This is a genomic window from Streptomyces sp. NPDC002463 (genome assembly GCF_042889835.1).
Classification (GTDB): Bacteria; Actinomycetota; Actinomycetes; order Streptomycetales; family Streptomycetaceae; genus Streptomyces; species Streptomyces nymphaeiformis.
Map to the genome: position 1 here is coordinate 871,533 of NZ_JBIARL010000001.1, position 54,535 is coordinate 926,067.

A 54,535-nucleotide genomic window follows, 5' to 3' on the forward strand; every position below is an offset into this window, starting at 1 on the left:
TGCCGTCCTTGTCCCTGGCCACGAGACCTCCGTCCCTGCCGGCGAGGGCGGTGTACTGGTTCCAGCCGCCGCCGATCCGCACGCGCGGCTTGAACAGCTGGTCCGGGTTTCCGGAGCCCTCGTAGTACCAGAGCACCCCGTCCCGGTCGCGGGCCACGAGAGCACCCTGACCGGCCGCCGACCGGGGCAGGAGGGACGTGATCGAGGTGTAGACGTTCCAGCCGCCGCCGATGCGCTCACGGGCCTTCAAGGGCTTGTCGGCGCGGCCGGAACTCTCGTACTGCCAGAGCACACCGGCCTTGTCACGGGCGAGGACCGTCGTCCTGTACTGCGCCTCCGGGGTGCCCTTGACGAACCGGAAGGCGACGGGGCCGCGGTCGGTGACGGTCCCGGTCTCGTCGCTCACTTCGAGGTAGGCCGGGACGTCCCCGAGATAGGCGGCGATGCTGGTGGCGTCGACGCGGATGTCGTACGTCAGGGTCGTCTGGCCGGCGTTTGTGGAGACCTCCGGGAGCGTGGCCACGTTGTCCCAGTTGTCCCAGCCGCAGGCCTTGAAGGCACCGCCGTTGACGGCGCAGGTGGCGGTCACCCATCGATACGCGGGATTCTCGTTGCCGGCCTCGTACGGCTTCGTCGGCAGGAGCAGCCGCGCCTTGATCGTGCCGCCCGAGTAATGCGACAGCTGGACCGTGACCCGCGTGGTCACCGGCCCTTCCTCGCCCGAGGGCACGACCAGCGGGCCGCCCTGCTGGGTGACCGTGCCGGTCGAGGCGGTCGAGGCGGTGACCGGGGCCGGCGCGGCGACGGCCGTGGCCCCACCCAGTAGGGCAGGGGCCACACCGACGGCAAGAGCCGTCGCGATCACCAGGGCCATGCGAGTGTGCCTACGTGCCACGAATCCCCCCAGGAATTCTTCTGATCTGCTTCGGTGGTTCACGCCTTTGACGGTCGGCGGTGCCGGATGGTTGTGCGGGAGGGGCCACGAGCCGGGCATTGGAATAGGCCTGTGCGGTGGCCGGTTGGAGCGGGACATGCAACGTGATCGGGAAGCGTCGGGCGGTATACATCCCCTGCTTGCGGGACGGTTCAGCCCCTACCGGTTCGACGCGTCGGCCGCCGTCGACGACGAGTCGCTGCGGCTGCTGCTCGAAGCCGCGCGGTGGGCTCCGTCCGCCGGGAACTCCCAGCCGTGGGGCTTCTTCGCGAGCAGGCCGGGCGAGCCGGACCACGAGCGGGTGGTGCGCCACCTCGCGCCGAGCTCGGCACGGTGGGCGACGGACGCGGGGCTGCTGGTGGTCACGCTGACGCGGCGGTACGTGGACGACACGGAGCTGCAGTACTCGGAGTTCGCGGACTACGACCTCGGCCAGGCCATCGCGCACATGACCCTCCAGGCGGAGGCGCTGGGCCTGGCGTCGCACCAGTTCCGGGCCTTCGACATGGAGGGCCTGACGAAGGAACTGGATCCGAAGCCGGGATGGGCGATCGTGTCGATGGTCGCGCTGGGGAAGGCGGCCGGGGAGGCGCCGGAGGGTCGGGACCGGCGCAGCGTGACCGACCTGCTGTCGGCGCCCTGGGCCCTGTGACGGGAGCCGTCGCTCCGGCTCTCGGGGCGGACGTGCTTCGTGGGCTTCTGGTGGGACCGCCCTCTTTCCGAGAGTCGCTCCTTCCGGCGGCGCGTCAAGGGCGCTCCTTCGTCGCGTCGGCTCCGCCGACTCCGCTGCGCTCCACCCTTGACCTGCCACCTCCAGGAGCGAAAGACCTCTCGGAGGGCGGTCCGGGGGACGGGTCCACGAAGCCGGCCCACCCCGAGCACCCGCCCCGCCCTCGCACCCCGCCGCCCGGGGCGCGAACCGGCGTGCGAGGGAGGTGCAGTGGAGCATGACGGTTGCGAAGTGTTGCACGGACGACGGCACCCCACACCGAGAACGTGTTCACCGGGCGCGTGGCGGAGTTCGAGGAGAAGCGTGACATCGAGGGGTGGACACAGGACGTCTACCGGGTCGGGGTCACCTCCACCCTGCGGGGCGACCTGCACGGGACGGTCCGGGTCGCGTACGGACTGGACGAAGGCGGCCCCGACCGGCCGGCGGACGGAAGCACGTACATCTTCGCCGCCCACGCCTGGGCCGACACCACGAACGACGGTCACGCGCAGCTCTACCAGGGCGAGATGAAGCCCGTGGACGACGTCCGGCTTGCCGCGCGGAAGAAGGCGGTCGTGCTCCCGATGGAGCCGGACCGGTAGCCGATGCGTTCCGCCAACCACAGTTACACAACAAGAACTTGAGCCCCATTCAGGTTACAAACCCGCTCGGCTACTGTGTGGCCCATGCAGGGGGAATCGGAAGGCCGGTCCGGTCAGGACAGTTTGCGCGGCAGCGGGGCAATGCCCCTCGAGCCGGGCGACCCGCGGCAGATCGGGGCGTTCAGGCTGCTCGGCGTGCTCGGGTCCGGCGGGATGGGGCGGGTCTACCTCGGCGCCGTGCCGGGGAAGTTCGCGGCGGTGAAGCGGGTCCTTCCCGTGCTCGCCGAGGACGCCGACTTCCTCAGCCACTTCGGGCACGAGCTCGACAACCTGGCCCGGCTGCCCGCCGGCGCCAACACCAAGCTCCTCGCGAGCGACCGCACGGCCAAGCCGCCGTGGTTCGCGACCGAGTTCATCCCCGGCATCACCCTCAACGAGGCCATCCGCCTCAACGGCGGCCCGCTGTCCGGCGGCGCCCTGTGGCGGCTCCTGCGGGAGGCGGCGGCCGGGCTGCGCGTCGTGCACGGCGCGGACATGGTGCACCGCGACCTCAAGCCGTCCAACGTCATGCTGACCGGAGGCGGCCTCTCGCTCATCGACTTCGGCGTGGCCCGCGCGGCCGACCAGAGCCGGCTGACCAAGACCGGCATGGTCATCGGCACCCCCGCCTACATGGCCCCCGAGCAGGCCGTCGCCGACCGGCGACTGACCGGTGCCGCCGATGTGTTCGCGCTCGGCAGCCTGCTTCTGTACGCCGCGAACGGGCGGCCCCCGTTCGGTGACGGTTCCGGGCCCGACCTCCTCTACCGCGTCGTCCACGGCGAGCCCGACTTCGGGCGCCTCACCGAGGGCGATCCCGCGCTTGCGGAGCTCGTACAGAAGTGTCTCGCGAAGGATCCGGCGGACCGGCCGACGGCCGACGAGCTGGTCGCGCTCACCGAGGAGGGCGCGGCGGGCGCCGTCTGGCCGGCGGCCGTCGCCGAGCGGATCGCCGAGCGGGCGGTCTTCGCCGCCGGTGCTCCCACCGCCGAGCAGCTCGCGGAGCTGGAACGGACCGATCCGACGCAGGACGTGGCCACGGCCTCGCTGACCCCGCAGGCCCGGCCGGAGCCCGCGACCGCCTCGCCCGATCCCCTGGCCGTCACCGGTCAGGCCGCCTCCGACACGCCTCGGTGGCGGCGGAACCGGTTCGTCATGTTCGCCGTGCCCGTGGTCGTCGCGACCGGCACCACCCTGACCGTCGCACTCGGTCCGTACGAGATCGGCAAGCTGGGCGCGTCTCCGGAGGCGTCGCCGTCCTCGGTGGCCTCGCAGCCCGCTTCCGTACCGCCGTCGAGCGGGACGGGGAGCCCTTCCGCCAACCCGTCCGCCAAGCCTTCGGGGAAGCCGTCGGGGAAGCCCTCCGCCAAGACGCCGGCCGGGTCCGCGGCCCCACCGGCGGGCTCCTCCGGTGGTGGCGGCGGGTCCGGCGACGGTGCCGCCGGGGGCGGGTCCGCGACGGGCGGCGGGTCCGGCGGCGGGTCCGTGACGGGCGGCGGGTCGAGCACCTCCACGTCGTCGGGCGGCTCAAGCTCCGGCTCCGGCTCCGGCTCCTCCGGTGGCTCGACGACGCGCCCCGCCCCGAAGCCGACGACGAACGCGCCCGCGCCCCCGCCGCCCACCAGCTCGACGCCCTCGGGGACGTACTCCCTGAAGAACGCGTCCGACGGCAGTTGCCTGGGCGAGTACAACGCGGGCTACGGCGTCTTCGCCAACACCTACGACTGCGGTTCGGCGCAAGGCACCAGGCCCGTCTGGTACGGCTGGACGTACCAGGCCGGCGCGAACGGCACCTTCCGGCTGGTCAACCGACAGAGCGGTCACTGTCTCGACCCGAACGGGACGGTAGGCGCCACCGCGGTCCCCTGCGACGGCTCCAGCAACCAGTCGTGGCGCATCCAGGCCACGACCGCCAACGGGCGGACGTTCAAGAACGTGGGTTCCGGCCAGTGCATCATGGCCGGGCCCCCGTTCATGATGTCGGCCGCCTGCGACCCGGGCGACCTCCGTCAGCTCTGGCGGAACGTCTCGCCCGTCTGACCGATGCCGAAGACGGGGACGGTCACGTCCCCGTCCGGGCCCTCCTGCCGGAACGCGACCTCCAGCTCCATCCCGATCCTGAGGTCCTCCTCCGCCACGCCCACGACCTCCGTCATCATGCGCGGGCCCTCGGCGAGGTCGACGACGGCCGCGACGTACGGGACGCGGTCGCCGAAGGGCGGGAGGTCGTTCCGGTGGACGACCGACCAGGTGTAGAGGGTGGCGCGGCCGCTCGCCCGCTCCCAGCGGACGTCCTCGCTCCAGCAGTACGGGCAGAACTCGCGCGGGTAGTGGTGGGCGCGGTCGCAGGCGGCGCAGTGGCGAAGCAGCAGCCGCCCTTCGGCGGCGGCGTCCCAGTAGGGGCGGGTGAACGGATCGATGTCCGGTGTGGCCGTCATCAGAAGAGTCCGATCGCGTGGTCGAGGGACCAGGCCTGCCAGGAGACGGCGAAGAGCGCGACGACGGAGATGAGCGCCATCATCGCGTTCTGCCCCTGCTCGGCCCAGTCGTGGATCATGAGGACGAGGTAGAGGAGGTTGAGGAGGAGGCCGCCGACCAGGGCGACCGGGGTGAGGAAGCCGCCGATCAGGCCGAGGCCCAGGGCGAGTTCGGCGTAGACGACGACGTACGCCATGAGCTTGGGGCGCGGGGCGACGACGGTGTCGAAGCCGCTCTTCACGGCCGCCCACCTGTGCTTGTCGGCCACGTCCGCCGCCCAGGCGATGCCGGTGCCGCGCTCGAACCAGCCCTTCTTGTCCTTGTGGCGCCAGCTCTCCAGCCACCACAGGCCGAGGCCTATGCGGAGGACGGCGAGCCATTCGGCGCCGGTGAGCCAGACGGTCTGCATGCGCGTCCTCTCGACGAGTGGATCCGGGATCTGACGGTACGTCAGTTCAGCGCAGACCGAGGCCCTGCCGCAAGGGGCAGGTGCACGTGACCGTTTCGCAACCGAAATCCCTCTTGGACCGAGACCCACTGCGTGTACACGTCATTACGCTCAGCATTCATGGTCACCACCCCCCCTGCACCTCCCCTCCACCCCGTGTACGTCATCGGCGGCGGACCCGGCGGGCTCGCCGTCGCCGCCGCGCTGCACGCGCGGGGCGTCCGGGCCGTCGTCCTGGAGAAGTCCGACGCCGTCGGCGCCTCCTGGCGCGCGCACTACGACCGGCTGCGGCTGCACACCACCCGGCGGCTCTCCGCGCTCCCCGGTCTGAAGATGCCCCGCTCCTTCGGCCGCTGGGTCGCCCGCGCCGACGTCGTCCGCTACCTGGAGACCTACGCGGAGAAGCACGAGCTGGAGGTCGTCACCGGGGTCGAGGTCCACCGGATCGAGCGCTCCGGCGCGGACTGGGTCCTGCACGCCACCGGCGGGCGCCTGCTCACCGGGCGCGCGGTCGTGGTGGCCACCGGCTACAACCACACCCCGCACCTGCCCGAGTGGCCCGGCCTCCACGAGTACGGCGGCCGGCTCACGCACGCGCGCGCGTACCGGGCGCCGGGGCCGTACGAGGGGAAGGACGTCCTCGTCGTGGGCGTCGGCAACACCGGCGCCGAGATAGCCGCCGACCTCGCCGGGGGCGGGGCCGCCCGGGTGCGGCTCGCGGTGCGGACCGTCCCGCACATCGTGCGCCGCACGACCCTCGGGTGGCCCGCCCAGCGCTCCGGCATCCTGGTGCGGCGGCTGCCGGTGTTCCTGGTCGACCGGATGGGAGCGCTGCTCGCCCGGTTCGCCGCGCCGGACCTCTCGGCGTACGGGCTGCCCCGGCCGGACAAGGGACTCGCCACCCGGCAGCGGGAGGGCGCGATCCCGGTGCAGGACGTCGGCCTGATCGACGCCGTACGCGCGGGGAAGGTCGAGATCGTCGCCGCCGTGGAGGGCTTCGAGGACGGCGAGGTGGTCCTCGCGGACGGCAGCCGGATCGCCCCGGACGCGGTGATCGCGGCGACCGGCTACCGGCGCGCCCTCGAAGCCCTCCTCGGACACCTGGACGTGCTCGACGAGCGCGGGCTGCCGGTGACGCACGGGGCGCGGAGCCCGCGGGAGGCGCCCGGGCTGTACTTCACGGGGTTCACGAACCCGATCAGCGGGATGTTCCGCGAGCTGGCGAGGGACGCGGAGCGGATCGCGCGTCGGATCGCGCGGTCGCACGGCACAGCACGGCGCAACGGCCGGGAGCTCGTATGACGGTGCCCCGCCCCCCACGGGGAGGGGACGGGGCACCGGCTGATCCCGACGGGGTGCGGGATCAGATCGTGGGCCGGGTCAGAAGGCGTTGAGGCCGTTCCAGCCCCAGCCGATCTTGACCCGGCTCTTGAGGCCGCCCTTGCCGTCGCCGTCGTAGCGCCACAGGACTCCGGCGGTGTCGCGGGCGAGGACGTCGGGGATCCCGTCGTTGCCCAGGTCCCCCACACCGGTCAGGGTCAGGTTCTTCCAACCCCAGCCGATCTTGTAGCGGCCGCCCCGCTCGTAGCGGTAGAGGTCGCCGTTCGGGGCCTGGCCGAGGTAGTTCTGGTAGCCGTTCGCCGTGAGCGCGCCGACGCCCGTCAGGCGGTAGCCCTCGTAGCCCCACCCGGCCTTCACGCGGGCCCGGAGGCCGCCGTGGCCATCTCCCTCGTACCTCCAGAGGATGCCGGCGGGGTCGATGGCGAGGACGTCCGGGAAGCCGTCGTTGGTCAGGTCGCCGACGCCGGTGAGCCTGAGGTCCTTCCAGCCGACGCCGATCCTCACCTTGTTCACGAGGTCGCCGTAGTAGTCGCTCCCGTCGAGCCGCCAGAGGCCGCCGTCGGGGTCCTGGACGATCGCGTCGGGCCGGCCGTCGGCGTTGAGGTCGCCGGCGGCGGTGAAGCGGTGGCCCTTCCAGCCCCAGCCGAACTTGCGGCCGGGTTCGAGGACGCCCATGCCGGTGCCCTCGTAGCGGTAGAGCTCGCCCGCGGCGTTGAAGGCGAGGACGTCGGAGTGTCCGTCGCCGGTGTAGTCGTGGCGGAAGGTGCCGTGGGGGTTCCAGCCGCGCGGGGGGACCCAGGAGACCTCGGAGGCGGTGGTGTCGGGGGCCGAGAGCACCCGGGGAGTGGTGCCGGGCGCGGTGGCGCCGCTGACGGTGGCCGCCTGGTTCGTACCGCCGGAGAGGTACGCGACCTGGGAGCCTTCGGGGGACCACTCGGGGAACAGGACGCCCCGGCCCTTGGTGAGCGCGTACTCGGTCCCGCCGTCCAGGACGCGGGCGCGCACGTCGTACGAGCCGTCGACGAAGGCCGCGAAGGCGATCCGCGAGCCGTCCGGCGAGAACGTCGGGTGCAGTCCCTGGGTGACGGGCTGCGGGGCCTCGCCCGTGCGCGGGTCCCAGAGGTGGACGGTGCTGCCGCGCAGGAAGGTGATGCGCCCGTCCCAGGCCACGTCGACCTGGGTGTCCCAGGTCTGCTCGGGGGTGGGGAAGACGTAGCCGAGGTCGGTGCCGTCGACGTCGATCCGCATGATGCGCAGGCGGTCGTGGCCCGGCTTGGCGCGGAAGCTCAGGTAGAGCTGCTTGCCGTCGGGCGTCCAGTCGAGGCTGTCGAGCCAGCCGTCGGCCTCGTTGACATCCATGCGGACCGGGCGGGCGTTCTTGCCGTCGGCGTCCGCGACCCAGATGTCGGCGTAGCCGTCGTTGCTGATGAAGGCCATGCGCAGACCGTCGGGCGAGTACGTGACGCCGGTGATCTCCGCCTGGGGAAGGCTCGTGCCGGTGGGCACCAGGACGCGGCGGTCGCTGCCGTCGGTGTTGACCGTGACGATGCTGCTGTGGCGGACGCCGTCGACGTCCTTGTACTCCGTGAAGACCACCCGCGGCTTCGGCGTGCCCTCGGCGGCCTGGGCGGGCGCCGTCGTGACCGCGGTGAGCGCGGCGGAGGAGGCGAGGACGGCCAGGGCGGTGCCGAGGGCGCGGCGGCTGCCCCGGGTGCGGGTGGAGCGGGTCAAGTGATCTCCCATGGCAGTAGTCGTACGACGTCCCACGCGTGTCGTCTGGGGGGTGAGACCCGCGTCCCCGCCGAAGGGTTGTACGACTTTGAAGAACCGGTTCCGCGACGGACCGTCGGCCGCCGGAGGCCCCGATCCGCCCCGCCCCTCCACCCGCCGGAGACCCCGGTCCGCCCGCCCCCTCCACCCGCCGGAGGCCCCGATCCACCACAGACCTCCGCACACCCATTCCTGACAGGCCGTCAGTTCTGTAATCTGACTAAGTGTCAGGTGTATACGGACGGGTGAAGGGCGGGCGACACACACATGCTTGGATCGACACACGGCACCTTCACCACCGATCTCCGCGCCCGCGTGGTCGCCTGCGGCGAAGCGCCGCCGGTCGTCGTGCACGGCGTCACCGTCGCCCCCGGCGACGTCGACGTCAGCGGGCGGCCGCTGCACGCGCCCGTGCCCGACCTCGACCGGTTCTTCCGGCCCGAGTCCGTCGCGGTGATCGGCGCCTCCGACGCCGAGGGACGGCCCAACACCGGCATCACCCGGCAGCTGCTCGCCTGGGCCGAGCGGGTCGGTGCCCGGCTCGTGCCCGTGCACCCGACCCGTACGAGCGTGTTCGGGATCGACTGCGTGCCGTCCGTCTCCGCGCTCGCCGAACCCGTCGACCTCGCCGTCCTCCTCGTCGCCGACCCGCTGCCCGTGATCGAGGAACTCGCCGAGACGAAGGTGAGGTTCGCGGTCGCCTTCGCCTCCGGCTTCGCCGAGACCGGCGAGGCCGGCGCCGCCGCGCAGGAACGCCTCGCCGCCGCCGTACGCCGCTCCGGGCTCCGCCTCCTCGGCCCCAACACCAACCTCAACGCCTTCGAGCGTTTCCGCGACGACCTCGAAGGCCCCGCCGTCGCCCTCATCACCCAGTCCGGGCACCAGGGGCGGCCCGTCTTCACCCTCCAGGAGCTCGGCGTCCGCCTCTCCCACTGGGCGCCCACCGGCAACGAGGCCGACCTGGAGACCGCCGACTTCCTCTCGTACTTCGCCGGGCGGCCCGAGGTCGGGGCCATCGCCTGCTACGTGGAGGGGCTGAAGGACGGCCGTTCGTTCCTGCTCGCCGCGGACCGGGCCGCGCGCCAGGGCGTGCCCGTCGTCGCCGTGAAGGTGGGGAGGACCGAGACCGGGGCCCGTACCGCCGCCTCCCACACCGGGAAGCTGACCGGCGCCGACCGGGTCGTCGACGCGGCCATGCGGCAGTACGGGGTGATCCGGGTCGACGGGCTCGACGAGCTCCAGGACACCTCCGCCCTCCTCGCCCGCGCGCGCCGGCCGCTCGCCGACGGGGTCGTCGTCTACTCGATCTCCGGCGGTACGGGGGCCCACTTCGCCGACCTGGCGACGGCGGCGGGCCTCGAACTCCCCACGCTCGGCCAGACCAAGCAGGACGAGCTGCACCGGTGGATCCCGGAGTACCTGAACGTCGCCAACCCCGTCGACAACGGCGGCCACCCGGTGGGCGACTGGCGCGGCCGGAAGATCATCGACGCGATCCTCGCCGACCCGTCCGTCGGCGTCCTGATCTGTCCCATCACCGGCCCCTTCCCCCCGATGAGCGACAAGCTCGCCCAGGACCTCGTCGACGCCGCCGAGGCCACCGACAAGCTGGTGTGCGTGGTCTGGGGCTCCCCCGTCGGCACGGAGGCGGCCTACCGCGAGACCCTCCTCGGCTCCTCGCGCGTGGCCACGTTCCGCACCTTCTCCAACTGCATCGGGGCCGTGAAGGCCTACCTCGACCACCACCGCTTCACCGCCGCCTACCGTTCCCCCTTCGACGAGGCCCCGCGCACCCCCTCCCCGTCCCTGCGCAAGGCGCAGGCCCTCATGCGGCCCGGCCGGCGGCTCAGCGAGCACGCGGCGAAGCAGCTGCTGCGGGCGTACGGGATACGGGTGCCGCGCGAGCAGCTCGTCACCAGCGCGGCGGCCGCCGTCCGGGCCGCCGGGCTCGTCGGCTACCCGGTCGTGATGAAGGCCTCGGGGGCGCAGCTCGCCCACAAGACGGAACTGGGCCTGGTGAAGGTCGGGTTGACCTCGGCGAGCCAGGTGAGGGACGCGTACCGCGAGCTGACGGACATCGCCCGCTTCGAGGACATCGACCTCGACGGCATCCTCGTCTGCCAGATGGTCGGGCGCGGGGTCGAGATGGTGGTGGGCGTGACCCGCGACGAACTCTTCGGCCCGACGGTCACGGTGGGCCTCGGCGGGGTGCTGGTGGAGGTCCTGAACGACACGGCCGTGCGCGTCCCGCCGTTCGGGGAGCGCGAGGCCCGCTCGATGCTCGACGAACTGCGGGGCAGGGCCCTGCTGGACGGCGTACGGGGAGCCCCGCCGGCCGACGTCGACGCGCTCGTCGAGGTCGTGCTCCGCGTCCAGCGGATGGCCCTCGAACTCGACGGCGACCTCGCCGAACTGGACATCAACCCGCTGATGGTGCTGCCGCGCGGGCAGGGGGCGGTGGCCCTGGACGCGCTGGCGGTCTGCCGATAGGAGCCTTTTCGATGCCCGACGTCCTCCATGCCCTCGAGAACGGCGTCTCCTGGATCACCCTCAACCGCCCCGAGGCGATGAACGCGGTCACCTGGGACCAGCGGGAGCGGATCATCGCCCTCCTCGCGGAGGCCTCCGCCGACCCGGAGGTGCGCTGTGTCGTGGTGACCGCCACCGGGCGCGGCTTCTGCGCGGGCGCGGACCTGCGGGGTGCGCCGTCGTCCGCCGAGCGTGTCGCGGGGGACGTGGCGAGGATGATCCGCGGCGGTGCGCAGCGCTTCGTATCCGCCGTGCTGGACTGCGAGAAGCCGGTGATCGCGGCGGTGAACGGCACGGCGGCGGGGATCGGGGCGCACCTCGCGTTCGCGTGCGACCTGGTGCTCGCGGCGGACTCGGCGCGCTTCATCGAGGTGTTCGTCCGGCGGGGGCTGGTGCCGGACGGGGGCGGGGCGTACCTCCTGCCCCGGCTGGTCGGGCCGCAGCGGGCGAAGGAGTTGATGTTCTTCGGCGACGCGGTGCCGGCGACGGAGGCGCTCGGTCTGGGCCTGGTGAACCGGGTGGTCCCCGCGGAGGAGCTGTCGAAGACGGCGAGGGAATGGGCCGAACGCCTCGCCCAGGGCCCGACCCGCGCCCTCACCCTGACGAAACAGCTGGTCAACGCATCACTGGACGTGGACCGCTCGGTGGCCTTCACGGCGGAGGCGACGGCACAGGAGATCAACATGACGACACGGGACGCACAGGAGGGGGTGGCGAGCTTCGTGGAGCGGAGGGAGGCGCGGTACGAGGGGCGATAGCGGAGGCTGTCGCACCGGAGCCCTAGGGTGTGCCGTGCACATGCCGCGTACCGCTCCGGGGGGACGGCATCACGCCCCACACCGCGCGCTCGCGCACAAGACCCCGAAGATCCGGAAGATCGCTCTTCCTGATCCCCACCCTGCTGACGGCCCTCCTGGGCCCCCTGCTCCCGACGGGCACGGCGCTCGCGGCCTCGGCGGCGCCCCCGTCGGCGTCCGAGCCCACGACGGCCCCGGCGCCGGAACCCACGACGGACCCGACACCCGCGCCGACCCCGCCGGCCGAGCCGACGCCGAACCCGACGGCCGATCCCTGCCCCGCCCTGCCTCTCGCCCCACTGAGCGGCCCCGGCCGACCACCCTCGCGATCGGGCTGCCGTCGGTTCCCGCGCAGGCCCCGGCCGACGTACGGGCGACGGCGTACTGCCCGTACGACTGCGGCACCGTGACCCGCACGGTCACCGCCGTGAGCCCCGGCACGTCGGCGCCGGGAAGATCACGATGAAGGTGACCGGAACCGCGCTGCACGAGAAGGACGTGGTCGAGGCCTCCGGCGGCACCTACCGCGCCCGGTCGACGACGGCCTCCGTCGCACCCGACCGGCGGAGCATGGACGTCTCCCTGGATCTGACGAGCACCCCGCGCACCGCGCTGAGCCTGAGCGTGCTCAGGCACGACGGCGTGCGGCACTCCCGCGGCACCGTCACGGTCGTCGCACCCCTCCAGGCCACCGCCGCCCCCGCCGTGAGCGGCACCGCCGTCGTCGCAGGGAAGGTGACGGCGCAGGTCGGCACGTGGACGCCGGCGCCGACCTCGTTCGCGTACCAGTGGTACGCGAACGGGCGGGCGGTCAGCGGGGAGACGAAGACGACGTTCGTCCTGACGAAGGCCCAGCGCGGACTGAGGATCACCGTCCGGGTGACGGCCTACCGGACCGGGCACACGGCGGGCGTGGCCTGGAGCCGCTCGACGGTGGCGGTCGCCGGATAGGCCGGTGGCCGCCGTCCCCGAGGGCTTCCCATCTGACGTACCGTCAGTTTCAATGGACGGTGTGATGGGACACGCGGGGATGGCGGCCACCGTCGTCCGACACCTGAGAGCGGCCGGTTCGCCGACGGCCGTCGAACCACTGCCCCGGCCGGACCTGCGCGCGGTACGGGAGGACGAGCGCCCGCCCGTCGACCCGGCCGAATTCCGCCGCGTCCTCGGCCACTTCGCGAGCGGCGTCACCATCGTGACGGCCCTCGACGCGGACGGACCGGCCGGCTTCGCCTGCCAGTCCTTCGCCTCGCTCTCCCTCGACCCGCCCCTCGTGGCCTTCATGGTCGCCCGGACGTCGACCACCTGGCCCCGGATCGCGGCGGCCGGGACCTTCTGCGTGAACGTCCTCGGCGCGGAGCAGGGCGAACTGTGCCGGTCGTTCGCGGTCTCCGGCGCCGACAAGTTCGCCGGAGTCCCCTGGGACCCGTCCCCGTCCACCGGCTCCCCCCGCCTGACCGGCGCGCCCGCCTGGATCGACTGCACGATCACGACGGTCCACACGGGGGGCGACCACCTGATCGTGGTGGGGAGGGTGGAGGCGCTGGGCGCGGAGCACGAGGGCGAACCGCTGCTCTTCCACCGGGGGCGGTTCGGGCGCTTCAGCGCGTAGCCCTCGGGCGGGCGCGGGCCGGTCGTCCCGTGCGGGCGGCGCTTCCGCGCCTGAACCCGCACGTACGGTGCGGCGCGCCCGTGGTGCGGGTCCAGGCACGGAACGCGGAGGCGCCGCCGAGCGCGCCGTCCCGTGCCCCCAAGCTCTCGGCTTCGTCCGAGCAGGGGCCCCGTCGCCCACACGGCGGTGTGACCATCACGCTCCCGCCGGCGACACCGTCCCCCTCCGGGGGCGGCTGATCACCAGGGCCATCAGTGCCGCCGCCGCGCACAGCGCGCCCGAGGCGTACCAGACGACGTCGTACGTGCCGAAGACGTCGCGGGCCACGCCGCCCGCGAAGGCGATGACCGCCGCGCCGACCTGGTGGGAGGCGAGGACCCAGCCGAAGACGATCGCCGAGTCCTCGCCGTAGTGCTCACGGCACAGGGCGATCGTCGGCGGGACCGTCGCCACCCAGTCCAGGCCGTAGAAGACGATGAAGAACAGCATCGGGGGGTGGACGGACGGGGCCAGGAGCATGGGCAGGAAGAGGAGCGAGATGCCTCGGAGGGCGTAGTAGACCGCCAGGAGCCGCCTCGCCTCGAAGCGGTCCGTGAACCAGCCCGACGCGATCGTGCCCACGACGTCGAAGACGCCGATCACCGCCAGGAGACCCGCCGCCGCCGTGACCGGCATGCCATGGTCGTGGGCCGCCGGTACGAAGTGGGTCTTGACCAGGCCGTTCGTCGACGCGCCGCAGATCGCGAAGGAGCCGGCCAGGAGCCAGAAGGGGCCCGTGCGGGCGGCCCGGAAGAGGACGGTGACCGCGCGGCGGGCCGCGCCCGTCACGGGGGCGGGCTTCTCGGCGTACTCCCCGCCGTACGGGGCGAGCCGGACGTCCGCCGGGTGGTCACGAAGCAGCAGCCAGACGAACGGGACCACGGCCAGGGCCGCCAGGGCCACCGTCACCGCCGCCGGGCGCCAGCCGTGGTGCTCCACCAGCCAGCTCAGCAGCGGCAGGAAGATCAGCTGGCCCGAGGCGCCCGCCGCCGTGAGGATGCCCGTCACCAGGCCCCGCCGCGCCACGAACCAGCGGTTCGTGACCGTCGCCGCGAAGGCGAGGGCCATGGAGCCGCTGCCGAGGCCGACCAGGACGCCCCAGAAGAGGATCAGCTGCCAGGCCGCCGTCATCCATACGGTGAGCAGGGAGCCCAGCGCGATCACGCTCAGCGCCACCGCCACCACCTTGCGGATGCCGAAGCGGTCCATCAGCGCCGCCGCGAACGGCGCCGTCAGGCCGTACAGCGCGAGGTTCACCGAGACGGCGAAGCCGATCGTCCCCCGCGACCAGTGGAACTCCTCGTGCAGCGGCTCGATCAGCAGGCCCGGCAGGGAGGCGAAGGCCGCGGCGCCGATGATCGTGACGAAGGTGACCGCCGCGACGAACCAGGCGCGGTGGACGCGGCGGGGGCGGGGTGACTTCTCGGGCGTACGGACGTGGGTCTCGGTTGTCTGGGGCATGCCATCGAGCATTCCGGGGACGGCCCCTCCCCCGCCATTGGCCCGAACGACAGGTTTCCAACGGATCGGGCCACGTACTCCTACAAACGCGGCAGCGTCCTGATCGGGCGCACCACCAGCAGCGCCGTCACCACGAGCACCGCGATCCCCGCCCCCGTCAGCAGCACCTCCTCCGTGCCGACCGCCGCCGCCACCGGGCCCGACAGGGTGCGGCCGACGCCCATCATCAGGAGCGAGCCGGCCACGTCGTAGGCGTGCATCCGGTTCAGCGCCTCCTGCGGCACGTGCGTCTGGACCGAGGTGGACCACATGACCAGCCAGAAGGCGAACGCCGCCCCGCCGATGAACTGGCCCGCGCCGAGCAGCGCCACGGGCGCGCCGAGGCCGAGCAGGGTGAGGTTCACGGGGAGGCCGGTCAGCGCCACCGCGCCCGCCGCGAGGGGGCGGCGCGGGCGCAGCCGGATCGCGAGGAGGCCGCCGACGGCGCTGCCGGCGCCGTTGACGGCCATCAGCACGCCGTACGCGGCCGAGCCGTGCTCCTCGGTGACGAGGCTCGCCGTGAGCGGGACCATCGGCCCGGCGACGGTCAGCCCGTACACCGTCCAGATGGAGATGACGCCCCAGAGCCAGCTCCGAGAGCGGAACTCCCTCCACCCGCCCGCCAGTTCGGCGCCGAGCGAGTCGCGCCGTGCCGTGTCGGAGGGGATCGGGGCGAGGCGCATCAGGGTGAAGCAGACGGCGCTCACCGCGAACGTGACGCCGTTGACGGCGAACGCGGCGCCCGCGTTCCAGACGGCGACCAGCAGGCCCGCGGCGGCCGGTCCCGCCATGGTCATGAGGGCCTCGACGACCCGCAGGACGGCGTTGGCGCGCTGCACGTCGGGGGCGATGCGGGGGATCGTGGAGGCGACGCCCGGCTGGAAGAGGGCGGCGCCGACGCCGCTGAGCGCGGAGAGGGTGTAGACCGCCCAGAGCGGCGGGCTGCCGAGGGTGAAGGTCACGGCGAGGACGGCCGCGCCCGGCAGTCGCAGGAGGTCGGCGAGGATCATCATGCGGCGGGCGGTGAAGCGGTCGGCGAGGACGCCGCCGAAGAGCACGAAGAGCGCGAAGGCGGCGGTCCAGCCGCCCAGCGCGTAGCCGACGGTGGAGCCGGGGTGGCCGGCGCCGAGGAGTCCGGCGGCGAAGGCGACCGGGACCATGCCCTCGCCGAAGACGGCGACGCCCCGGGCGACGAAGAAGAGCCGGAAGTTACGGTTCCACAGCGTGGGAGGGGTGACCGGGGCGGGAATCCGCTCCGTGGCCTCAGACTTGTACGTGTTGTCCGTCACGGACACGTACTCGTACCAGCCATGTGGTCTGGACCACCACCCATTTACGGAGGGAGCACCGCCCGTGCCGTCGCCGCACCGCATCGCCGTCCTCGCCCTGCCCGGTCTCCTCCCCTTCGAGCTGGGCATCCCGCACCGCATCTTCGGCCGCGCGAAGGACGCCACGGGCCGGGCGCTGTACGAGATCGTGACCTGCGCCCCTGCGGCCGGACCCGTGCCGACGGACGCCGACTTCTCGATCCACGTCGAGCACGGCCCGGAGGCCCTCGCGACCGCCGACACGGTCGTCGTGCCCGCCTCGTACGAGCTCGGACCGGTCTACGACGAGGGCCGGCTCCCCGAGGAGCTGGCCGCCGCGCTCGCGCACATCCGGCCCGGCACGCGCCTCGTCTCCATCTGCACCGGCGGGTACGTGCTCGCCGCCGCCGGCTTCCTCGACGGGCGCCCGGCCACCACCCACTGGTCGTCCGCCGAGCACTTCCAGCGCCTCTTCCCGAGCGTGCGGGTCGACGCGGACGTCCTCTTCATCGACGACGGCGACGTCCTGACCTCCGCCGGCGTCGCCGCCGGGATCGACCTGTGCCTGCACATCGTGCGCCGCGACCACGGCACGGCCGTCGCCAACGACGTCGCCCGCAGGACCGTCGTACCGCCCCACCGGGACGGCGGCCAGGCCCAGTACATCGAGCGGCCCCTGCCGGAGACCGGCTCCCACACCACGACCACGGCGCGGGCCTGGGCGCTGGCCCACCTCCACGAGCCGATCCAGCTGCGGGACCTGGCGGAGAAGGAGGCGATGAGCGTACGGACGTTCACCCGCCGCTTCCGCGACGAGGTCGGCATCAGCCCCGGCCAGTGGCTCACCCAGCAGCGCGTCGAACGCGCCCGGCACCTCCTGGAGTCCACCGGCCTGCCCGTCGACCGGGTCGCCCAGGACGCCGGCTTCGGCACGGCCCAGTCGCTGCGCGTGCACCTGATGAGCGCGATCGGGGTGACCCCGACGTCCTACCGCCGCACCTTCCGCACGGGGGCGACGACCTCGGCCTGAGCCTCCGCGTCGACCGCCGCGGGAGCACCCCGCGTCAGCCGCCGCTCCCCCGCCCCGCCCACCGCCGTCAGCAGCACCGTCAGGAGCACCCCCCACAGGATCGCCGTCGACGGGGACACCACCTTGAGCAGCCCGCCCGCGAGCGTGCCACTGGCCGCGTAACCCGCGCCCACCGCCGCGTACATCACCGAGTACCCCGCGGCGAGCGCGCCCGGCGGCAGGACCTGCCGGAGCGCCAGGTTGCGGGTGAGGCTCGCGGGGGCCTGGAGCAGCCCGGCGGCCACCAGGGCGACCGCGATCGCCGCCGTCCACGGCAGTACGGCGACCAGCGCGACGCCCGCGGCGACCGCGATGACCAGGACGAGGGACTGGACGGCCAGCGGGCCGGGCCAGCTGCCCCGGAGGCCGTACACGAACGCGCCGACCGCCGAGCCGATCGAGAACCCGGCGAGCAGCGGGCCCGCCCAGCCGATGCCGATCCCGCGCTGTTCGAGGAGGGCGGGCAGGATCAGCTCGGCGAGCGCGAGGAGGGTGAGGCCGGCGGCCCCCAGGACGTACACGGGCCAGGCCCGCAGCAGCGCCCGCCGCATCGACGCCCCCTTCTCCTGCGCCCCTGCCGACCAGCCGGCCGGCAGCAGCCACAGCCCGGCCACCGACACCGCCATCAGGACGCCCTGGAGCAGCAGCGGCACCGCCGGGTCGACGCCGAGGGCGAGACCGGTGGTGAGCGCGGGCGCGGCCGCCCAGAGGGCGAAGGTCAGCATCGACTCCATGCTCATCGCCTGGGTCACGGCCCGCTCCGCGACGAGGCTGGTGAGCAGGGCCCGCAGCGCGCCGGGCACGGCGGCGGGGCCGGTGCCCGCGAGCAGCGCGAGGGCGGCGAGGACGACGGGGTGGGCGCCGGGCGCGAGCCCGAGCCCGGTGAACCCGACGGCGCCGACCGCGAGCCCGGCGACGAGCTGCGGCCGGGCCCGTTCGGCGTTCAGCCGCATGCCGAGGGCGGGCGCGGCGAGGATCTCCCCGAGGACGTACGCGGCGGCGAGGACCGCCCCGAGCGTGTAGCCGCCGGGCCGCTCCCGTACGAGGAAGACGAGCGCGAGCGGCGCCATGGCGACGGGCAGCCGGCCGGTGACCATGACGGCGGACCAGGCGAGGACGGGGCGGGTGGCGAGCTCGCGGTAGGACATGGACACGACCGTAGCCCGCCCCCGCACCGCACTCGGAGGGTCAGAAGGTCAGGACACCCCGCGCCACCTTTCCCCGTTCCGCGTCCTCGGCGGCCCGTGCGAAGTCCTCCACGGGGTAGGTCCGCGTCACGAGTTCGTCGAGGAGCAGGGCCCCGGAGCGGTACAGCTCCGCGTACAGGGCGATGTCCTTCTGCGGCCGTGAGGAGCCGTACCGGCAGCCGAGGATCGACTTGTCCAGGAACATCGCGGCCGGCAGGAAGCTCGCCTCCGCCTTCGGCGCGGTCATGCCGAGCAGGATCGCCTGGCCGTGCCGGTCGAGGAGGTCGATCGCGGTCCTGACGAGCCCGGTGTGGCCGACGCATTCGAAGACGTGGTCGGCGCCGGTGGGCAGGACGTCCCGTACGCCGTCGGTGGAGGCGAGGAAGTGCGTCGCCCCGAACTGTCGGGCCACCGCCTCCTTATCCGGGTTCGTGTCGACGGCGACGATCGTCAGTGCGCCCGCGATCCGGGCGCCCTGGAGGACGTTGAGGCCGATGCCGCCGGTGCCGATGACGACGACGGTGTCGCCGCGGTCGACCTTCGCGCGGTTCAGTACGGCTCCGACGCCGGTGAGGACGCCACAGCCCATGAGGGCGGCGGAGGTCAGCGGGATGTCCTGCGGGATCTTCACGGCCTGGACGGCCTTGACGACGGTCCGCTCCGCGAAGGACGAGTTCGACGCGAACTGGAAGAGCGGCTGCCCGGTCGAGGTCCGCGAGAACGGCTGCCCCGGCATCCCGATGGCCTTCCGGCACATGGTCGGCCGGCCCCGGTCGCAGTCGGCGCAGGCGCCGCAGTTCGCGAGGGTGGACAGGGCGACGTGGTCGCCGGGGGCGACGTGGACGACGCCGGGGCCGACGGCCTCGACGACACCGGCGCCCTCGTGTCCGAGGACGACGGGCGGCGGGAACGGGATGGTCCCGTCGATGACGGACAGGTCGCTGTGGCAGAGCCCGGCGGCGGCGATGGCGACGAGCACCTCGCCGGGGCCGGGGTCCCGCACCTCCAGGTCGTCGACGACCCGGACCTGCTTCCCGTCGAAGACGACGCCTCTCATGATCCGTTCTCCTCACGGGAGTTCGGGCGGTCGCCGGCGGCCGCCGCGCGGGCCATCTCCTCCAGCTGCCGGAGCATCGGCATCGGGTCCGTCCCCACCGTCCCCGGCAGGAAGTCCGCGATGCGTTCGGGCGTCCAGGCGCCGCCCTCGGCGTAGCCCGCGCGCAGTTCCCGGGGCTGGGCCCAGACCGCGATCTTGGGTCCGGCGATCGTGTACACCTGCCCGGTGATCCGCTCCGCCTTGGCGCGGTCGGAGAGCAGATAGACGACGAGCGCGGCCACGTCCTCCGGCTCGCCGATCTCCTTGAGCTCCATGGGCACGTTCGCGGACATGCGGGTGCGGGCCACGGGCGCGACGGCGTTCGCGGTGACCCCGTACTTGTGGAGGCCGAGGGCGGCGCTGCGTACGAGCGAGATGATCCCGCCCTTCGCCGCGGAGTAGTTGGCCTGGGCGACGGACCCCTGGTGGTTGCCGCTGGTGAAGCCGATGAGCGTGCCGGCGCCCTGCTTGCGCATGACCGCCGAGGCCGCCCGGAACACGGTGAAGGTGCCCTTGAGATGGGTGGCGACGACCGGGTCCCACTCCTCCTCGGACATGTTGAAGAGCATCCGCTCGCGCAGGATGCCGGCGACGCACACGACCCCGTCGATGCGTCCGTACGCACTGAGCGCGGTCTCGACGACCCTCGCCCCGCCGGCCATCGTGGAGATGTCGTCCGCGACGGCGACCGCGGTCCCGCCCGCCGCCTCGATCTCCTTCACGACGGAGGCCGCGACCTCCGAGGTCGGCTCGCCGCCCTCGATCGACACCCCGTAGTCGTTGACGACGACCTTCGCGCCCTCCGCCGCGCAGGCGAGGGCGACGGCGCGGCCGATGCCGCGCCCCGCTCCCGTCACGGCGACGACCTTGCCAGCCAAGAAGTTCCCCACGCCCGGCCCCTTCCCGCACTTTCTGACGGTCCGTTAGATTCGTTCGTCGTCAGGATTCTACGGTCCGTCAGATACCGGAAAACAAGACCCCGGAGGCCCCGATGTCTCTCCCCGCCGCCTTCCACGAGATCGCCAAGCGCGTCAACAACTGGGGCCGCTGGGGCCAGGACGACGAGATCGGCACGCTCAACCTCGTCACCGACGAGGTCGTGCGGGAGGCCGTCGCCACCGTCCGCACCGGCCACCGCATCCCGCTCGCCGTGGACCTGAAGCAGGACGGCGTGCAGACCGGCATGATCCCGGGCCGGGTGAACCCGCTCCACGTCATGGTCCAGATCAACCAGGAGCTCTTCGGCCCCGGCACGGTCGCCACCAGCGACGACGCCGTGACCCTCGGCCTCCAGGCCGGCACCCACTGGGACGCCCTGACGCACGTCTCCCACTCGGGCCGCATCTACAACGGCCGCCCCGCCGCCTCGATCACCCCGCACGGCCGCTCCGAGTTCAGCGGCATCCACACGGCCCGCCACCTCGTCTCGCGCGGGGTCCTCCTGGACGTCGCCGCCGCGAAAGGGGTGGACCGACTGCCGGGCGACCACGCCGTGACTCCCGAGGACCTGGACGAGGCGGCCGAGTTCGGCGGGGTGACGGTACGGAGCGGGGACGTGGTCCTCGTACGGACGGGGCAGATCCAGGCGTACCTCGCCGGGGACAAGCACGGGTACGCGTTCCCGTCACCGGGCCTCTCGGTCCGTACGCCGGAGTGGTTCCACGCGCGCGATGTCGCGGCCGTCGCCAACGACACGCTCACCTTCGAGATCTTCCCGCCCGAGATCGAGGACCTCTGGCTGCCCGTACACGCCCTCGACCTGGTCGAGATGGGCATGCTCCAGGGGCAGAACTGGAATCTGGAGGCGCTGTCCACAGCCTGTGCAGAAGAACGGCGCTACGCCTTCCTGCTCTCCGCGATGCCGGAACCCTTCGTCGGCGGCACGGGCACACCGGTGGCCCCGGTGGCCATCCTCTGACCCCCCTCGGCACCCCCGCGGGCGGCGGCGCGCTCGCACGCGCCCCGAGCACGGCACGGGCCCGCCGCCACCCGACCACGACCCGCACATGCCGAGGACGCACGGCCCTCGGCTCCCCTCGCTCGCCACGAATCGCTCACCCCAGGGTGGGCAAAACGGAACGAATCGTCAACAGTGCACCCGTCCGGGCGCCAGTGACACCCCGGAAGGCGATCCGGCGGGCACCGGCGACACCCGGTCCACCTCGCACCAGATGCTCTTGCCGGCACCCTCCGGCTGCCAGCCCCACCGGTCCGCGAGCCCGTCCACCAGCTCCAGGCCGCGCCCGTTGGTGTCGTCGCCCTGCGCGTGCCGGGGCTGCGGCGGGCGGTCGCTCGTGTCGGCCACCTCGACCCGCACCCCGCCCTCCGCGGCGAACAGCATCCGCAGGACGGCCGGACAGCCCGTGTGCACCACGGCGTTGGTCACGAGCTCGGAGATGAGCAGCACCAGCGTCTCGGCGAGCGGCTCGTCATCCCCTATGCCCGACCGGGCGATCCGCGACCGGGCCCACCTCCGGGCTCGCCCCACCTCGGCCGGGTCCGGCCCGACCACCAACTGAACCTGAAGCACCTGCACAGCTCACACCATCCGAACCGGCGGACAACACACCTTCACGGAACGTGATTCCCTTGTGGGACAGCATGGTTGACGTACAGTCACCGCAACAAGCGCTTCGGGCATATTCCAGCGCGAAGGAGTACGCATGGTCCATACTGTGCGACGCACGCTGCGGGTAGTCGAACGCCGGGCGCGAGCGGCGGGCATTCCCGGCCGCGGAGCCGCCGCAGGGGCGACACCGGGACGATCCGGGCCAACGTGCACTCGCATCCCACGGAGCGTACCGGAGCCGGAGGCCGACTCCGGGCCGTGACGGCCCCGCCGAAGGACACAACCCGATATCAACATTCCGTGACGCGGCGGACGCTCAGCGCTACAGACCCGCCGCCACCGCCTCCTCCGCCCGCGCGGCGGGCATCCGCAGCTCGGCCCGCACCCAGGCCCGCTTCAGATGCAGGTGCACGTCCGCCTCCCAGGTGAAGCCCATCCCGCCGTGCACCTGAAGGCAGTCCCGCGCGTTCCGGACGGCGGCGTCGTCGGCGAGCAGCTTGGCCCCGGCGATCTCGACGGCATCCCCGGTGACGGAAGCGGCCCACACGGCGGCCCTCGCGAGCTCGGTCCGCACGAGCATCCCGGCACAGAGGTGCTTCACGGCCTGGAACCCTCCGACGACCTGCCCGAACTGCGTACGCGTACGGGCGTAGGAGACGGCGAGATCGGTGGTGGCGGCAGCACTGCCGACCTGCTCGGCGGCGGTGAGCAGGGCATCCGTCAGCCCCGTTGCGGGCAGGCGTTCCGCAGGGCGGAACGGGTGGGCACAACCCCCGGTGCCGGGCGCGCGATGGAGGGGCGTGAGCGGATCAACCGACCGCACCGGCACGGCGCCCGTGACATCGCCCAGCACCACATCGGCTTCGTCCAGCCAAGGGACAAGGCCCTCCGAGGCATCGGTCACCACGACAGACCCGTCCGCCGCCCCCGGCACGGACCCCGCAGCCAGGTGCGTGGAGACCAACGGCCCCGGCAGCAGCACCCTCCCCGCCTCCTCGAACACCAACACCGCCTCGGGAAGCCCTAGCCCGACACCCCCCTCCGGCTCCGGAAGGCACAGCGCGAAGAACCCGGCGTCGCCGAGCTCCCGCCACAGGCCCCGGTCCAACACAGGCGTGTCGACGGCCCCCCGCAGCGCCTCCCGGTCGAAGAGCCGCCCGAGCAGCTCCCGTACACCTCGCCGCAGCGCCCGCTGGTCCTCCGTGAGTCGAAAGTCCATGGAGGAGAGTCACCGCCCCTTCGGCAGGCCGAGGATGCGCTCGGCGACGATGTTGCGCTGGATCTGGGAGGTGCCGGCCGCGATCGTGTACGAGAGCGAGGACAGCCGGTCGAGGTTCCACTCGCGGCCGAGGTCGAGCGCGTCGGGCCCCAGGACGGCGGCGGCCGCGTCGTACAGCTCCTGGCGGGCGTGCGAGTAGTGCAGCTTGAAGACGGAACCGCCCGCCCCTGGCACTCCCCCCGTCGCCTGGGCCTCGCTGACGTTGGCCTGGACGATGCGCCAGAGGGCCTGGAACTCGGCGGAGAGCCTGCCGAGGCGCCTGCGCAGGACGGGGTCGTCCCAGGTCCCGTTCTTCCTGGCCGTGCGGGCGAGTTCGCCGAGGAGGCGGCGGCAGGCGACGACCTCGCCGACGAAGGCGGTGCCGCGTTCGAAGGAGAGCGTGACCATGGTGACGCGCCAGCCGTCGTTCTCCTCCCCCACCCGGTTGGCCACCGGCACCCGCACCTCGTCGAGGAAGACCTCGGCGAACTCGGTGGATCCGGCGAGGGTGCGCAGCGGCCGTACGGTGATGCCGGGCGCGTCCATGGGCATGGCGAGCCAGGTGATGCCCTTGTGCTTGGGGGCCTCCGGGTCCGTCCGCACCAACAGCTCGCACCAGTCGGCGACCTCGGCGTGCGAGGTCCAGATCTTCTGTCCGGTGACGACGTACGCGTCCCCGTCCCGTACCGCGCGCGTACGGAGCGAGGCGAGGTCCGACCCGGCGTCGGGTTCGCTGAAGCCCTGGCACCAGACCTCGTCGCCGCGCAGGACCGGCGGCAGCCACCGCTCGCGCTGGGCGTCGGTGCCCTCGGCGGCGATGGTGGGTCCGGCGTGGAGGAGACCGACGAAGTTGGCGCCGACGTAGGGCGCGCCGGCGAGTTCGGTCTCCTCCAGGAAGATGAGGCGCTGGGTCGGGGAGGCGTCCCAGTGGGTGTCGGCGTACCCGGCGTCGTGGAGGCGCCGCTGCCAGCCGCAGTCGTAGGCGCGGCGGGCCGGCCAGTCGAGCGGGTCGGGCCGTTCGGGGAGGCCCGGCAGGGTGGCGGCGAGCCATTCCCGCAGGCGGGCGCGGTAGGCCTCTTCCTCTTCGGTGCAGGAGAGGTCCATCAGACGATCCCGAGATCCAGCATCCGGATCGCGTTGCCCCGCATCAGCTTGTAGACCGTCTCGTCGTCGAGGCCCTGGACGTGGTCGAGGGCGACCTCCTTGGTGTGCGGGAAGGTCGAGTCGACGTGCGGGTAGTCGGTCTCGAAGGTGGCGTTGTCCCGGCCGACGACGTCCAGCGAGGCGATCCCGTGCTTGTCGCGGAAGAAGCAGCAGAAGATCTGCCGGTAGTAGTACGTGGACGGGGGCTCGGGGATCAGGTCGCGCACTCCGCCCCACGCCCGGTGCTCCTCCCAGACGTCGTCGGCGCGTTCGAGGGCGTACGGGATCCAGCCCATCTGCCCTTCGCTGTACGCCAGCTTCAGCCGGGGGAACTTCACGAGGACCCCGCTGAAGAGGAAGTCCATCATCGAGGCCATCGCGTTGTTGAAGCTCAGCGAGGCCTGGACGGCGGGCGGGGCGTCGGGGGACGCGGCCGGCATCTGGCTGCTGGAGCCGATGTGCATGTTCACCACCGTCCCGGTCTCCTGGCAGACGGCGAAGAACGGGTCCCAGTAACCGGAGTGGATCGACGGAAGCCCGAGGTGGGTGGGGATCTCGGAGAAGGTCACGGCCTTCACCCCACGGGCCGCGTTGCGCCGGATCTCGGCGACGGCGAGGTCGACGTCCCACAGCGGGATGATGCACAGCGGGATCAGCCGCCCCCCGCTGTCCCCGCACCACTCCTCGACCATCCAGTCGTTGTAGGCGCGGACACAGGCGAGGGCGACCTCCTTGTCGTGGGCCTCGGCGAAGGTCTGCCCGCAGAAGCGGGGGAAGGTGGGGAAGCAGAGGGAGGCCTCGACGTGGTTGAGGTCCATGTCCTTGAGCCGGGCGGCGGGATCCCAGCAGCCGCGCCGCATCTCCTCCCTGGTGATCCCCTCCAGGGTCATGTCGTCCCGGTCGAAGCCGACGGCGGCGATGTTCCGCTTGTACGGGAACTTGAGGTCCTCGTAGATCCACCAGTCGGTGGGCGGGCCCTCGGGGTCCATCGTGATCTGGTACTTGCCGCCGACGTAGGCGAGCTCGCCGATGCCGGCCGTGAGGGGGCGGGGCCCGCGGTCGCGGTACCTCTTCGGGAGCCATGTCTCGAAGAGGTGGGCGGGCTCGATCACGTGGTCGTCGACGCTGATGATGCGGGGCAGTTCCGTCATGGAGCCTTCTCCCGTTTCTGATGACCCGTCAGATCTGACGGCATCAGGCTAGCCCCGCACCCCTGGACCGACAAGCGCCGGACCTCTACGCTCACCGCAACATCTGACGGAACGTCAGCCAAGAGGAGTACGGGATGAACGAGACCGCACACGCCCTGGGCGAGTCCCGCACGCTCTGGGAGCTCGTCGAGCGCCGCGCCGCCCTCACCCCCGACCGGCCCGTCCTCCTCCAGGACGACCGCGTCCTCACCTTCGGCGCCCTGCGCGAGCGCGCCGAGCGCTGCGCCGCCGGGCTCCACGGGATGGGCGTGCGGCCCGGCACCGTCGTCGCCTGGCAGCTGCCCACCCGTATCGAGACCGCCGTGCTCTCCTTCGCGCTCGCCCGCATCGGTGCCGTGCAGTCCCCGGTGATCCCCTTCTACCGCGACAAGGAGGTCGGCTTCGCGCTGCGCGAGTCCGAGGCCGAGTTCTTCGCGGTCCCCGGAACTTGGCGTGGATTCGACCATGCGGAGATGGCGAGGCGGCTCGGCGCGCGCGGGATCTTCGAGGCCTACGAGGACCTTCCGGACGGCGACCCGGCCGTCCTGCCCCCGCCGCCCGCCTCCGGCACCGACGTCCGCTGGATCTACTGGACCTCCGGCACCACCTCCGACCCCAAGGGCGTCCTGCACACCGACCGCTCGCTCCTCGCCGGCGGCGCCTGCCTCGCCCACGCCCTGCACCTGACCGCCGAGGACGTCGGCTCGATGGCCTTCCCGTACGCGCACATCGCCGGGCCCGACTACACGGTGATGCTCCTGCTGTACGGGTTCCCGGCCGTGATGTTCGAGCAGTTCGCGCTGCCCGAGGCGCTCGACGCGTACAACCGGCACGGCGTGACCGTCGCCGGCGGCTCCACCGCCTTCTACTCGATGTTCCTCACCGAGCAGCGCAAACGGCCCGGCAAGCCCGTCATCCCCACCCTCCGCCTGCTCGCCGGCGGAGGGGCGCCCAAGCCGCCGGAGATCTATCACGCGGTACGGAAGGAGCTCGGCTGCCGGCTCACCCACGGGTACGGCATGACCGAGGTCCCCATGATCACGATGGGCGCCCCCGACGACACCGACGAGAACCTCGCCGGCACCGAGGGCCGCCCGCCCGCCGGCATGGAGATACGGATCACCGGCGACGGCGAGGTCCGGCTCCGCGGCGAGGCCGTCTGCCGGGGCTACCTCGACCCGGCGCAGACGGCCGCCGCCTTCGACGAGGACGGCTTCCTCATCACCGGCGACGTCGGGCACCTCACGCCGAGCGGCCACCTCGTCCTCACGGGCCGCATCAAGGACATCATCATCCGCAAGGGAGAGAACATCTCGGCCAAGGAGATCGAGGACCTCCTCCACCGGCACCCGGACGTCGGCGACGCCGCCGTCATCGGCCTGCCGGACGCCGAGCGCGGCGAACGCGTCTGCGCCGTCGTCGAACAGCCCCCGGGCGCCGCCCCGCTCGGTCTTCCGCAGGTCACGGCCTTCCTGCGGGAGGCCGGGCTGTCCGTCCACAAGCTGCCGGAGCAGCTGGAGGTGGTGGACGCGCTCCCCCGCAACGAGACCCTGCGCAAGGTGCTCAAGTACAAGCTCAGGGAGCGGTTCGGCCCGGCACCCCGGTGACTCCGCCGACCGCCCCCGGCACGTCCTCGTACACGTCGAAGAGGCGGCGCACGCCGAGCGCGGAGAGCACCCGCCCGACGTGACCGTCCCTGTCCTCCTCGGGAAGGATCAGGCGGAGCCGGCCGCCGCAGGAGCGCAGCAGACGGCGGGAGGCGATCAGCACGCCGACGCCGCTGGAGTCGCAGAACCGCACGGCGGACAGGTCGACCACCAGGTCGTGGCGGCCGCCCGCGACGGCGTCGTGGACGCGGCGGCGTATCCGGGGGGAGGTGACCAGGTCCAGTTCCCCCCGGACACAAAGAACCGTCCAGGAGCCGTATTCGTCCTCGTCGACCTCGATCGTCGTCACGGTCGCCGCCTGCCCCACCGGCGGGCTCCGAAACCCCCGATCCCGGGGATGACGCTTTCCTTACCATCGCCATCCGCGTCAAGGGCGCACTTGCGGCAAACAGTCGTGCGTTGTCGGAGCGGCGCACTACCTTGGGAAGAACCTGAAGGGGCGGAGGCCGCATGGCGATGGACACACCACCGCGCTGGGACCGCAGGATGCAGCAGCGGCTGGCGCGCGGGGAGGCCGCTGCCCTCGGCGAGTTCTACGACCGGTTCGCCGCCCTGGTGCACTCCCTCGCCCACCGGGTCCTCGACGACGACGCGGCGGCCGACCAGGTCACCCGCGAGGTCTTCGGCTACATCTGGGAGAACCCCGACTCGTACGACCCGAAGCAGGGCAACATGCGCTCGTGGGTCGCCAAGCTGACCCAGCGGCAGGCCGTGCACCGGCTGCGGCAGGCCGAGGCCCTGGCGTACGCGGAGACCGGGGTGGGCTCCGCCGAGGAGCTGGAGCAGAAGGTCCACCGGGCCACGGTCGCCGCCCGCGCCGACTACATCGTGACGTCCATGCCGGCGCCGCTGCGCAAGGCGCTGGAACTGGCGTACTTCCAGCGCCGCGACTACCGCCAGACCGCCGCCGACCTCGGCGTCACCGAGGACGAGGCGCGCCGGCGCCTCCGGCTCGGACTCCAGCTGCTCTCCTCCGCGAACACCCGGCTGCTCGAAGGGTCCTCGCCGCCCGGCTACGGACGACCGCGGTGACCGGGGCGAACGGCGACGCGGACGACGTCGCACGCGCCCCGTGGATACCGGGACCGCGCCGGTCGGCGGACGACCACGCCGACCTGACGGCGCCGCTGCCGGAGGTGTCGGACGAGCCGGACGGGGAGGTGGACGAACCGGACATGGAGGAACCGGAGGTACAGGTACCGGACCTCTCGCACAACGTGCTCAAGTCCCTCCTCGGGGCCTGGGCGCTCTCGGCGTGCTCCGCGGGCGAGACCCAGGCCGTCGAGATCCACCTCACCGGCTGCGCACCCTGCGCCGACGAGGCCCTGCGGCTCCGCGACGCGGTCACGCTCCTCCACGAGGACCGGGACCTGGACCTCGACCCGCTGCTGCGCTCCCGGGTCCTGGAGAACTGCCTGGGCCGCCGCCCGGCCCGCATCCCCGTGCCCGACTGGGTCACGCCGTACGACGCGGAGACCGCGCGGCTCGACGCGCTCCTCAGGGACATCGGCGAGTCCGAGTGGCACGCGCCGGTACGGCTCAAGTGGTACGAGGAGGACCGCGTGGTGCGCCGCAAGGCGACCGTCGCGGCGGTCATCGGCCACCTCCTCGCGGTGGACGGCCTGGTGTCCTCGGCGCTCGGCCTGGACGACCCGCTGGGCGCGGGCGTGCCGGAGCTGTCGCCGACGGAGCGGACGGAGGCGTTCTGGGCGGCGCTCGACCGGCCGCCGAACCGGTCCCTGCGCGACCCGTGGCGCGACCAGTCGCACACCCTGATCCGCACGGTCGCGTTCGCGGGCCGGGGCGTGGCGGACCTGACGGTGGGCTACAAGGACTTCGCCCTGCCCCTCCGGGACTCCCTCCTGGAGCGGGCCTTCGAGTGCTGGCTGCACGCGGACGACATCGCGACGGCGGTGGCCTACCCGTACGGGCCGCCCAGCGCGCCGCACCTCCACGACATGATCGACCTCGCGGCCCGGCAGCTCCCCGCGGCCCTCGCGAACCGCCGCCGCACGGGCCTCGCCGGCCCCGCGAGGGAACTCGTCGCGGCGGGCGCGGCGGGCCGCTCGCTCCACCTGGAGGTCGAGGGCGCGGGCGGCGGCCACTGGTACATCCCCCTGGACTCCCCGGCGGCCCTCGGCTCCCCGGACCGCGCGGTGGCCCAGGTGGCCCTGGACGGCGTCGAGTTCTGCCAACTGGTGGCGGGCCACATCACCCCGGAGGAGGCGGCAGCGGGCCAGGACGGCGACCGCGAGGCGATCCGCGACGTCCTGGCGGCAACGGCGTCACTGAGCCGGCTGTAGCGGGGCCCCGGCGGGCGAGGCCCCCTACGGCTACGCGAAGACCACCGTGCGGCGGCCGTTCAGGAGGATTCGGCGTTCCGCGTGCCACTTGACCGCCCGGGCCAGGGCCTGGCATTCGACGTCGCGGCCGATCGCCACCAGCTGGTCCGGGGTCACCTCGTGGCCGACGCGTTCGACCTCCTGCTCGATGATCGGGCCCTCGTCGAGGTCGGCCGTCACGTAGTGCGCGGTCGCGCCGATGAGCTTGACGCCGCGGGCGTGCGCCTGGTGGTAGGGCTTGGCGCCCTTGAAGCTGGGGAGGAAGGAGTGGTGGATGTTGATGATCCGCCCGGAGAGCTGCTTGCAGAGGTCGTCCGACAGGACCTGCATGTAGCGGGCCAGGACGACCAGCTCCACGTTCTCGGACCGCACGAGCTCCAGGAGCTCCGCCTCCGCCTCGGGCTTGTTCTCCTTGGTGACCGGGATGTGCCGGAACGGGATCCCGTACGAGCCCACCAGCTCCTGGAACTCCGTGTGGTTGGAGACGACCGCGACGATCTCCACCGGCAGCGCCCCGATCCGCGACCGGAAGAGCAGGTCGTTGAGGCAGTGCCCGAACTTGGAGACCATGAGCACGACCCGCATGGGCTGGTCGGCGCGGTTGATCTGCCAGTCCATGGCGAAGGAGTCGCCGACGGCGGCGAAGCTGGCCCGGAGCTTGTCGACCGTCACCGGGCTCTCGGCCGAGAAGTGGACCCGCATGAAGAAGAGACCCGTGTCGCGGTCTCCGAACTGCTGGCTGTCCTCGATGTTGCACCCGGTGATGAACAGGTAGCTCGACACGGCGTGCACGATGCCCTGCTTGTCCGGGCACGAGAGCGTGAGGACGTACTGGTCGGTCATCCCGTCAGCCTGCCACACCGCGCCCGGCCGGGAGACGGCCGTCCGTCAGGCGGAACGCCTCAGGACCGGGTCATGATACGGAGCACGTCGAGGGAGCGCGGGGGCGTGTCGGGATCCTCGCCGTCGGCCTGGGCCAGCCGTACGTGTGCGTCGCGGGCGGCGCGTACGGCCTCGGGCCAGCCGGGGTGGGCGAGGTAGGCGGAGACGGGGGCGTCGGGTCCGACCTGGTGCATGATGCGCAGCACCCGCAGGACGGCGACGTCGACGAGGGCGGCCTCGCCGGAGTCGCGGAAGATCGAGCCGACGTACTTCTCGGCGGACCAGTTGTCGAGCCAGGTGTCCTCGACGAGGCGGTAGACGGCGTCGGTGACGTCGCCGTACCCCTCCTGGCCGGTCAGCCAGGTCGTCTCGTGGAATCCGGGGTCGGAGAGCATGTGCAGCGCCGAGCGCACGTTGCTGCGCCAGCGCCACCACGGCATGTCGTTGAGCGGCATGCCGCCCATGGTGGAGGAGCGACGGCCGCGACGGGAAGAGTTAACCGAACCGGAGACCGAACCGGGGACTGCACTGGACATCGTTCGATCGTACGTTCCCTTGTCCGGTAAGCGGACTCGCCCCCTCCCCTCCTCGGTCACCCACCCCCGTAATTCACCTTCACGTCACCCACCGTTGAACGGAGCACACTCCCGCGTTACCCGTGAGGCGGAAATGTGCATGCCCATGACCGGTAGGCGACTTTCCTCACTCCTCGCGTACGTCACGACCGCGGCGACGGGAGCGTCGCTGCTCACCGGGTGCGGCGTGCTCCCTGGGGCCACGGGGGGCTCCAGGGAGCCCGTCACGGTGATGACCTGGGCTCCCGACCAGACCCGGGCGACCAACATGCCCGGAATGCCCGCCATGGCGCAGACCTACGCCCGCTGGGTCAACTCCCAGGGCGGCGTCGACGGGCACGAACTGCGCGTCCTCACCTGCAACGAGCAGAACACCATCGCCGGCGCCGCCGCCTGCGCCCGCCGGGCCGTGCGCGAGGGCGCGGTCGCCGTCGTCGGCTCGTACAGCCAGAACGGCCGCGCCTTCATGGCCCCGCTGGAGGCCGCGGGCATCCCGTACATCGGCGGCTACGGCATCGCGGAGGACGAGTTCACCAGCCCGCTCTCCTACCCCGTCAACGGCGGAGTGGCCTCCCTCGTCGCCGGGCACGGCATGCAGCTCGCGGGCTCCTGCGACAGGGTCTCGCTCGTCCGCCCCGACACCACCGCGGGGGACAAGCTCCCCGAGCTCCTCGACTCCGGCCTGCACAAGGCCAGTCACCGGGGCGCCGTCGACATCCCGGCCCTGGAGGACGCCGCCGAGTACACCGAGCAGGCGGACCGGGCCCGCACCCGCGCCGGCGACGAGAAGGGCTGCGTCACCGCCGTCCTCGGCGAGCGCACCCAGACCTTCTTCGACTCCTTCCGCCGTCTCCCCCAGGAGGAGAAGAAGCAGAAGGCCGGCGTCCGCATCTCCTCGATCCTCGGCAGCGTCGACCAGCCCGTCATCGACCGCACCGGCGGCCCCCACAGCCCCTTCGAGGGCGCGTACGTCACCGGCTGGTACCCGGAGGCCGGCGACAAGAGCTGGGCGCCGATGCGCAAGGTCATCCAGGAGTTCGCCTTCGCCGACAACCGGGTCGACCCGGCCGACGCCGGCGTCCAGACCACCTGGATCGCCTACACGGTCCTCAAGGAGGTCGTCGAGAACCTCCACCAGGACGAGATCACGGCCGCGGAGATCAGCCACGCCCTCGACCGCGGCGAGCGGATCGACACCGGCGGCCTCACCCCCAGCCTGCGCTGGAAGTACGAGGACCTGCTCGGCGCCCCCGGCTTCACCCGGATCGTCAACCACGAGGTGACGTTCCAGGTGGTCCGCCAGGGGCGGCTCGTGGCGCAGAAGCCCGGCTTCGTCGACGTCGGCGAGACCGTGCTCAGCGCCCCGTAGCCCCGCTCAGAGCTGGGTCCAGCTCCGCTTGTCGAGGCCGTACTTCTCGGCGGTCGGGTTCCACAGCCCGGCCGCCGTCTTCTTGGCGTTGGTGGCCTCGCCGCTCTTCGCGTCCCCCGCGGCCTTCTGGCTGGTCCCGCGGGCGTGGCCGCCCTTGCAGGCCTTCTTGCCCTTCATCTGGTCGGCCCAGGCCGCGTAGTGGTCGTCGGCGGCGGCCGAGGCCTGCCAGGCCTTGGTGAGCGCCGCCGTCAGCGCCGCGCTGTTCGGCAGCTTGTCGACCTTCAGCGACTGGAGCTTGGTGATCAGCCCCCGGCGCTGCTCGGCGGCGCCGCGCAGGTCGTTCGCCGCCTGGTCGAGGTCGTTGCACCGGCCGATGGCCGCCACCGAGTCGATGACCGTCTGACGGCTGCTGCTGCTGGTCGCGAGGAGCGTGCTGAGCTCCTTCGCCTGGGGCTCCGCCGGGTCGGCCGGCTTCTCGGAGGGCTCGGGCGCCCCGGTGGAGGCGGAGGGCGCGGCGGAGCTCGCCGCCACGTTCTGCCCGGGGTTCTTGGAGTCGTTCTCGTCCCCGCCGCTGAGCAGCGCGCCGGCGCCGAGGCCGACGACCGCGCAGCCGACGACGACGGCGGCGATCAGCGCGAGCGGCGACTTGCGGCGCGGCTCGGGCTCGTCGTCGTAGTACGCGTCGTCGTAGCCGTACTGCTGCGGGGGCGGCGGCTGCTGCAGGTGCTGGGTCTGCTGCTGGTACGCGGCCGGGCCCGGCTGCTGGTGGCCCTGGGGCGCCGGCGGCGTCTCGGGGCGGAACAGGTTGTCGAAGTCGGCGGGCGGCTGCCGCTCACCGGGCATCTGCCCCGGTACGGGGGCGATGAACTGGGTCGCGTCCGAGGCACCGGCCGGCTGCCCGGGCCCCTGGTGCGCGAGCGGGCCCGTGCCGAGGAACTGGGTGTCGGAGCCCCCGCCCTGCTGCGACGGCGCCGGGGCGATGTACTGGGTCGCGTCCGAGGCGCCGGCCGGCGGCGGGTAGCCGTACCCGGGCTGCGGGGCGGCGGGCGCGCCGGGGCCGGGGTAGCCGTAGCCGGGCTGGGGAGCCTGCTGGGCGGCCGGGGGCATTCCGCCCTGCACCGGCGGCATCCCGCCCGGGACCGGCGGGATGTGCTGGGTCGCCTGCAGGTCGGCGGCGGCCGGGGCACCCGGGCCCGGGTAGCCGTAGCCGGGCTGCGGCGGGGCCTGCTGCGGGGGTATCGGCGGCAGGTACTGGGTGGACTGCATGTCGGCGGCGCCCTGCGGGGCCTCCGGAGGCAGCGGCTGCGCGGGCGGCAGCGGCTGCCCGCCCGGCTGTGCACCGGCGGGACCCCAGGCGCCGCCCCACGGCTGACCGCCGCCATGCTCCGGACCCTGTCCGTTCTGCGTCACCGGGACTCCCACTGATGGACCAACCTACGGAATCGTCGGCTCACGCTACCGGGTGCCGACAGGGCTCCGCACATACGTGTGAGACCCATTACACGGTTGACACAGTCACGCGGCGTACAACTCCATCCGCGCGCCGAACTCCCGCACCACCGCCTCCCCCGCGTACGGCTCCAGGCGCTCCCGCAGGTCCTCCAGGTACTCCACGCCCCGCGACGACCGCAGCGTGCCGAGCAGTTCGAGCGCCTGCGTGCCCGTGCGGCAGGCCAGCTCCACCTCCCGCTGCTGGACCTGCGCGGAGGCGAGGAGCGCCAGGCCGATCGCGCGACGCCGCGCCCGCGTCTCCGGGTGCCCGGCGATCGACTCCTGCGCCGCCCGCGCCGCCGCCTCGGCCTGCCCCAGGTCCCGGTGGCAGTGCGCCAGCTCGTCCGCGAGGTAGGCCGCGTCGAAGTGGGCGATCCACGCCGGGTCATCGCCCGCCTCCGGATCGGCCTGCTCAAGCGCTCGTACGGCACGGCCCGCCGCCGCCTCGAAGGCGCGCACGTCGCCCATCAGCGCGTGCCCGCGCGCCTCCGCCGCGAGGAACATCGCCTCCGCGCGCGGCGGCACCTTCCCCCGCGCGCCCTCCTGCGCCGCCCGCGCCAGCTGGGCGATCTCCCGGGGGTTGCCGAGCTGCGCGGCGAGGTGGCTCATCGAGGCGGCGAGGACATAGCCGCCGTACCCCCGGTCCCCCGCGGCCTGCGCGAGCCGCAGCGCCTGGATGTAGTACCGCTGCGCGAGGCCCGGTTCGCCGGTGTCCACCGCCATGTACCCGGCGAGCTCGGTGAGTCGGGCGACCGCCGCGAACAGCTGCCGGCCGATCGCCTCCCGGTACGAGCCCGACAGCATCCCCGACACCACGCTGTTGAGGTAGTGCACGACCACCGGGCGCACATGACCGCTGCCGAAGCGCCGGTCGAGGTCGACGAGCGCGGCCGTCATCTCCCGCACCGCCGCCACGTCCGCGACCCCGACCCGGGCCCCGGCCGTCCGCGCCACGTGCGTGTCGGGGCCCGTGATCAGCCAGTCCCTGCTGGGCTCGACGAGGGCGGAGGCCGCGACCGTCGAGCCGTTCAGGAAGTCCCGGCGGCCCACGTCGCTGCGCCACAGCTCGCAGACCTGCTCGATCGCCCCGGGCACGGTCGGCGCGAACTGGAGCCCCACCCCGGCGGCGAGGTTCCGGCCGTTGGCCATGCCGACCTCGTCGATCGTGACCGTGCGGCCCAGCTTGCGGCCGAGCGCCTCCGCGATGATCCCCGGCGCCCGGCCGCGCGGCTGCTGCCCGCGCAGCCAGCGCGCCACCGAGGTCTTGTCGTAGCGCAGGTCGAGGCCGCGCTCCGCGCCGACCATGTTGACCCTGCGGGCGAGGCCGGCGTTGGAGCAGCCCGCCTCCTGGATGAGCGCCTGGAGCCGTTCGTTGAGCTGACGCGGAACGAGTGGCCTGGCTGCCATGAAGTACCCCCTGAGGCCGTGCGGTGATCACCGGAGAAGGGATCACTGCCCGGTTGATATCCGGTCAATGCCGATGTGAACACGCGAAACCGGACACGTCGGCGGCGCGAAGAAAGCCCCCCGCCGCCGTCGCCCCCACCTCTGCGTACCCACGCCCGCTCCCCGGCCCTCCGCGCGCCCCCGCCAGTGCACCCATGCGCCCCGCGTGCAGGATCGATGCGTCAACACGCCCGCCACCGCGCCCGTAACCCCAGGTGACGGGGGAAGTTGTGCTGTCCGTGGAAGAGACCATGGGAGTCACGGAAGCCGCACAGATCCCCAAGCAGCGGGGCGAGCAGCTGCTGGACAGCGCCGTGCGGTACGCGGAAGAGCGGCACTGGGACGTGTTTCCCGGGACCTGGCTGGAAGCCGTCGAAGGCAGGGAGCGCTGCTCCTGCGGCGCGGACGAGTGCGCCGTGCCCGGCGCCCACGCGGTCAGGCCCGACTGGTCGACCCAGGCGACCGGGAGCGCGGTCGGGGCGCGGCGGATGTGGTCGAAGACACCGAAGGCGTCGATCCTGCTGCCGACCGGCCGCACCTTCGACGCGATCGAGGTGTCCGAGTCGGCCGGTTTCCTGGCGCTCGCCCGCATGGAGCGCATGGAGCTGACGCTCGGCCCCGTGACCTGCACCCCGGACCGCCGCATGTACTTCTTCGTGCTGCCGGGCGCCGCGAACAAGGTCCCGGACCTCGTCCGCAAGCTCGGCTGGGCCCCGGCCGCCATCGACCTCACCACGCGCGGCGAGGGCCACTACGTGGCGGCCCCGCCCACCCGGATCGGCGGCTGCGGCGCGGTGCAGTGGGCGCGGCGCCCCACCCCGGCGAACCGCTGGCTGCCGGACGCGGAGGAGCTGATCAGCGCCCTCGCGTATGCGTGTGGCCGGGAAGCGGCGGAGGCCAGGAGCCGTACGCAGTGACCTGGAGGCCCGGCCGGTCGCGCCCGTAGGGTGGCCCCGTAAGGATTACGGGGACCATCGAAGGGTTGACGGACCATGCCTGACCAGGCATTTGACGGGGCGTTCGACGGAGCGTCCGACACGGCGGGCACCGCACCGGGGGAAGGTGCGGTGCCCGCCGTACGCGTCGAGGGGCTGTGGAAGCGTTTCGGCCAGCAGATCGCGGTGAACGGGGTCGACCTCGTCCTGCCCGCGGGGAAGTTCATCGGGCTCGTCGGGCCCAACGGCGCCGGCAAGACCACCACGCTCTCCATGATCACCGGCCTGCTCCGGCCCGACCAGGGGCGGATCCTCGTCGCCGGGCACGACGTGTGGGCCGACCCGGAGTCGGTCGCCCAGGTCAAGGCCCGCATCGGCATCCTGCCGGAGGGCCTGCGGCTCTTCGAGCGCCTCTCGGGCCGCGAACTCCTCGCCTACAGCGGCCGGCTGCGCGGACTGCCGGGCGCGGAGGTCGACAAGCGGGCGGCGCAGCTCCTCGACGTCCTCGACCTCGCGGGCTCGCAGAACAAGCTGGTCGTCGACTACTCGACCGGCATGCGGAAGAAGATCGGCCTCGCCGCCGCGCTCCTCCACAACCCCGAGGTCCTCTTCCTCGACGAGCCCTTCGAGGGCGTCGACCCGGTCTCCGCGCAGACCATCCGCGGCGTCCTGGAGCGGTACACCTCCTCCGGCGCGACCGTCGTCTTCTCCAGCCACGTCATGGAGCTCGTCGAGTCGCTCTGCGACTGGGTCGCCGTCATGGCCGCCGGCCGGATCCGGGCCCAGGGCCCGCTGGCCGAGGTCCGGGGCTCCGCGCCCTCGCTCCAGGCGGCGTTCCTGGAGCTCGTCGGCGCGAACGGCCGCGCGGCGGCCGGGGACTCGCTGGACTGGCTGGGCGGTCCGGGTACGGGCAAGGGCGGTCCGGGTACGAACGGGGCTCAGCGATGAGCGCGACCGCCACGACCGCCACCTCCCCCGTACCGTCCCTCACGTCCGTCTTCGTACGGCTCAAGCTGTCGCTGCTGAAGAACGGGCTGCGGCAGTCCGGCGGGCGGACCGCCGCGTACCTCGCCTCGATCGTCTTCGGCACCTTCCTGGCCGTCGTCGCCGTGCTCGGCTTCGTCCTCCTGCGGGGGCACGCGGACGCCGTCACCGTCGCCGTCCTCCTCACCGGGGTCCTCTCGCTGTCCTGGACGGTGATGCCGCTGTTCATCCCGAGCGGGGACGAGACCCTCGACCCCTCGCGGCTCGTGATGCTGCCCCTGCAGCCCCGGCCGCTGGTCCGGGCGCTGCTCGTCGCCTCCCTCGTGGGCGTCGGCCCCGTCCTCACCTTCGTCGTGGTCCTCGGCGCCTCTGTAGCCGTCGCGCACGGCGCGGCCGGCACCGTCATCGCCGTCCTCGCCGTCCCGCTCGCTGCGGTGACGTGCGTGGCGCTGTCCCGCTCGGTGGCCGCCGCGAACGTCCGGCTGCTCACCTCCCGCAAGGGCCGGGACCTGGCCCTGCTGAGCGGTCTGGTCATCGCCGTCGGCATGCAGCTCGTCAACTTCGGCGCCCAGCGGCTCGGCCGCGCCGGCGGCCTGGAGGCCCTGGAACCGGCGACGGCCGTCGTCGGCTGGCTGCCGCCGGCCGCCGCGATCGGCGCGGTCGACTCCGCGAGCCGCGGCGACTACGCGGTGGCGGCGGCCCGGCTGCTGCTCACGGCGGCGGCCCTCGTGGGCCTCCTGTACTGGTGGCAGCGGAGCCTGGTGCGGCTGATGGTCGAGCCGGACGGCTCCACGATCGGCGCGGCCGCCGACGCGGGAGCCGACGAGAAGAGCGGTACGGGGCGGCTCGCCCGGATGCTGCCGGGCGGCCGCACCGGCGCCGTCATGGAGCGGAGCCTGCGGTACATCTGGCGCGACCCGAAGACGAAGGCGGCGTGGGTGACCTCGCTCGCCGTCGGTCTGATCGTCCCCCTCTTCAACGCCTTCCAGGGCACGGGCTCGATCTACTTCGCCTGCTTCGCCTCCGGCATGCTCGGCATCCAGATGTACAACCAGTTCGGCCAGGACACCTCGGCGTTCTGGATGGTCGCGCAGACCATCTCGACGACGCCCGACGCGTACGCCGAACTCCGGGCGCGGGCCCTGGCCCTGCTGTCGATCACGCTGCCGTACACGACGGTCGTCACCGCTCTGACCGCCGGTGTCCTCGGCGACTGGTCGGCGTTCCCCGAGGCCCTCGGCCTGGCGTTCGCCCTGCTCGGCGCGATGATGGCGACGGGCGCGGTGACCTCGGCGGTCTTCCCGTACTCGATCCCCCAGGACAGCGGCTACAAGAACGTCGCGCCGGGGCAGGGCGGCCTCGCCTGGATGTCGATCATGGGCGGCATGATCCTGGGCGGCCTCCTCTGCGCCCCGCTCATCGCCGCGACGGTCTACCTCCACGTCTCCGACCAGCAGTCCCTGCTGTGGCTCCTCCTCCCGGCGGGCGCGCTCTACGGCGGACTGCTCGTCCTGGCGGGCCTCAAGCTGGCGGCCCCGCGCACGGCGGGCCGGCTGCCGGAGATCCTGGCGGCGGTCAGCAAGGGCTGACGCCTGCCCGTACGCGCGCGGCCGGGCGCCGGCCCCCGCTCACGCCAGTACCCGGGCGAGGGCGGCGCGGCCGGCCGGGCCCCAGGTCGGCTTCCCACCCGGGAGGCCCCGGTCGCCCGCGCGGCCGACGGCGATGAGCCCGGCCGCGCGGAGCAGGGCCCAGCCCCGGGCCCGGCGGACGGTGGCGTCGTCCACGCGCGCGTACGCCTCGAAGAAGCGCGGGGCCGCGCCCTCCGGCAGCAGCAGCCACGCCGCACAGAGGTCCGTCGCCGGGTCACCCGCGCAGACCTCGCCGAAGTCCACGACTCCGGCGAGAGTGCCGTCGGCGACGACGACGTTCGCCGGGTGCAGGTCCCCGTGCAGCCACATCGGCGGGCCCTGCCACACGGGAGCCGCGAGAGCGTCCTCCCACACGTCTCGTACGGCCCCGGGGTCGGCGTGCTCGGCGAGGAGCGGGAACCCCTCCTCGAACCCCGCCGCGAAGTCCGCGAGGGGCACGCCCCGGTCCGGGTTGGCGGGGGCGTCCTCGGGCGCCTCGCGGTGCAGGGCCCGCAGGAAGCCGGCCAGGGCCTCGGCCGCGTGGTCGCCCCGCGTGACGGGCGTGGCGTCGCTCGGCTCGCCCGGGACCCAGCGGGCGACCGTCCAGGTCCGGGGGAAGCGCGCGGACGGCTCCCCTGTGCGTACGGGGACGGGTACGGGCAGCGGGAGCAGCGGCGCGAGGGCCGGCAGCCAGCGGTGCTCCTTGCGCAGCAGCTCCGGTCCCCGTTCGCTGCGGGGCATCCGTACGGCCAACTCGTCGCCGAGCCGCCACATCTGGTTGTCCCAGCCGCCGGGGACCCGCTGGATCGGCAGGTCGGCGAGGTCGGGGTGCTGGTCCCGGAGCAGCGCGCGGATCAGGCTCTCGTCGATGTCCATGCGCCCGATCATCCACGGGCGTCCCGCTGAAATCCCTTGCTCCACAAGACCCGTACGACCGATCCTCCCCGCATGGACCTCTCCCAGCACACCCCTCCGCCCCGCATCGAGCTCGACGGCGGGCTCACCCTGCGCGCGTTCGAGGCCGAGGCGGACCTTCCGGAGTTCTTCCAGGTCATCGAGGAGTCGCTGGAGCACCTGCGGCCGTGGATGCCGTGGGTCGCCGAGCACAGCCTCGAAAGCACCGCGCGCTTCCTGGCCGGGCGGGCGGAGCAGTGGGCGAGCGGCGAGGCGTACAGCTACGCGGTCGTGCTCGACGGGGCCATCGTCGGCTCCTGCGGGCTGCACCGGCACGAGGACACCCCGGACGACAGCGTCGAGCTCGGCTACTGGCTGCACCCGTCCACCACCGGCCGGGGCGTCGCCACGCGCGCGGGCCACGCGCTCGTCGAGGAGGCGTTCCGCCTGCCGGGCGTCACGGGCGTCGAGGTCGTCCACGACGTCGCCAACCACGCGAGCGGCGCCGTCCCCGCCCGCCTCGGCTTCACCGCCCACCTCCGCCGCCCCCACGAGCCCACGGCCCCGGCGGAGACGGGCGAGGACCAGGTCTGGCGCCTGAGCAAGTGAACGACGGTCCGTTCACGGCAGTCATCAGGGAGGGCCGGCACCGTGGTGGTGTCGGCCCTCTGTTGTGTCAGGCGAGGACTTGCTTGACGAAGGTGATGACGGCTTCCGTGGTGTTGCGCAGGAAGCCGAGGGCTCCGGTGCCGGTAGTGGTATCGGCGAGGGTCGCGGCGTGAGCAGCGGTAGCGGCGTTGGTCAGGAGGATGAGGGCGGTGGCGGCCAGGGTGCCGACGGCCCGCTTGATGGGGTTCATGCCCGGGCAACTGTCTGGGCGGATGGACGTTGCCGATGAGGTGGCCGGTTCACCGGTACGGGCGGCTCTACTTGGGCTATCGGCCTGGATCTCCTCTCCTTCGGCGACTTCGGAGCGGTCCAGCAAGGCCCGCAAGCCGCGTCGCTGACGGAACTCGGGGCCTACGGCAGGAACGGGAGCAGCGCCTCCGCCGCCCCGGGGTCCCCGGCGAGCCGGCCGGCCTCGCGGATGCCCGCCTCGTCCAGGGCGCCCGCCTTCACGAGCTGGATGGACTCGTGGACGCCGTCCCCGTTCCCGTACGCCGACATCACGAGGAACCAGCGCACCGCCTGCATTGGGTCCGGCGCGGTGCCGAAGCCGTCGCGGTACCAGCAGGCGGCGGCGTTCATGCAGCCGACGTGGCCGCGCTCGGCGGCCCACAGGTACCAGCGGAGGGCCTCCTCGTCCCGGTCCACCGACGACAGCCGGTCGGCGAGGACCGCGCCCGCGACCTCGATGCCGCCGTCGGCGGCCGTGCGCAGCAGGGCGAGCGACTCGTCGAAGTCGTCCGTCACCTGGCCGAGGTTGAACGCCGCGAACGCGTCGCCCGCCTCCGCCGCCGCCCGGAACAGCCCCTCGGCCGCGAGCGGGTCCTCCTCGACCCCGATGCCGCTCTGCAGCAGATAGCCGTATGTACGCTGCCCCGCCGGGTGACCCGCCCCGGCCGACGCGCGCGCGTACGCCACGGCCCTCGGCAGCTCCGACTCGTCCGCGTACTCCAGGAGGATCCCGGCGAGCAGCGCCGCCGCGTCCGCCGAGCCCGCGTCGGCGAGCGGTACGAGCCTGTCGGTGACGCCCACGGCCAGTTCGGCGCCCTCGGTGCTGCCGTCCATCGCCGCCCGCACGAAGGCGTGTCCGGCGGCCGTCCAGTCGCCCGCGTCGGCGGCCCTCCGGCCCGTTTCCACGTGATCCATGCGCAGCAGGGTACGGCGCGTGACCTGCGGCTACCGGATCGCGCTCTGCACCGGCCTTCGTCTCGGCCGTGTGAACGGCGAGGGCCTCCACCCCGTCCGGGTGGAGGCCCTCACTCGCTACTTCAGGTGCCGGACGAAGAACCGGGCGCCCGCGTCGAGTTCGTACTGCGGGACGCCCGTGTGGCCGCCCATGTTCGCGTGGAGGGTCTTCTCCTTGGAGCCGAACGCGTCGTACAGGTTCAGGGACGCCTGGCGGTCGTTGCCCTCGTCGTCCCACTGCAGGAGGACCTGGAGGGGGATGGTCACCTGTCGGGCGTCCTCGTAGATCGCGGCGGGGATGAAGCTGCCCGCGAAGAGGCCGGCGGCCTTGACGCGCGGGTCGGTCACCGCGAGGCGGACGCCGATGGAGATCACGCCGCCCTCGTAGCCGACGGGCCCGTCGATCTCGGGCAGGGCCAGGAGCGCGTCCATGGCGGCCTGCCATTCGGGGACCGCCTGGTCGACGAGCGGGAGGATGAGCGCGTCGACGATCTCGTCGGTGAGCGGCTCGCCGGCCTGCAGCACCCGGCGCATGTCGGCGCGGGCCTGTTCGACCCCGGGCAGGCGGGGCCGGTCGCCCATCCCGGGCAGCTCGATGGTCGCCGAGGCGAAGCCGTACTCCGCCGCGTAGTAGCGGGCCCGGCCCGCGACACGGGCGTACGTCTTCTGGAGCCCGAGCGGCGGGAGGCCGATCAGGATCAGCGGGACCGGCGCGGATGCGGCCGCGGATTCGGGGGTCCACAGGATGCCGGGGATGCCGTCGAGGGTGAACTCGCGCTCGACGACGCCGTCGTCGAAGCGCTGCTCGGAAGTGAATCGCATGGTCGTGCCTTTCGGGAATGCGCGTGAATACGGCGCTCCCGGACGACGACCTATCGCCCGACCGTGACCCCAGAGGGGAGCACCCATGTCGTCAGGTTCACGGGTACCACCTCCTCGGTCTGTTGCACGGCTTCCGTGAACGCAGCAGCGGGCTTCCGGGGCCGCCAACCGTTTTAAAGGGCGAGGGCCTCCACCCCGTCGGGGTGGAGGCCCTCACACACTCATCCGGTACGGATCAGAACGCGCCGTTCAGACCCCACCAGTTGCCGTCCTCCGGGACACCCGCGTTGTACGCGCCCGTGCCCTTGCCCGTGTAGAGCAGGAGGCAGCCCACGCCACGGCACTCCGCGGAGACGTAGTTGGAGTTCGTGATCGTCGCGAGGTCGTTGCGGCCGTCGGCGTTGTAGTCGCCGACCGAGAGGAACGTCGCCATGACGTTCCAGCCGCCGCTGCCGATCAGGACGCGCGAGCCGACGCCGCCGGCCGCGGTGCCCGGGTAGAACCAGAGCTTGCCCGTGGAGGCCTCGCGGGCGACCAGGTCGGCGCGGTCGTCGCCGTTGAGGTCACCGGCGCCGACGAGGGCGTTCATGGCGTTCCAGCCGCCGGAGCCGATGAGCTTGCGGGCGCCGAGGGTGCCCGTCGACGTGCTCGGGTACAGCCACAGCTTGCCGGTGGACTTCTCGACGGCGAGCAGGTCGGAGCGGCCGTCGGAGGTCAGGTCACCGAAGGCGGTGAGCTTGTCCATGGCGTTCCAGCCGCCGGAGCCGATGAGCTTGCGGGTGCCGACGGCGCCCGTGCCCGTGCCCGGGTAGAGCCACAGCTTGCCGGTGGCCGACTCGCGGGCGATGACGTCCTCGCGGCCGTCGGCGGAGAAGTCGCCGTGCCGGGTGAGGGCGTTCATGGCGTTCCAGCCGCCGCTGCCGACGAGCTTGCCCGTACCGTCGCCGGGCAGGAACCACAGGCGGCCGGCCTTGTCGCGGACGACGACGTCGGACTTCCTGTCGGCGTTCATGTCGCCGAAGCCCGCCGCCTTGGGAGCCGTGTAGGCGTTCCACTCGGGGTAGGCGGGCAGGACGCACTCGCGCTCGGTGGGGACGAACTTCACCGAGCTGACCGAGTTGGTGCCGGGGCCGCCCCACTCGGTGCCCGCGGGGTCCGCGGGCATCGAGTAGACGGCGCCGTTGGTGCCGTAGTCGGCGTCCTCGTGCAGGCAGACGAACTTGTTGGTGCGGTTGACGACCGAGCGGAACGTGTTGTCCCAGGTCCCGAGCGTCGCCGTGTTCACGTTGGTCTTGTACATCGTGCCGGTGCCGTTGTCGGTCTTCCAGGCACAGAAATAGCCGGACGGGCAGTCGCTGACAGCGGCCTGCGCCGGCGCCGCGCCCGCGCCGAAGAGGCCGAGCGAGGTGAGCCCCAGCGTCGTGGCCACCGTGGCCACGCGCCGCAGCATGGAAATGCGCATCGAGTTCCCTCCAAACGGCGCGGAGTCTCACTGCTCGACGCGCCGTGTGGGGACCGTACCGTGCCCGGATTCCGGCGTCACCGGAGGGGCCGCCCGTTTCCGGAATGTTCGCTTCCCGTACGGCGGGGCCCTCACGGGGTCAGGACGCCGTTCAGGAAGGGCTCCACCGCCTCGCTCCAGGCCTCCGGGTGGGTGTAGTGGAGGAGGTGGCCAGCGTCGGGAATCTCCGCGTACGCCCCGTGGGGCAGGACCCGGACCATCTCCTGGGCCTCCGCCCGGCCCAGCTCGCCGTCCAGGCCGCGCACGACGAGGGTGGGGCAGCGGACCTGGGCGAGGGAGTCCCAGTGGGCGTCGTGGACCCAGGTCTCACGGGAGGTCAGCATCTGCTCCGGGTCGAACACCGGGCGCCAGCCGTCCGGGTGCTCGGCCATCACCTCGGCGAAGAACGCGCCCCGCGCCGGATTCGGCGTCTCCACCCACGGGTCCTCGTCGCCGAACCAGCGGTGGACGGCCTCCAGGGACGGGAAGGGCGCCGGCCAGCCGTGGAACCAGTCCTGCCAGGCCCGCTGCGAGGCCGCGCCGAGCGCCGAGGCCCGCATGTCGCAGATGACGAGCGCGCGGACGAGGTCGGGGCGCTCGGCGGCCAGCTGCCAGGCCGTCAGGGCGCCCATGGAGTGGCCGACGAGGGTGACCGGGCCGAGACCGAGCTGCTCGACGACGGCCGCCGCGTCCGCCACGTACGCCTCGCGCGTGAAGGGCCCGCCGGCGGGCTTCTCGCTCGCGCCGTGACCGCGCTGGTCGAGGGCGACGATCCGGTGGCCCCCGGTGAGCCGGCGGACGGCGCGGGCCCAGTGGCCCGCGTGCCCCATCAGACCGTGGAGGAGTAACACGCCGGGGGCTGAGGCGTGGGCGTGCGGGGCCTGCGGCCCTGGTGCGGCGTTCGGGGCCTGCGGGGCTCGGGCGGGGCGGGGGACGGGACGGCCGCCGGGGCGGCCGGCGGTGTCGGGGCCGAGCCGCGCGGCGCCGCCCGGGCCGGGCTGCGGGACGATCCCGGGCCCGCCGGGCTCCGCCGTGTATTCCCAGGCCGCCAGCCGGACGCCGTCCGCCCCGGTGACGTCGAGTCGTCGCGCCATGGATCCGGCACCCCCTCTTTTCCGTCGAACCTCGCCAGACTATCGAACTCGCATTCGAAAATGCGCTCCTGCCACACAACACCCCTCGTTCGAGTGACAGGGCTCAAGGGTTGACGCGCACTGTCGAGGGGAGATCTTGAGCGGGAGGCGGACCGCTCGGGGAAAAACGGTCCGAGGGGACTGACCTTGAGAGCTCGGGGCTCCAGGTCAGCACAGGGGAGGACAGGCCCCGGCGCCGGAAGGCGCCGGGGCCCTCTGTCGTCCGCAGCCCTCATGGCCCCACCCCCGCACCCGCTCATCGCCCCGCTCGTACCAGCGTGGCACGACGAGGGCGCGGGCGTGGCGATTCCGGCGTAAAACGGGGCGCACGACGGACCATTGACCCGGATACGGAACGGGGGCGCCCCGCCGGCCTCCGAGAGACCGGCGGGGCGCCCCCACTCACGTACGGAACGGGCTCAGCGCTTGGCGACGAACACGTGCGCCGCGATGTCCGCGTCCAGCTCGGCGGCCTCGCCGCTGCTGCCGACCAGGACACCGCCCGGCGACTCCGACACCGACACCACCGAGCCAGGCTGCACGCCCGCCCTCCGCAGCGTGTACATCAGCTGGGCGTCCGTCTGGATCGGCTCGCCGATCCTGCGGACGATCACCGTCTTGCCCTCGCTCGCGTCCAGGTCGGCGAGCGACACCATCGAGTCGTCGAGGAAGGCCTCGGGCTCCGCCTTCTCGCCCAGCTCGTCCAGGCCCGGGATCGGGTTCCCGTACGGCGACTCCGTCGGGTGGCGCAGCAGCTCCATGACCCGCCGCTCCACGGCCTCGCTCATCACGTGCTCCCAGCGGCAGGCCTCGGCGTGGACCTGCTCCCACTCCAGGCCGATCACGTCGACGAGCAGGCACTCGGCCAGGCGGTGCTTGCGCATCACCCGGGTGGCGAGGCGACGGCCCTCGTCCGTGAGCTCGAGATGGCGGTCACTCGCCACGGCCACCAGGCCGTCGCGCTCCATCCGGGCCACCGTCTGGCTCACGGTCGGACCGCTCTGGTCGAGCCGCTCGGCGATCCGGGCACGCATGGGGACCACACCTTCCTCCTCGAGCTCGAGGATGGTGCGGAGGTACATCTCCGTTGTGTCGATCAGTCCGGACATACGTGCCCCTCGATGAGTCGTGCGCTGGCCCTGCCGCAATTGTTGCGCATCGGACCGACAACCGGGCCGCGCCGGGTGAGGAGGGGTGGTGCGGTATTGACAGAGCAATGGTCCAGACCGCACCGTGATCGGCGACCTCGGCGAGAGCGCGGGACGCGAGCCGACGAGAGCCACGACGACAAGGAGCCGCCGCGATGGGCGAGAGCAAGCTGGCCGGACAGTTCTTCGACGCGGCGATCGGCCTGCTCAAGGAGGTGCGCGACGGGGACTCCGCCGAGATCGCCGCCGCCGGAGCCGCGATCGCCGCCGCCGTCGCGAACGGCAACCGGCTCTTCGCCTTCGGCGCCGGACACTCCTCCCTCGCCGCCCAGGACGTCGTCTACCGGGCCGGCGGCTTCGCCCTGATGAACCTGCTCGCCGTCCCCGGCGTCGTCGGCGTCGACGTCATGCCCGCCACCCTCGGCTCCGCCCTGGAGCGCGTCGACGGCCTCGCCGGGGCGGTCCTCGACTGCTCCCCCGCCAAGGCCGGCGACGTCCTGATCGTCATCTCCCTCTCCGGGCGCAACGCCCTGCCCGTGGAGATGGCCATGAACGCCCGCGCGCTCGGCCTCACCGTCATCGGCGTCACGTCCGTGGCGTACGCCACGGAGACGAAGTCGCGGCACGTGTCGGGGACGTACCTCAAGGACCACTGCGACATCGTCCTCGACTCGAGGATCGCCGTCGGGGACGCGGAACTCACCCACGAGGGCATCGAGGCACCCTTCGCGCCCGCCTCCACCGTCGTCACCAGCGCCCTCATGCAGGCCACGATGGCCGCCGCCGCCGAGGAGCTCGTACGCCTCGGCATCGAGCCACCGCTGCTGCGCTCCGGCAACGTCGACGGCGGGCACGAGTGGAACGGGCGCGTGATGGACGAGTACGGCGACCGGATCTTCTACCGGCGCTGACCGGGCCTAGACCGTCGGGTGCGGGGGCTTGCCGTGCGGGGGCGCGGTGCGCAGCAGCGGAAGGACCTGGCTCGCGCCGATCAGCAGGACGCCGGCCCAGATGACGCCGTTGCCCACGAAGAAGCGGACCTCCCAGCTGACCTCCGGCAGGACACCGAAGTACTCCAGACCCATCAGAACGTTGCCCAGGCTCGCCATCAGGATCCCGGCACCGAAGAGCCAGGGCCTGGTGACGTGCCGCCGATTCCAGGGCGGTACCCAACCCGTCCGGAGCACCACCCCGGCCAGCACCGTCCCCAGTAGCCCCAGGAGCAGCCCCGCTCCCACCACCCACGCCACCATGGCGCCCCCCACGTTTCCCGAACCTGGGCCCATCGTCGTCCCGCCGTGCCGGGTCCGGCCATGCCGGAACCCGGCAGTCTCCGGCGCCCCTCATTGCCGGTCAGCCGCGCTCCATCACCTGCGTCATCCGCGTGAAGCCGTCCGCCCCGTGCCCCCGGTCCACCGCCCGGCGCGCCAGCGCCTCCGCCGCGCGCATGACGCTCGCGTCGACGCCGTGCGCCTCGGCCGCGTGCACGACGTGGACCAGCGTCGACAGGGCCGAGGTCAGCCGGCTGCCCTCGCCCGAGTACGAACCGCCGTCCACGTCCTCGGCCCACTCCTGGAACAGCGGCGGCAGGATCGCCCCGATGCCCTGGGCGAACGGCGCCAGCTCCCGCGCCGTGATCCCCTCCGCGCGGGCCAGCGCGAGCGCGTGCACGTACCCCGTCATCGACGTCCAGAAGATGTCGAGCAGCGCGACGTCGTACGCGGCGGCCCGGCCGATGTCCTCGCCGAGGTGCGTGTGGGTGCCGCCGAGCGCGTCGAGCACCGCCCGGTGCGCGGCGTACAGCGGCTCGGGTCCGCTGTGCAGGAACACCCCGGCGGGCGTCCCGATCGTCGGCGTCGGGGTCATGATCGCGCCGTCCAGGTAGCCGACGCCGTGCTCGGCCGCCCAGCGGCCGGTGTCGCGGGCGCGCTCCGGGATGTCGGCGCTCAGGTTGACCACGGTCCGGCCCTTGAGCGCGTCCGTGACGGCCGGCTGCCGCAGGACCGCGTCGGTGGCGTCGTAGTCGACGAGGCAGATCACCGTGAGCGGGCTCGCGGCGACCGCCTCCTCGGCGCTCGCCGCCAGGACCGCGCCCCGCTCGGCGAGGTCGCCCTCACGGCCCGGGGTGCGGTTCCACACGGTGGTCCGGACACCGGCGTCGAGGAACGCGCCGGCCAGCGCACGCCCCATGGGCCCGAGACCGAGAACGGTGACGCGGGAAGAAGACATGGCGGAACTCCCTTGCACATACGTGGGTTGGAAAGAGATGACGGACGACGGAGAGGGACGCGCATGACACGCCTCCGGGCCCAGGACACGAACCTCTGCGGCGTGTCCGCCGCGATCGCCGTGATCGACGGCAAGTGGAAGACGTGGCTGCTGTGGCTGCTGGAGTCAGGCCCGCACCGGCCCGGCGAACTGCGCCGCAAGATCCCCGGGATCAGCGAGAAGATGCTGACGCAGGCGCTGCGGGAGATGGAGACGGACGGCCTCGTGCACCGCGAGGTGCACGACGTGGTGCCGCCGAAGACCGTCTACTCGCTGACGGAGTTCGGGCGCGAACTCTCCGACGTGCTCGGCCCGCTGTCGGACTGGGGCCATCGCCGGCTCGACCGGCTGACGGAGGCGCGGTCCGCCTCCTGAGGCCCGTCGCTCCCCTCTCCCTCCGGGCCGCCACCAGGTTCTCCCGGGGCGCCGAACCCCGACAAGTACCCACAAAAAAGTGGGTGTACGGGGGAGCTAGTCCTTGCCTCCGAGGTCCCCGAGGTCGATCAGCGTCGACACCCGGGCCGCCACCGACTCCCCGAACACCACGTCCTCGCGCTCGAACGGCGCGCGGCAGGAGGCCCGCAGGAACGTCAGGACGCCGAGGGTCCGACCCCGGGAGCGCAGGACCACGCACAGGGCGTGCGCCGCGTCCCCCGGCCACTGGTGGGCCTCCGCCCACACCTCGGCGGTCCGGCCCGCGCTCGCCCGCACCGTGCCGATCCGGTCCCAGGCCTGGAGCGCCGGGTGCCGGGGCCCGTACCGCAGCGGGATGCCGCCGCCCACGACGGGCGAGGACGGGCCGGGGGCGCCGCCCGCCGGGGTGGCCAGGGCCCGGGTGAGACGCCGCTCCCCCGCCGGCCGGTCCACCAGGGCGTGGTCGGCGAACCCGGCCAGGGCGAAGTCCAGCAGGACCGTCGCCGCCTCCGCCGGGTCCTCGCACTCCGCGGCCGCCGCGCCCGCCCGGTGCAGCTGGCTCCACCGGAACCGCAGCCGGTCGGCCCCGCGGGCCGCGAGCCGCTCCTCGGTGACGTCCTGGAACAGCCAGGCCACACCCAGCGGCACGGGCTCCTCCGCCATCGGCGACGACAGCAGCAGGAAGCCGCTGCGCCAGCACCGGCGCCGCTCCCCCGAGGCCGTCTCCAGCGTCACCCACACCTCGGCGGGCGCCGGCGGTGTGCCCTCGGCGAGGACGTGCTGGAAGGCGGCCTCCAGCTCCTCCGCGCCGTGCGTGACGACGTCGCCGAGGGGCCGGCCGAGCAGGGCCGTGCGCCCGGTGCCGAAGGCGCGGGCCGCGTGGGCGTTGACCATGGCCGGGCGCAGGTCGGCGTCGACGAGCACGACGCCCCAGGAGGCGTCGTCGAACAGCGCCTCGCTCAGCGCGACCGACCGCTCCAGATCGAGCTGTACGTGGACCTCGCTGAACGCGCAGTACACCCCGGCGGGAGTGCCGTCGGCGCCCCGCACCCCGGCGGCCTGGCTCCGCACGAGCACCCGCCCGCCGTCCTTGCGGAGCAGCACGAACTCGTGGACCTGGCGGCCTGGGCCCTTCATGGCCCCCATCAGCCGGCCCAGGGTCTCCTCGGCGTCCGCGCTGCGCGCCGCCCACCCCTCGAACCCGCGCCGCCCGACGGCCTCCGCGGCGGACCAGCCGAGGATCCGCTCGGCCTCCCGGTTCCAGTGCGTGACCGTCCCGTCGGCGTCGAACGCGCAGAGCGCGGCGTCCATCCCGTCGAGCAGCGCGGCCAACAGATCGGCCCCCGCCCCCGGGACGGACACGGCGTCGCTCGTGGCCCCCGTGAATGCACTCATCCAGGCACCCCCCATGCTGCGGACCATTCAACTGGAACGTGACCCAGAGCACACCATGTTCGTCGAAAACGCTTCCCCTGCGAAAACGCTTCCTTCGGCACCGCCGAGCCGTGCGGGCTCACGCGGGGGAGACGAAGCCGGACTCGTAGGCGGCGATCACCGCCTGGGTGCGGTCCCGGGCGCCCAGTTTGGCCAGCACGGAGCTCACATGGGACTTGACCGTCTCCGTGCCCACCACCAGGCGGGCGGCGATCTCCGCGTTGGACAGGCCCCGGGCCATCAGGCGCAGGACGTCCTCCTCCCGGTCCGTCAGGCCCGCGCGGGCCAGGGTCTCCCGGGCCTCCGTGCTGCCCCGCTCCTGCCCGTAGGCGGCCGCCAACTCCCGTACCGCCGCCGGGAAGAGGAGGGAGTCCCCTTCCGCCACCAGGCGGACCGCGTGGACGATCTCCGCGGGGCGGGCCCGCTTGAGGAGGAAGCCGTCGGCACCGGCGCGGAGGGCTCCGTACACGTACTCGTCGTTCTCGAAGGTCGTCACGACGAGGATCTTCGGCGGGGCGTCGACCGTGCGGAGGACCGCCGACGTCGCCTCGATGCCGTCCATGAGGGGCATCCGGACGTCCATCGCCACCACGTCGGGCCGGAGGCTGCGGACGAGGGGGACGACCGCCGCCCCGTCCGCCGCCTCCCCCACCACCTCGATGTCGGGCTGGGCCTCCAGGACCGCGCGCAGGCCTGCCCGCACCAGGGGTTCGTCGTCTACGAGGAGGACCTTGATCACCATTCCGCCAGCGTAGAGGGAGAGCCGATACGGCGGCGCCGTTCCGTCAGCGGAGAGGGAGCGTGACGTCCACCCGCCAAGTGCCCTCCTTCATGCCCGTCTTCGCCTCGCCGCCCAGCAGCGCCGCCCGTTCGCGGATGCCGCGCAGTCCGCTGCCCGTGCCGGGGGCCACGGGCGGACGGCCCGGCGGAAGGGGGTTGGTGACCCGGAGGCGGAGCCTGGATCTGTCCGCCGTCACACGGACGTCGACCGGGACCGGGCCGGCGTGCCGCAGCGCGTTCGTCAGGGCCTCCTGGAGCATGCGGTAGGCCTCCCGGGAGACGGGGCCCGGCAGGTCCTCCACGGGGCCCGTCACCTCGGCGTCCACCCGCGCCCCGGAGGAGCGGGCCGATTCCAGGAGGCGGGCGGCCTCGTCGAGGCCGGGGCTCGCGCCGCGCGGGCGGCCGGTCTCCCGGAGCAGCAGCAGGACCCGCTCCAGGTCCTCCAGGGCCGCCCGGCCGGTCTCCTCGATGGCCGCGAGCGCCCGGTCGGTGAACTCGGGGTCCTTTGCCGCCCGCGCGGCGCCCGCCTGCACCACGGCCAGGGTGAGGGCGTGGCCCAGGGAGTCGTGGAGTTCGCGGGCGATCCGGTTGCGTTCGAGGAGGCGCTCCGTGCGCTCCTCCAGGGCCGTCATGCGCTCCTTCACCGACGGGCCGAGGAGCCGGTGGGCGACCCGCGTGTCCAGCCGGCCGACCGCGACGATCACGGCGCAGAGGGCGAGGAGCGGGAGCGGGGCCAGAACCACCGAGCCCAGGCCCGGCGGCGGCGTCAGGGACCCGATGACGGGCTCCTCCACCGACGTGTCGAGCAGCACCAGCGTGCACTGGAGCAGCCAGATCGACAGGAGCCAGGCCACGAGGCCCGCCTCCATCCGGAACACCAGCCACAGGGCCGTCCTGCCCCGGTCCGTCCACGAGGCCGACGGGGTCGCCGAGATGCCCGCGGCCGCGTCGTCGGCGTACGCCTCCCCGCCCGGCCCGCGCGCGTGCTTGCCGGGGAAGAGCATCAGGCGCGCCTGGAGGCCCTCGGCGCGGCGGGCGGCGGGAACGAGGGCGAGCGCCGCCATCAGCGGTATGGGCAGGGCCGCCACGGTCAGCCAGTCGACGAAGGTCGGGGAGTTCAGACCGGGATAGATCAGTCCGGTGGCGAGCGGCACGATGGCGCCGATCACCAGATGCAGCCAACGGGTGTACGTGACCGCCCGGATCAGGGGTCGCAGGAGCATTCCGCCATCCTCCCAACGGCGGCCCGCGTGCGGCTCCCCCGCACGGGGGAGACGATCCCCTCGGGCGGGGGAAGGCACGCGGCCGTCCGACGGCCAGGCTTGAGCCATGACCAGCATCGACGTCAAGAACCTCACCAAGGAGTACGGCGGCAGGCGCCCGGCCCGGGCCGTGGACGGACTGACGTTCCGGGTCGAGCCGGGGCGCGTCACCGGCTTCCTCGGCCCCAACGGGGCGGGGAAGTCGACCACCATGCGGCTCGTCCTCGGTCTCGACCGGCCGACCTCGGGCACCGCCACCATCGGCGGCCGGCCGTACGTGACGCTGGACGATCCGCTGCGCACGGTCGGCGCGCTCCTCGACGCGCAGGCCGCGCACCCCGCCCGGACCGGCCGCGACCACCTCCGCTTCCTCGCCGCGAGCAACGGCCTGCCGGACCGCCGGGTCGACGAGGTACTGGAGGAGACGGGCCTGACGTCCGCCGCCCGCCGCCGGATCCGCCGCTACTCGCTGGGCATGCGGCAGCGGCTCGGGATCGCCGCCGCGCTGCTGGGCGACCCGGGGGTGCTGATGCTGGACGAGCCCGCGAACGGCCTGGATCCCGAGGGCATCGTCTGGATCCGCGGGCTGCTGCGCCGGCTGGCCGCCGAGGGGCGGACGGTCCTGGTCTCCAGCCACCTCATGAACGAGACGGCGACCTTCGCCGACCACCTCGTGGTCCTGGGTCGTGGCCGGCTCCTCGCGGACGTGCCGATGCGGGAGTTCATCGACGCCCACAGCCACGCGCGGGTGCGGGTGCGCACCGGCGATCCGGTACGGCTGCGGGCCACGCTCCTGGCGAAGGGGTGGACGGTCGGGGACGCCGCCGACGGCGACGGTCGGTGGGTGGTGGAGGGCGCCTCCGCCGAGGAGATCGGGGCGGTCACCGCCCGCGAGGGCATCCCCGTCTTCGAACTCGCCGACGAGCGCGCCTCGCTGGAGCAGGCGTATCTGGCCCTCACCTCGGAGGCCGCCGAGTTCACCGCCCGTACCGCCCGTTCCCCCCAGGAGGTCTGACCGTGTCCGCCGTCACCGTCCCCGCCGTGCTCCGCTCCGAGTGGATCAAGATCCGGTCGATCCGGTCGAGCTTCGGCTCGCTGCTCGCCGTCCTCGTCGCCGCCCTGGGGATCGCCCTGGCGGTCTTCCCCTCCATCGGGCAGCCGGAGGCGGAGACCGGCGACATCGATCCGCTCTTCTGGATCTACTACCCGATGAACTTCGTGCAGATCGCCGCGATCTCCTTCGGCGCGACCGCCGCCTCGTCCGAGTACCTGAACGGGGCGCTGCGGAACTCCCTTGCGGCCGTGCCGAACAGAACCCTGCTCTACGGGGCGAAGGCGGCGGTCGTGGGGGCGGGCGCGCTGATCGTGGGCGTGGTGGCCGGTTTCATCATGTTCTTCACGGCGAACGCGTTCCTCGGGAAGTACGCCGTCGGGATCGGCGAGCCGGGCGCGCTGCGGTCCTGCTTCGGCGCCGGGCTCTACCTCGCGCTGATCACGCTGTTCTCGATGGGGCTGACGTTCCTGCTGCGCAGCGCGGTGGCGGTGCTGAGCACCCTGATCCCGTTCATCCTCATCGTGTCCTTCGTCATCGGCGGGGTCTCCGAGGGCGCCGCGACCTGGCTGCCGGACCGGGCCGGGCAGCAGATCCTCTTCCAGGAGCCGCTGGGGACCCTCGGGGCCTGGACCGGGATCGGGGTGACCGCCCTGTGGACGGCGGCGGCGCTCCTCGCGGGCTGGTGGGCGGTGCGGCGACGGGACGCCTGAGCCGCCTGGAGAACCGGGGGATTAAATCGCTTGTCGCGGTCCTGAGGGGTTCGTAAGGTGTGGGTACACGCGAAAGGAGGTGATCCGAAAAAATGGTTTCTTTTCGGACTCGTGAGGTGACTGCGGGCTAAGGCCTGCCAGTCGCACTCTGTGCACCTCGGCAGGCCTTCTGCCGAAACACCAGCAGTCACCCGACCCGTGAGTCGCCGGCAGTCCGGTCGGCAGGCGTCCGCCCGAACCTAGGCGGGCGGCGCCAAGACTCACGGGTCGCCTGCGTTTCCCTTCCCCCGAAAAAGGCCTCAGGGCGCCAGGCGCTCCACCCGCC

53 protein-coding genes (2 of these 53 only partly in view) are annotated in these 54,535 nt (G+C 73.0%); 22 read left to right on the plus strand and 31 right to left on the minus strand.

Annotated features, from left to right (window positions below; genetic code table 11):
- Nucleotides 1–874: the 5' portion of a tachylectin-related carbohydrate-binding protein gene (locus tag ACFYX3_RS04085; protein WP_389007701.1), read on the minus strand. 422 nt of this gene lie to the left of the window's left edge; the window shows 874 of its 1,296 coding nt (coding positions 1–874); the start codon lies at nucleotides 872–874; the stop codon falls past the left edge of the window.
- 157 nt (nucleotides 875–1,031) lie between these two features.
- Here ACFYX3_RS04085 and ACFYX3_RS04090 point away from each other — a divergent pair, with 157 nt between their 5' ends.
- The 3 genes from ACFYX3_RS04090 to ACFYX3_RS04100 all read left to right on the plus strand — a co-directional run bounded on the left by ACFYX3_RS04090 (nucleotide 1,032) and on the right by ACFYX3_RS04100 (nucleotide 4,327).
- A complete protein-coding gene (locus ACFYX3_RS04090; RefSeq protein ID WP_382654729.1) occupies nucleotides 1,032–1,586 on the plus strand; it encodes a nitroreductase family protein in 555 nt (184 codons plus the stop codon).
- A 302-nt stretch (nucleotides 1,587–1,888) separates the two neighbouring features.
- Nucleotides 1,889–2,248 (plus strand): hypothetical protein, encoded by a 360-nt coding sequence (locus tag ACFYX3_RS04095; protein WP_389007704.1) that lies wholly within the window; start codon nucleotides 1,889–1,891, stop codon nucleotides 2,246–2,248.
- 141 nt (nucleotides 2,249–2,389) lie between these two features.
- A complete protein-coding gene (locus ACFYX3_RS04100) occupies nucleotides 2,390–4,327 on the plus strand; it encodes a protein kinase (protein WP_389007706.1) in 1,938 nt (645 codons plus the stop codon).
- On the opposite strand, the gene ACFYX3_RS04105 is transcribed toward ACFYX3_RS04100, so the two are convergent.
- Entirely contained in the window at nucleotides 4,297–4,725 is a 429-nt protein-coding gene (locus ACFYX3_RS04105; protein ID WP_389007708.1) for a Zn-ribbon domain-containing OB-fold protein, read from the minus strand. The genes ACFYX3_RS04100 and ACFYX3_RS04105 overlap by 31 nt on opposite strands.
- Nucleotides 4,725–5,174 carry a DoxX family protein gene (locus ACFYX3_RS04110; protein WP_389007710.1) on the minus strand — a complete coding sequence of 150 codons (450 nt, stop codon included), beginning with the start codon at nucleotides 5,172–5,174 and terminating at the stop codon, nucleotides 4,725–4,727. The genes ACFYX3_RS04105 and ACFYX3_RS04110 overlap by 1 nt, the downstream gene beginning before the upstream one ends.
- 159 nt (nucleotides 5,175–5,333) lie before the next feature.
- Between ACFYX3_RS04110 and ACFYX3_RS04115 the strand changes: the two genes are divergently transcribed.
- A complete protein-coding gene (locus ACFYX3_RS04115; RefSeq protein ID WP_389007712.1) occupies nucleotides 5,334–6,515 on the plus strand; it encodes a flavin-containing monooxygenase in 1,182 nt (393 codons plus the stop codon).
- 78 nt (nucleotides 6,516–6,593) lie between these two features.
- Here ACFYX3_RS04115 and ACFYX3_RS04120 read toward each other — a convergent pair whose 3' ends face one another.
- Nucleotides 6,594–8,297, minus strand: a complete 1,704-nt coding sequence (locus ACFYX3_RS04120; RefSeq protein WP_389007714.1) for an FG-GAP-like repeat-containing protein — start codon at nucleotides 8,295–8,297, stop codon at nucleotides 6,594–6,596.
- Nucleotides 8,298–8,591: 294 nt separating this feature from the next.
- On the opposite strand from ACFYX3_RS04120, the gene ACFYX3_RS04125 reads away from it, so the two are divergent.
- The 4 genes from ACFYX3_RS04125 to ACFYX3_RS04140 all read left to right on the plus strand — a co-directional run bounded on the left by ACFYX3_RS04125 (nucleotide 8,592) and on the right by ACFYX3_RS04140 (nucleotide 13,262).
- Complete coding sequence (locus tag ACFYX3_RS04125) at nucleotides 8,592–10,814, plus strand: acetate--CoA ligase family protein (protein WP_389007716.1); 2,223 nt, start codon at nucleotides 8,592–8,594, stop codon at nucleotides 10,812–10,814.
- 11 nt (nucleotides 10,815–10,825) lie between these two features.
- On the plus strand, nucleotides 10,826–11,611 hold the full coding sequence (locus tag ACFYX3_RS04130) for an enoyl-CoA hydratase/isomerase family protein (protein WP_389007718.1): 786 nt from the start codon (nucleotides 10,826–10,828) through the stop codon (nucleotides 11,609–11,611).
- A 501-nt stretch (nucleotides 11,612–12,112) separates the two neighbouring features.
- A complete protein-coding gene (locus ACFYX3_RS04135) occupies nucleotides 12,113–12,601 on the plus strand; it encodes a hypothetical protein (RefSeq protein WP_389007720.1) in 489 nt (162 codons plus the stop codon).
- 79 nt (nucleotides 12,602–12,680) lie between these two features.
- Nucleotides 12,681–13,262: a flavin reductase family protein gene (locus tag ACFYX3_RS04140; protein ID WP_116165376.1), complete on the plus strand. Its 582-nt coding sequence runs from the start codon at nucleotides 12,681–12,683 to the stop codon at nucleotides 13,260–13,262.
- A gap of 195 nt (nucleotides 13,263–13,457) precedes the next feature.
- Here ACFYX3_RS04140 and ACFYX3_RS04145 read toward each other — a convergent pair whose 3' ends face one another.
- Nucleotides 13,458–14,762, minus strand: coding sequence for an MFS transporter (locus ACFYX3_RS04145; protein WP_389007722.1), 1,305 nt, complete (start codon nucleotides 14,760–14,762; stop codon nucleotides 13,458–13,460).
- Between the two features lie 80 nt (nucleotides 14,763–14,842).
- Complete coding sequence (locus ACFYX3_RS04150) at nucleotides 14,843–16,096, minus strand: MFS transporter (RefSeq protein ID WP_382654700.1); 1,254 nt, start codon at nucleotides 16,094–16,096, stop codon at nucleotides 14,843–14,845.
- Between the two features lie 58 nt (nucleotides 16,097–16,154).
- On the opposite strand from ACFYX3_RS04150, the gene ACFYX3_RS04155 reads away from it, so the two are divergent.
- The gene (locus tag ACFYX3_RS04155; RefSeq protein ID WP_389007724.1) at nucleotides 16,155–17,138 is read left to right on the plus strand and encodes a GlxA family transcriptional regulator; all 984 of its coding nucleotides are present in this window, start codon (nucleotides 16,155–16,157) and stop codon (nucleotides 17,136–17,138) included.
- Here the strand turns inward: ACFYX3_RS04155 and ACFYX3_RS04160 are convergent.
- From ACFYX3_RS04160 to ACFYX3_RS04170, 3 genes are read right to left on the minus strand one after another with little or no spacing between them, the layout of a single operon-like run.
- Complete coding sequence (locus tag ACFYX3_RS04160; protein ID WP_389007726.1) at nucleotides 17,096–18,325, minus strand: MFS transporter; 1,230 nt, start codon at nucleotides 18,323–18,325, stop codon at nucleotides 17,096–17,098. The genes ACFYX3_RS04155 and ACFYX3_RS04160 overlap by 43 nt on opposite strands.
- Before the next feature lie 40 nt (nucleotides 18,326–18,365).
- Entirely contained in the window at nucleotides 18,366–19,421 is a 1,056-nt protein-coding gene (locus ACFYX3_RS04165) for a Zn-dependent alcohol dehydrogenase (protein WP_389007728.1), read from the minus strand.
- Nucleotides 19,418–20,350, minus strand: coding sequence for an SDR family oxidoreductase (locus tag ACFYX3_RS04170; RefSeq protein ID WP_389007730.1), 933 nt, complete (start codon nucleotides 20,348–20,350; stop codon nucleotides 19,418–19,420). The genes ACFYX3_RS04165 and ACFYX3_RS04170 overlap by 4 nt, the downstream gene beginning before the upstream one ends.
- Nucleotides 20,351–20,451: 101 nt before the next feature.
- Between ACFYX3_RS04170 and ACFYX3_RS04175 the strand changes: the two genes are divergently transcribed.
- Nucleotides 20,452–21,378: a cyclase family protein gene (locus tag ACFYX3_RS04175; protein WP_389007732.1), complete on the plus strand. Its 927-nt coding sequence runs from the start codon at nucleotides 20,452–20,454 to the stop codon at nucleotides 21,376–21,378.
- Between the two features lie 168 nt (nucleotides 21,379–21,546).
- Here ACFYX3_RS04175 and ACFYX3_RS04180 read toward each other — a convergent pair whose 3' ends face one another.
- The 4 genes from ACFYX3_RS04180 to ACFYX3_RS04195 form a co-directional block, all read right to left on the minus strand.
- A complete protein-coding gene (locus ACFYX3_RS04180) occupies nucleotides 21,547–21,996 on the minus strand; it encodes an ATP-binding protein (protein ID WP_389007734.1) in 450 nt (149 codons plus the stop codon).
- 355 nt (nucleotides 21,997–22,351) lie between these two features.
- On the minus strand, nucleotides 22,352–23,248 hold the full coding sequence (locus ACFYX3_RS04185; RefSeq protein ID WP_389007736.1) for an acyl-CoA dehydrogenase family protein: 897 nt from the start codon (nucleotides 23,246–23,248) through the stop codon (nucleotides 22,352–22,354).
- Between the two features lie 9 nt (nucleotides 23,249–23,257).
- Nucleotides 23,258–24,391, minus strand: coding sequence for an acyl-CoA dehydrogenase (locus ACFYX3_RS04190; RefSeq protein ID WP_382654682.1), 1,134 nt, complete (start codon nucleotides 24,389–24,391; stop codon nucleotides 23,258–23,260).
- The gene (locus tag ACFYX3_RS04195) at nucleotides 24,391–25,581 is read right to left on the minus strand and encodes an amidohydrolase family protein (RefSeq protein WP_389007739.1); all 1,191 of its coding nucleotides are present in this window, start codon (nucleotides 25,579–25,581) and stop codon (nucleotides 24,391–24,393) included. Before ACFYX3_RS04195 ends, ACFYX3_RS04190 begins: the two co-directional genes overlap by 1 nt.
- A gap of 134 nt (nucleotides 25,582–25,715) precedes the next feature.
- Here ACFYX3_RS04195 and ACFYX3_RS04200 point away from each other — a divergent pair, with 134 nt between their 5' ends.
- On the plus strand, nucleotides 25,716–27,227 hold the full coding sequence (locus ACFYX3_RS04200) for a class I adenylate-forming enzyme family protein (RefSeq protein ID WP_389007741.1): 1,512 nt from the start codon (nucleotides 25,716–25,718) through the stop codon (nucleotides 27,225–27,227).
- Here ACFYX3_RS04200 and ACFYX3_RS04205 read toward each other — a convergent pair.
- Nucleotides 27,196–27,576: an STAS domain-containing protein gene (locus tag ACFYX3_RS04205; protein WP_389007743.1), complete on the minus strand. Its 381-nt coding sequence runs from the start codon at nucleotides 27,574–27,576 to the stop codon at nucleotides 27,196–27,198. The genes ACFYX3_RS04200 and ACFYX3_RS04205 overlap by 32 nt on opposite strands.
- 161 nt (nucleotides 27,577–27,737) lie before the next feature.
- On the opposite strand from ACFYX3_RS04205, the gene ACFYX3_RS04210 reads away from it, so the two are divergent.
- Nucleotides 27,738–28,319, plus strand: a complete 582-nt coding sequence (locus ACFYX3_RS04210; RefSeq protein WP_389007745.1) for a sigma-70 family RNA polymerase sigma factor — start codon at nucleotides 27,738–27,740, stop codon at nucleotides 28,317–28,319.
- Nucleotides 28,316–29,590 (plus strand): maleylpyruvate isomerase N-terminal domain-containing protein, encoded by a 1,275-nt coding sequence (locus ACFYX3_RS04215; protein ID WP_389007747.1) that lies wholly within the window; start codon nucleotides 28,316–28,318, stop codon nucleotides 29,588–29,590. The genes ACFYX3_RS04210 and ACFYX3_RS04215 overlap by 4 nt, the downstream gene beginning before the upstream one ends.
- A gap of 30 nt (nucleotides 29,591–29,620) precedes the next feature.
- On the opposite strand, the gene purU is transcribed toward ACFYX3_RS04215, so the two are convergent.
- Together purU and ACFYX3_RS04225 are read right to left on the minus strand one after the other, a co-directional pair.
- Nucleotides 29,621–30,472 (minus strand): formyltetrahydrofolate deformylase, encoded by an 852-nt coding sequence (gene purU / locus ACFYX3_RS04220; RefSeq protein ID WP_116159496.1) that lies wholly within the window; start codon nucleotides 30,470–30,472, stop codon nucleotides 29,621–29,623.
- A 59-nt stretch (nucleotides 30,473–30,531) separates the two neighbouring features.
- Nucleotides 30,532–30,975 carry a hypothetical protein gene (locus ACFYX3_RS04225; protein ID WP_352026993.1) on the minus strand — a complete coding sequence of 148 codons (444 nt, stop codon included), beginning with the start codon at nucleotides 30,973–30,975 and terminating at the stop codon, nucleotides 30,532–30,534.
- 205 nt (nucleotides 30,976–31,180) lie between these two features.
- Between ACFYX3_RS04225 and ACFYX3_RS04230 the strand changes: the two genes are divergently transcribed.
- On the plus strand, nucleotides 31,181–32,455 hold the full coding sequence (locus tag ACFYX3_RS04230) for an ABC transporter substrate-binding protein (protein WP_389007749.1): 1,275 nt from the start codon (nucleotides 31,181–31,183) through the stop codon (nucleotides 32,453–32,455).
- Between the two features lie 6 nt (nucleotides 32,456–32,461).
- Here ACFYX3_RS04230 and ACFYX3_RS04235 read toward each other — a convergent pair whose 3' ends face one another.
- Both ACFYX3_RS04235 and ACFYX3_RS04240 read right to left on the minus strand, forming a co-directional pair.
- Nucleotides 32,462–33,865, minus strand: coding sequence for a hypothetical protein (locus tag ACFYX3_RS04235; protein ID WP_389007750.1), 1,404 nt, complete (start codon nucleotides 33,863–33,865; stop codon nucleotides 32,462–32,464).
- Nucleotides 33,866–33,970: 105 nt separating this feature from the next.
- Nucleotides 33,971–35,353 (minus strand): transcriptional regulator, encoded by a 1,383-nt coding sequence (locus tag ACFYX3_RS04240; RefSeq protein ID WP_389007752.1) that lies wholly within the window; start codon nucleotides 35,351–35,353, stop codon nucleotides 33,971–33,973.
- A gap of 290 nt (nucleotides 35,354–35,643) precedes the next feature.
- On the opposite strand from ACFYX3_RS04240, the gene ACFYX3_RS04245 reads away from it, so the two are divergent.
- From ACFYX3_RS04245 to ACFYX3_RS04255, 3 genes are all read left to right on the plus strand, one after another.
- Nucleotides 35,644–36,309, plus strand: coding sequence for a bifunctional DNA primase/polymerase (locus ACFYX3_RS04245; protein ID WP_376593230.1), 666 nt, complete (start codon nucleotides 35,644–35,646; stop codon nucleotides 36,307–36,309).
- A gap of 75 nt (nucleotides 36,310–36,384) precedes the next feature.
- Nucleotides 36,385–37,275 (plus strand): ABC transporter ATP-binding protein, encoded by an 891-nt coding sequence (locus ACFYX3_RS04250; RefSeq protein ID WP_389007754.1) that lies wholly within the window; start codon nucleotides 36,385–36,387, stop codon nucleotides 37,273–37,275.
- On the plus strand, nucleotides 37,272–38,900 hold the full coding sequence (locus ACFYX3_RS04255) for a transporter (protein WP_389007756.1): 1,629 nt from the start codon (nucleotides 37,272–37,274) through the stop codon (nucleotides 38,898–38,900). Before ACFYX3_RS04250 ends, ACFYX3_RS04255 begins: the two co-directional genes overlap by 4 nt.
- 39 nt (nucleotides 38,901–38,939) lie before the next feature.
- Here the strand turns inward: ACFYX3_RS04255 and ACFYX3_RS04260 are convergent, their stop codons facing one another.
- Nucleotides 38,940–39,815 (minus strand): aminoglycoside phosphotransferase family protein, encoded by an 876-nt coding sequence (locus tag ACFYX3_RS04260; protein WP_389007758.1) that lies wholly within the window; start codon nucleotides 39,813–39,815, stop codon nucleotides 38,940–38,942.
- 72 nt (nucleotides 39,816–39,887) lie between these two features.
- Here ACFYX3_RS04260 and ACFYX3_RS04265 point away from each other — a divergent pair, with 72 nt between their 5' ends.
- On the plus strand, nucleotides 39,888–40,442 hold the full coding sequence (locus tag ACFYX3_RS04265) for a GNAT family N-acetyltransferase (RefSeq protein WP_389007760.1): 555 nt from the start codon (nucleotides 39,888–39,890) through the stop codon (nucleotides 40,440–40,442).
- 67 nt (nucleotides 40,443–40,509) lie between these two features.
- On the opposite strand, the gene ACFYX3_RS04270 is transcribed toward ACFYX3_RS04265, so the two are convergent.
- The 6 genes from ACFYX3_RS04270 to ACFYX3_RS04295 form a co-directional block, all read right to left on the minus strand.
- Nucleotides 40,510–40,692 carry a hypothetical protein gene (locus ACFYX3_RS04270; RefSeq protein ID WP_389007762.1) on the minus strand — a complete coding sequence of 61 codons (183 nt, stop codon included), beginning with the start codon at nucleotides 40,690–40,692 and terminating at the stop codon, nucleotides 40,510–40,512.
- 161 nt (nucleotides 40,693–40,853) lie between these two features.
- Nucleotides 40,854–41,645, minus strand: coding sequence for a tetratricopeptide repeat protein (locus tag ACFYX3_RS04275; RefSeq protein ID WP_389007764.1), 792 nt, complete (start codon nucleotides 41,643–41,645; stop codon nucleotides 40,854–40,856).
- 117 nt (nucleotides 41,646–41,762) lie between these two features.
- Nucleotides 41,763–42,506 (minus strand): alpha/beta hydrolase, encoded by a 744-nt coding sequence (locus ACFYX3_RS04280; RefSeq protein WP_389007766.1) that lies wholly within the window; start codon nucleotides 42,504–42,506, stop codon nucleotides 41,763–41,765.
- Between the two features lie 235 nt (nucleotides 42,507–42,741).
- Nucleotides 42,742–43,968, minus strand: a complete 1,227-nt coding sequence (locus ACFYX3_RS04285) for a peptidase inhibitor family I36 protein (RefSeq protein ID WP_389007769.1) — start codon at nucleotides 43,966–43,968, stop codon at nucleotides 42,742–42,744.
- A gap of 131 nt (nucleotides 43,969–44,099) precedes the next feature.
- Entirely contained in the window at nucleotides 44,100–45,101 is a 1,002-nt protein-coding gene (locus ACFYX3_RS04290) for an alpha/beta fold hydrolase (protein ID WP_389007771.1), read from the minus strand.
- 458 nt (nucleotides 45,102–45,559) lie between these two features.
- On the minus strand, nucleotides 45,560–46,249 hold the full coding sequence (locus ACFYX3_RS04295) for a metal-dependent transcriptional regulator (protein WP_376585834.1): 690 nt from the start codon (nucleotides 46,247–46,249) through the stop codon (nucleotides 45,560–45,562).
- A 194-nt stretch (nucleotides 46,250–46,443) separates the two neighbouring features.
- Between ACFYX3_RS04295 and ACFYX3_RS04300 the strand changes: the two genes are divergently transcribed.
- Nucleotides 46,444–47,199 (plus strand): SIS domain-containing protein, encoded by a 756-nt coding sequence (locus tag ACFYX3_RS04300; protein ID WP_389007773.1) that lies wholly within the window; start codon nucleotides 46,444–46,446, stop codon nucleotides 47,197–47,199.
- 6 nt (nucleotides 47,200–47,205) lie between these two features.
- On the opposite strand, the gene ACFYX3_RS04305 is transcribed toward ACFYX3_RS04300, so the two are convergent.
- Together ACFYX3_RS04305 and ACFYX3_RS04310 are read right to left on the minus strand one after the other, a co-directional pair.
- A complete protein-coding gene (locus tag ACFYX3_RS04305) occupies nucleotides 47,206–47,541 on the minus strand; it encodes a hypothetical protein (protein WP_389007775.1) in 336 nt (111 codons plus the stop codon).
- A gap of 100 nt (nucleotides 47,542–47,641) precedes the next feature.
- Entirely contained in the window at nucleotides 47,642–48,517 is an 876-nt protein-coding gene (locus ACFYX3_RS04310; RefSeq protein WP_389007777.1) for an NAD(P)-dependent oxidoreductase, read from the minus strand.
- 63 nt (nucleotides 48,518–48,580) lie between these two features.
- Here ACFYX3_RS04310 and ACFYX3_RS04315 point away from each other — a divergent pair, with 63 nt between their 5' ends.
- Nucleotides 48,581–48,931 (plus strand): helix-turn-helix domain-containing protein, encoded by a 351-nt coding sequence (locus ACFYX3_RS04315; RefSeq protein ID WP_359514427.1) that lies wholly within the window; start codon nucleotides 48,581–48,583, stop codon nucleotides 48,929–48,931.
- Nucleotides 48,932–49,027: 96 nt separating this feature from the next.
- Here the strand turns inward: ACFYX3_RS04315 and ACFYX3_RS04320 are convergent, their stop codons facing one another.
- From ACFYX3_RS04320 to ACFYX3_RS04330, 3 genes are all read right to left on the minus strand, one after another.
- Nucleotides 49,028–50,365: a PAS domain-containing protein gene (locus ACFYX3_RS04320; protein WP_389007780.1), complete on the minus strand. Its 1,338-nt coding sequence runs from the start codon at nucleotides 50,363–50,365 to the stop codon at nucleotides 49,028–49,030.
- Between the two features lie 118 nt (nucleotides 50,366–50,483).
- Nucleotides 50,484–51,146: a response regulator gene (locus ACFYX3_RS04325; protein ID WP_376585816.1), complete on the minus strand. Its 663-nt coding sequence runs from the start codon at nucleotides 51,144–51,146 to the stop codon at nucleotides 50,484–50,486.
- A gap of 43 nt (nucleotides 51,147–51,189) precedes the next feature.
- Nucleotides 51,190–52,407 (minus strand): sensor histidine kinase, encoded by a 1,218-nt coding sequence (locus ACFYX3_RS04330; RefSeq protein ID WP_389007783.1) that lies wholly within the window; start codon nucleotides 52,405–52,407, stop codon nucleotides 51,190–51,192.
- 106 nt (nucleotides 52,408–52,513) lie between these two features.
- Here ACFYX3_RS04330 and ACFYX3_RS04335 point away from each other — a divergent pair, with 106 nt between their 5' ends.
- Both ACFYX3_RS04335 and ACFYX3_RS04340 read left to right on the plus strand, forming a co-directional pair.
- Nucleotides 52,514–53,461, plus strand: a complete 948-nt coding sequence (locus tag ACFYX3_RS04335; protein WP_382654613.1) for an ABC transporter ATP-binding protein — start codon at nucleotides 52,514–52,516, stop codon at nucleotides 53,459–53,461.
- Between the two features lie 2 nt (nucleotides 53,462–53,463).
- Complete coding sequence (locus ACFYX3_RS04340; RefSeq protein WP_389007786.1) at nucleotides 53,464–54,210, plus strand: ABC transporter permease; 747 nt, start codon at nucleotides 53,464–53,466, stop codon at nucleotides 54,208–54,210.
- Nucleotides 54,211–54,509: 299 nt separating this feature from the next.
- On the opposite strand, the gene pdxH is transcribed toward ACFYX3_RS04340, so the two are convergent.
- On the minus strand, nucleotides 54,510–54,535 hold the end of the coding sequence (pdxH, locus tag ACFYX3_RS04345) for a pyridoxamine 5'-phosphate oxidase (protein ID WP_389008111.1). 604 nt of this gene lie beyond the right edge of the window; the window shows 26 of its 630 coding nt (coding positions 605–630); its start codon lies off the right edge, out of view; it ends in the stop codon at nucleotides 54,510–54,512.

Bases quoted from the DNA above. Each gene is read 5' to 3' on its own strand.
- ACFYX3_RS04260 (WP_389007758.1), bottom strand. From the start codon at position 39,815: ATGGACATCGACGAGAGCCTGATCCGCGCGCTGCTCCGGGACCAGCAC.
- ACFYX3_RS04165 (WP_389007728.1), bottom strand. From the start codon at position 19,421: ATGAGAGGCGTCGTCTTCGACGGGAAGCAGGTCCGGGTCGTCGACGAC.
- ACFYX3_RS04120 (WP_389007714.1), bottom strand. From the start codon at position 8,297: ATGGGAGATCACTTGACCCGCTCCACCCGCACCCGGGGCAGCCGCCGC.
- ACFYX3_RS04090 (WP_382654729.1), top strand. From the start codon at position 1,032: ATGCAACGTGATCGGGAAGCGTCGGGCGGTATACATCCCCTGCTTGCG.
- ACFYX3_RS04310 (WP_389007777.1), bottom strand. From the start codon at position 48,517: ATGTCTTCTTCCCGCGTCACCGTTCTCGGTCTCGGGCCCATGGGGCGT.
- ACFYX3_RS04240 (WP_389007752.1), bottom strand. From the start codon at position 35,353: ATGGCAGCCAGGCCACTCGTTCCGCGTCAGCTCAACGAACGGCTCCAG.
- ACFYX3_RS04305 (WP_389007775.1), bottom strand. From the start codon at position 47,541: ATGGTGGCGTGGGTGGTGGGAGCGGGGCTGCTCCTGGGGCTACTGGGG.
- ACFYX3_RS04200 (WP_389007741.1), top strand. From the start codon at position 25,716: ATGAACGAGACCGCACACGCCCTGGGCGAGTCCCGCACGCTCTGGGAG.
- ACFYX3_RS04325 (WP_376585816.1), bottom strand. From the start codon at position 51,146: ATGGTGATCAAGGTCCTCCTCGTAGACGACGAACCCCTGGTGCGGGCA.
- ACFYX3_RS04335 (WP_382654613.1), top strand. From the start codon at position 52,514: ATGACCAGCATCGACGTCAAGAACCTCACCAAGGAGTACGGCGGCAGG.
- ACFYX3_RS04140 (WP_116165376.1), top strand. From the start codon at position 12,681: ATGGCGGCCACCGTCGTCCGACACCTGAGAGCGGCCGGTTCGCCGACG.
- ACFYX3_RS04320 (WP_389007780.1), bottom strand. From the start codon at position 50,365: ATGAGTGCATTCACGGGGGCCACGAGCGACGCCGTGTCCGTCCCGGGG.
- ACFYX3_RS04185 (WP_389007736.1), bottom strand. From the start codon at position 23,248: ATGGACTTTCGACTCACGGAGGACCAGCGGGCGCTGCGGCGAGGTGTA.
- ACFYX3_RS04100 (WP_389007706.1), top strand. From the start codon at position 2,390: ATGCCCCTCGAGCCGGGCGACCCGCGGCAGATCGGGGCGTTCAGGCTG.
- ACFYX3_RS04130 (WP_389007718.1), top strand. From the start codon at position 10,826: ATGCCCGACGTCCTCCATGCCCTCGAGAACGGCGTCTCCTGGATCACC.
- ACFYX3_RS04190 (WP_382654682.1), bottom strand. From the start codon at position 24,391: ATGGACCTCTCCTGCACCGAAGAGGAAGAGGCCTACCGCGCCCGCCTG.
- ACFYX3_RS04250 (WP_389007754.1), top strand. From the start codon at position 36,385: ATGCCTGACCAGGCATTTGACGGGGCGTTCGACGGAGCGTCCGACACG.
- ACFYX3_RS04270 (WP_389007762.1), bottom strand. From the start codon at position 40,692: ATGAACCCCATCAAGCGGGCCGTCGGCACCCTGGCCGCCACCGCCCTC.
- ACFYX3_RS04175 (WP_389007732.1), top strand. From the start codon at position 20,452: ATGTCTCTCCCCGCCGCCTTCCACGAGATCGCCAAGCGCGTCAACAAC.
- ACFYX3_RS04145 (WP_389007722.1), bottom strand. From the start codon at position 14,762: ATGCCCCAGACAACCGAGACCCACGTCCGTACGCCCGAGAAGTCACCC.
- ACFYX3_RS04160 (WP_389007726.1), bottom strand. From the start codon at position 18,325: ATGTCCTACCGCGAGCTCGCCACCCGCCCCGTCCTCGCCTGGTCCGCC.
- purU (WP_116159496.1), bottom strand. From the start codon at position 30,472: ATGACCGACCAGTACGTCCTCACGCTCTCGTGCCCGGACAAGCAGGGC.
- ACFYX3_RS04195 (WP_389007739.1), bottom strand. From the start codon at position 25,581: ATGACGGAACTGCCCCGCATCATCAGCGTCGACGACCACGTGATCGAG.
- ACFYX3_RS04265 (WP_389007760.1), top strand. From the start codon at position 39,888: ATGGACCTCTCCCAGCACACCCCTCCGCCCCGCATCGAGCTCGACGGC.
- ACFYX3_RS04315 (WP_359514427.1), top strand. From the start codon at position 48,581: ATGACACGCCTCCGGGCCCAGGACACGAACCTCTGCGGCGTGTCCGCC.
- ACFYX3_RS04295 (WP_376585834.1), bottom strand. From the start codon at position 46,249: ATGTCCGGACTGATCGACACAACGGAGATGTACCTCCGCACCATCCTC.
- ACFYX3_RS04105 (WP_389007708.1), bottom strand. From the start codon at position 4,725: ATGACGGCCACACCGGACATCGATCCGTTCACCCGCCCCTACTGGGAC.
- ACFYX3_RS04115 (WP_389007712.1), top strand. From the start codon at position 5,334: ATGGTCACCACCCCCCCTGCACCTCCCCTCCACCCCGTGTACGTCATC.
- ACFYX3_RS04255 (WP_389007756.1), top strand. From the start codon at position 37,272: ATGAGCGCGACCGCCACGACCGCCACCTCCCCCGTACCGTCCCTCACG.
- ACFYX3_RS04300 (WP_389007773.1), top strand. From the start codon at position 46,444: ATGGGCGAGAGCAAGCTGGCCGGACAGTTCTTCGACGCGGCGATCGGC.
- ACFYX3_RS04280 (WP_389007766.1), bottom strand. From the start codon at position 42,506: ATGCGATTCACTTCCGAGCAGCGCTTCGACGACGGCGTCGTCGAGCGC.
- ACFYX3_RS04245 (WP_376593230.1), top strand. From the start codon at position 35,644: ATGGGAGTCACGGAAGCCGCACAGATCCCCAAGCAGCGGGGCGAGCAG.
- ACFYX3_RS04230 (WP_389007749.1), top strand. From the start codon at position 31,181: ATGTGCATGCCCATGACCGGTAGGCGACTTTCCTCACTCCTCGCGTAC.
- ACFYX3_RS04125 (WP_389007716.1), top strand. From the start codon at position 8,592: ATGCTTGGATCGACACACGGCACCTTCACCACCGATCTCCGCGCCCGC.
- ACFYX3_RS04330 (WP_389007783.1), bottom strand. From the start codon at position 52,407: ATGCTCCTGCGACCCCTGATCCGGGCGGTCACGTACACCCGTTGGCTG.
- ACFYX3_RS04110 (WP_389007710.1), bottom strand. From the start codon at position 5,174: ATGCAGACCGTCTGGCTCACCGGCGCCGAATGGCTCGCCGTCCTCCGC.
- ACFYX3_RS04290 (WP_389007771.1), bottom strand. From the start codon at position 45,101: ATGGCGCGACGACTCGACGTCACCGGGGCGGACGGCGTCCGGCTGGCG.
- ACFYX3_RS04285 (WP_389007769.1), bottom strand. From the start codon at position 43,968: ATGCGCATTTCCATGCTGCGGCGCGTGGCCACGGTGGCCACGACGCTG.
- ACFYX3_RS04210 (WP_389007745.1), top strand. From the start codon at position 27,738: ATGGCGATGGACACACCACCGCGCTGGGACCGCAGGATGCAGCAGCGG.
- ACFYX3_RS04135 (WP_389007720.1), top strand. From the start codon at position 12,113: ATGAAGGTGACCGGAACCGCGCTGCACGAGAAGGACGTGGTCGAGGCC.
- ACFYX3_RS04225 (WP_352026993.1), bottom strand. From the start codon at position 30,975: ATGGGCGGCATGCCGCTCAACGACATGCCGTGGTGGCGCTGGCGCAGC.
- ACFYX3_RS04275 (WP_389007764.1), bottom strand. From the start codon at position 41,645: ATGGATCACGTGGAAACGGGCCGGAGGGCCGCCGACGCGGGCGACTGG.